This window comes from Pseudomonas sp. SWI44 (genome assembly GCF_002947915.1).
Lineage (GTDB): Bacteria > Pseudomonadota > Gammaproteobacteria > Pseudomonadales > Pseudomonadaceae > Aquipseudomonas > Aquipseudomonas taiwanensis.
The window spans coordinates 1,007,756-1,065,426 of the sequence record NZ_CP026674.1 but is presented as its reverse complement, the minus strand read 5'-3'; the positions used below and the strand labels follow the sequence as shown (position 1 = coordinate 1,065,426).

Annotated in this window: 46 protein-coding genes and 1 pseudogene (2 of these 47 running past the window's edge); 31 read left to right on the top strand and 16 right to left on the bottom strand. The window is 60.6% G+C overall.

What is annotated here, in order from left to right:
• Positions 1–1,033 carry the 3' portion of a patatin-like phospholipase family protein gene (locus C4Q26_RS05230; protein WP_023379233.1) on the top strand. The gene continues 110 nt to the left of window position 1, outside the view, so 1,033 of the gene's 1,143 nt are visible here — the last part of the coding sequence; the start codon falls outside the window, past its left edge; it ends in the stop codon at positions 1,031–1,033.
• A gap of 51 nt (positions 1,034–1,084) precedes the next feature.
• Here C4Q26_RS05230 and C4Q26_RS05225 read toward each other — a convergent pair whose 3' ends face one another.
• Positions 1,085–1,894: a VacJ family lipoprotein gene (locus tag C4Q26_RS05225; protein ID WP_023379234.1), complete on the bottom strand. Its 810-nt coding sequence runs from the start codon at positions 1,892–1,894 to the stop codon at positions 1,085–1,087.
• Positions 1,887–3,185 (bottom strand): serine/threonine protein kinase, encoded by a 1,299-nt coding sequence (locus tag C4Q26_RS05220; protein WP_104882860.1) that lies wholly within the window; start codon positions 3,183–3,185, stop codon positions 1,887–1,889. Before C4Q26_RS05220 ends, C4Q26_RS05225 begins: the two co-directional genes overlap by 8 nt.
• A 208-nt stretch (positions 3,186–3,393) precedes the next feature.
• On the opposite strand from C4Q26_RS05220, the gene C4Q26_RS05215 reads away from it, so the two are divergent.
• Positions 3,394–3,759, top strand: a complete 366-nt coding sequence (locus C4Q26_RS05215) for a hypothetical protein (protein ID WP_104882071.1) — start codon at positions 3,394–3,396, stop codon at positions 3,757–3,759.
• A 37-nt stretch (positions 3,760–3,796) separates the two neighbouring features.
• Here C4Q26_RS05215 and C4Q26_RS05210 read toward each other — a convergent pair whose 3' ends face one another.
• On the bottom strand, positions 3,797–5,362 hold the full coding sequence (locus C4Q26_RS05210) for a beta (1-6) glucans synthase (protein WP_104882859.1): 1,566 nt from the start codon (positions 5,360–5,362) through the stop codon (positions 3,797–3,799).
• A gap of 197 nt (positions 5,363–5,559) precedes the next feature.
• On the opposite strand from C4Q26_RS05210, the gene C4Q26_RS05205 reads away from it, so the two are divergent.
• The 3 genes from C4Q26_RS05205 (at position 5,560) to C4Q26_RS05195 (ending at position 8,761) form a co-directional block, all read left to right on the top strand.
• Positions 5,560–6,420, top strand: coding sequence for a glycine betaine ABC transporter substrate-binding protein (locus C4Q26_RS05205; RefSeq protein ID WP_041925443.1), 861 nt, complete (start codon positions 5,560–5,562; stop codon positions 6,418–6,420).
• A 368-nt stretch (positions 6,421–6,788) separates the two neighbouring features.
• Positions 6,789–7,100, top strand: a complete 312-nt coding sequence (locus C4Q26_RS05200; protein WP_023379239.1) for a DUF485 domain-containing protein — start codon at positions 6,789–6,791, stop codon at positions 7,098–7,100.
• Positions 7,097–8,761, top strand: coding sequence for a cation acetate symporter (locus C4Q26_RS05195; RefSeq protein ID WP_023379240.1), 1,665 nt, complete (start codon positions 7,097–7,099; stop codon positions 8,759–8,761). The genes C4Q26_RS05200 and C4Q26_RS05195 overlap by 4 nt, the downstream gene beginning before the upstream one ends.
• Before the next feature lie 67 nt (positions 8,762–8,828).
• On the opposite strand, the gene C4Q26_RS05190 is transcribed toward C4Q26_RS05195, so the two are convergent.
• Complete coding sequence (locus C4Q26_RS05190) at positions 8,829–8,981, bottom strand: DUF3309 family protein (RefSeq protein ID WP_003252624.1); 153 nt, start codon at positions 8,979–8,981, stop codon at positions 8,829–8,831.
• Between the two features lie 236 nt (positions 8,982–9,217).
• Here C4Q26_RS05190 and C4Q26_RS05185 point away from each other — a divergent pair, with 236 nt between their 5' ends.
• Both C4Q26_RS05185 and csrA read left to right on the top strand, forming a co-directional pair.
• Positions 9,218–10,027: an SDR family oxidoreductase gene (locus tag C4Q26_RS05185; protein ID WP_023379241.1), complete on the top strand. Its 810-nt coding sequence runs from the start codon at positions 9,218–9,220 to the stop codon at positions 10,025–10,027.
• A 128-nt stretch (positions 10,028–10,155) separates the two neighbouring features.
• Complete coding sequence (gene csrA, locus C4Q26_RS05180) at positions 10,156–10,344, top strand: carbon storage regulator CsrA (RefSeq protein WP_023379242.1); 189 nt, start codon at positions 10,156–10,158, stop codon at positions 10,342–10,344.
• Positions 10,345–10,347: 3 nt separating this feature from the next.
• Here the strand turns inward: csrA and C4Q26_RS05175 are convergent, their stop codons facing one another.
• The 5 genes from C4Q26_RS05175 to mnmC form a co-directional block, all read right to left on the bottom strand.
• Positions 10,348–10,575, bottom strand: a complete 228-nt coding sequence (locus C4Q26_RS05175) for a YheU family protein (protein ID WP_023379243.1) — start codon at positions 10,573–10,575, stop codon at positions 10,348–10,350.
• 101 nt (positions 10,576–10,676) lie between these two features.
• Complete coding sequence (locus C4Q26_RS05170; RefSeq protein WP_023379244.1) at positions 10,677–11,849, bottom strand: osmoprotectant NAGGN system M42 family peptidase; 1,173 nt, start codon at positions 11,847–11,849, stop codon at positions 10,677–10,679.
• A 250-nt stretch (positions 11,850–12,099) separates the two neighbouring features.
• Positions 12,100–13,851 carry an N-acetylglutaminylglutamine synthetase gene (gene ngg / locus C4Q26_RS05165; RefSeq protein ID WP_104882069.1) on the bottom strand — a complete coding sequence of 584 codons (1,752 nt, stop codon included), beginning with the start codon at positions 13,849–13,851 and terminating at the stop codon, positions 12,100–12,102.
• Positions 13,852–13,854: 3 nt separating this feature from the next.
• Positions 13,855–15,642: an N-acetylglutaminylglutamine amidotransferase gene (locus tag C4Q26_RS05160; RefSeq protein WP_023379246.1), complete on the bottom strand. Its 1,788-nt coding sequence runs from the start codon at positions 15,640–15,642 to the stop codon at positions 13,855–13,857.
• A 213-nt stretch (positions 15,643–15,855) separates the two neighbouring features.
• Positions 15,856–17,823, bottom strand: coding sequence for a bifunctional tRNA (5-methylaminomethyl-2-thiouridine)(34)-methyltransferase MnmD/FAD-dependent 5-carboxymethylaminomethyl-2-thiouridine(34) oxidoreductase MnmC (gene mnmC / locus C4Q26_RS05155; RefSeq protein ID WP_023379247.1), 1,968 nt, complete (start codon positions 17,821–17,823; stop codon positions 15,856–15,858).
• A gap of 146 nt (positions 17,824–17,969) precedes the next feature.
• Between mnmC and pap the strand changes: the two genes are divergently transcribed.
• Positions 17,970–19,463, top strand: a complete 1,494-nt coding sequence (gene pap, locus C4Q26_RS05150; RefSeq protein ID WP_023379249.1) for a polyphosphate:AMP phosphotransferase — start codon at positions 17,970–17,972, stop codon at positions 19,461–19,463.
• Positions 19,464–19,662: 199 nt separating this feature from the next.
• Positions 19,663–20,625 carry a DMT family transporter gene (locus tag C4Q26_RS05145; protein WP_023379250.1) on the top strand — a complete coding sequence of 321 codons (963 nt, stop codon included), beginning with the start codon at positions 19,663–19,665 and terminating at the stop codon, positions 20,623–20,625.
• A 123-nt stretch (positions 20,626–20,748) separates the two neighbouring features.
• Here the strand turns inward: C4Q26_RS05145 and C4Q26_RS05140 are convergent, their stop codons facing one another.
• A complete protein-coding gene (locus tag C4Q26_RS05140) occupies positions 20,749–22,143 on the bottom strand; it encodes a class II fumarate hydratase (protein ID WP_023379251.1) in 1,395 nt (464 codons plus the stop codon).
• A gap of 153 nt (positions 22,144–22,296) precedes the next feature.
• Here C4Q26_RS05140 and C4Q26_RS05135 point away from each other — a divergent pair, with 153 nt between their 5' ends.
• The 7 genes from C4Q26_RS05135 to C4Q26_RS05105 all read left to right on the top strand — a co-directional run bounded on the left by C4Q26_RS05135 (position 22,297) and on the right by C4Q26_RS05105 (position 30,140).
• Entirely contained in the window at positions 22,297–22,821 is a 525-nt protein-coding gene (locus C4Q26_RS05135; protein WP_023379252.1) for a DUF2059 domain-containing protein, read from the top strand.
• Positions 22,822–22,831: 10 nt separating this feature from the next.
• A complete protein-coding gene (locus C4Q26_RS05130; protein WP_023379253.1) occupies positions 22,832–23,131 on the top strand; it encodes a BolA family transcriptional regulator in 300 nt (99 codons plus the stop codon).
• A gap of 187 nt (positions 23,132–23,318) precedes the next feature.
• Positions 23,319–24,251: a rhodanese-related sulfurtransferase gene (locus tag C4Q26_RS05125; RefSeq protein WP_023379254.1), complete on the top strand. Its 933-nt coding sequence runs from the start codon at positions 23,319–23,321 to the stop codon at positions 24,249–24,251.
• Between the two features lie 3 nt (positions 24,252–24,254).
• Complete coding sequence (locus tag C4Q26_RS05120; RefSeq protein WP_023379255.1) at positions 24,255–24,887, top strand: DsbA family protein; 633 nt, start codon at positions 24,255–24,257, stop codon at positions 24,885–24,887.
• A complete protein-coding gene (locus C4Q26_RS05115) occupies positions 24,880–26,712 on the top strand; it encodes an ABC transporter ATP-binding protein (protein ID WP_027906878.1) in 1,833 nt (610 codons plus the stop codon). The genes C4Q26_RS05120 and C4Q26_RS05115 overlap by 8 nt, the downstream gene beginning before the upstream one ends.
• A 149-nt stretch (positions 26,713–26,861) precedes the next feature.
• Positions 26,862–29,318: an EAL domain-containing protein gene (locus C4Q26_RS05110; protein WP_023379257.1), complete on the top strand. Its 2,457-nt coding sequence runs from the start codon at positions 26,862–26,864 to the stop codon at positions 29,316–29,318.
• Between the two features lie 36 nt (positions 29,319–29,354).
• Positions 29,355–30,140 (top strand): TenA family transcriptional regulator, encoded by a 786-nt coding sequence (locus C4Q26_RS05105; RefSeq protein ID WP_023379258.1) that lies wholly within the window; start codon positions 29,355–29,357, stop codon positions 30,138–30,140.
• A 47-nt stretch (positions 30,141–30,187) separates the two neighbouring features.
• Here C4Q26_RS05105 and C4Q26_RS05100 read toward each other — a convergent pair whose 3' ends face one another.
• The 3 genes from C4Q26_RS05100 to ubiG form a co-directional block, all read right to left on the bottom strand.
• Positions 30,188–30,928 (bottom strand): YciK family oxidoreductase, encoded by a 741-nt coding sequence (locus C4Q26_RS05100; protein WP_023379259.1) that lies wholly within the window; start codon positions 30,926–30,928, stop codon positions 30,188–30,190.
• Positions 30,929–31,084: 156 nt separating this feature from the next.
• Positions 31,085–31,756, bottom strand: a complete 672-nt coding sequence (mupP, locus tag C4Q26_RS05095; protein ID WP_023379260.1) for an N-acetylmuramic acid 6-phosphate phosphatase MupP — start codon at positions 31,754–31,756, stop codon at positions 31,085–31,087.
• 2 nt (positions 31,757–31,758) lie between these two features.
• Entirely contained in the window at positions 31,759–32,457 is a 699-nt protein-coding gene (gene ubiG, locus C4Q26_RS05090; protein WP_023379261.1) for a bifunctional 2-polyprenyl-6-hydroxyphenol methylase/3-demethylubiquinol 3-O-methyltransferase UbiG, read from the bottom strand.
• 111 nt (positions 32,458–32,568) lie between these two features.
• On the opposite strand from ubiG, the gene mtnA reads away from it, so the two are divergent.
• The 7 genes from mtnA (at position 32,569) to rpsA (ending at position 43,961) form a co-directional block, all read left to right on the top strand.
• On the top strand, positions 32,569–33,645 hold the full coding sequence (mtnA, locus tag C4Q26_RS05085; RefSeq protein ID WP_104882858.1) for an S-methyl-5-thioribose-1-phosphate isomerase: 1,077 nt from the start codon (positions 32,569–32,571) through the stop codon (positions 33,643–33,645).
• 404 nt (positions 33,646–34,049) lie between these two features.
• Positions 34,050–36,821, top strand: a complete 2,772-nt coding sequence (gene gyrA / locus C4Q26_RS05080) for a DNA gyrase subunit A (protein WP_104882857.1) — start codon at positions 34,050–34,052, stop codon at positions 36,819–36,821.
• A 156-nt stretch (positions 36,822–36,977) separates the two neighbouring features.
• Positions 36,978–38,063: a 3-phosphoserine/phosphohydroxythreonine transaminase gene (gene serC, locus C4Q26_RS05075; protein WP_023379264.1), complete on the top strand. Its 1,086-nt coding sequence runs from the start codon at positions 36,978–36,980 to the stop codon at positions 38,061–38,063.
• Positions 38,063–39,157, top strand: coding sequence for a prephenate dehydratase (pheA, locus tag C4Q26_RS05070; RefSeq protein ID WP_023379266.1), 1,095 nt, complete (start codon positions 38,063–38,065; stop codon positions 39,155–39,157). The genes serC and pheA overlap by 1 nt, the downstream gene beginning before the upstream one ends.
• A 76-nt stretch (positions 39,158–39,233) precedes the next feature.
• Positions 39,234–41,474: a bifunctional prephenate dehydrogenase/3-phosphoshikimate 1-carboxyvinyltransferase gene (locus tag C4Q26_RS05065; RefSeq protein WP_027906874.1), complete on the top strand. Its 2,241-nt coding sequence runs from the start codon at positions 39,234–39,236 to the stop codon at positions 41,472–41,474.
• On the top strand, positions 41,471–42,157 hold the full coding sequence (cmk, locus tag C4Q26_RS05060) for a (d)CMP kinase (RefSeq protein WP_023379270.1): 687 nt from the start codon (positions 41,471–41,473) through the stop codon (positions 42,155–42,157). The genes C4Q26_RS05065 and cmk overlap by 4 nt, the downstream gene beginning before the upstream one ends.
• 124 nt (positions 42,158–42,281) lie before the next feature.
• Positions 42,282–43,961 (top strand): 30S ribosomal protein S1, encoded by a 1,680-nt coding sequence (gene rpsA, locus C4Q26_RS05055; protein ID WP_023379271.1) that lies wholly within the window; start codon positions 42,282–42,284, stop codon positions 43,959–43,961.
• A gap of 330 nt (positions 43,962–44,291) precedes the next feature.
• On the opposite strand, the gene C4Q26_RS05050 is transcribed toward rpsA, so the two are convergent.
• On the bottom strand, positions 44,292–44,726 hold the full coding sequence (locus tag C4Q26_RS05050; RefSeq protein WP_081669640.1) for a transposase: 435 nt from the start codon (positions 44,724–44,726) through the stop codon (positions 44,292–44,294).
• Between the two features lie 1,126 nt (positions 44,727–45,852).
• Between C4Q26_RS05050 and ihfB the strand changes: the two genes are divergently transcribed.
• From ihfB to C4Q26_RS27830, 6 genes are all read left to right on the top strand, one after another.
• Entirely contained in the window at positions 45,853–46,149 is a 297-nt protein-coding gene (ihfB, locus tag C4Q26_RS05045) for an integration host factor subunit beta (RefSeq protein WP_023379273.1), read from the top strand.
• A gap of 19 nt (positions 46,150–46,168) precedes the next feature.
• The gene (locus tag C4Q26_RS05040; protein ID WP_027906872.1) at positions 46,169–46,432 is read left to right on the top strand and encodes a lipopolysaccharide assembly protein LapA domain-containing protein; all 264 of its coding nucleotides are present in this window, start codon (positions 46,169–46,171) and stop codon (positions 46,430–46,432) included.
• Between the two features lie 102 nt (positions 46,433–46,534).
• Positions 46,535–47,962, top strand: coding sequence for an MBL fold metallo-hydrolase RNA specificity domain-containing protein (locus tag C4Q26_RS05035; protein WP_104882856.1), 1,428 nt, complete (start codon positions 46,535–46,537; stop codon positions 47,960–47,962).
• A 216-nt stretch (positions 47,963–48,178) separates the two neighbouring features.
• Positions 48,179–49,228 (top strand): LPS O-antigen chain length determinant protein WzzB, encoded by a 1,050-nt coding sequence (locus C4Q26_RS05030; protein ID WP_104882855.1) that lies wholly within the window; start codon positions 48,179–48,181, stop codon positions 49,226–49,228.
• 257 nt (positions 49,229–49,485) lie between these two features.
• Positions 49,486–50,745: a GNVR domain-containing protein gene (locus tag C4Q26_RS05025; RefSeq protein ID WP_256583380.1), complete on the top strand. Its 1,260-nt coding sequence runs from the start codon at positions 49,486–49,488 to the stop codon at positions 50,743–50,745.
• A 134-nt stretch (positions 50,746–50,879) separates the two neighbouring features.
• Positions 50,880–52,190: a hypothetical protein gene (locus tag C4Q26_RS27830; RefSeq protein WP_158664882.1), complete on the top strand. Its 1,311-nt coding sequence runs from the start codon at positions 50,880–50,882 to the stop codon at positions 52,188–52,190.
• 57 nt (positions 52,191–52,247) lie between these two features.
• Here the strand turns inward: C4Q26_RS27830 and C4Q26_RS05015 are convergent.
• Both C4Q26_RS05015 and C4Q26_RS05010 read right to left on the bottom strand, forming a co-directional pair.
• Positions 52,248–53,258, bottom strand: a pseudogene (locus C4Q26_RS05015) (IS30 family transposase).
• 130 nt (positions 53,259–53,388) lie between these two features.
• Positions 53,389–55,389 carry a nucleoside-diphosphate sugar epimerase/dehydratase gene (locus tag C4Q26_RS05010; RefSeq protein ID WP_104882852.1) on the bottom strand — a complete coding sequence of 667 codons (2,001 nt, stop codon included), beginning with the start codon at positions 55,387–55,389 and terminating at the stop codon, positions 53,389–53,391.
• Between the two features lie 696 nt (positions 55,390–56,085).
• On the opposite strand from C4Q26_RS05010, the gene C4Q26_RS05005 reads away from it, so the two are divergent.
• Positions 56,086–57,051, top strand: a complete 966-nt coding sequence (locus tag C4Q26_RS05005; protein WP_158664881.1) for a phytanoyl-CoA dioxygenase family protein — start codon at positions 56,086–56,088, stop codon at positions 57,049–57,051.
• Positions 57,044–57,671, top strand: the 5' portion of a protein-coding gene (locus C4Q26_RS05000) for a hypothetical protein (protein ID WP_104882850.1). Its footprint extends 581 nt past the window's final position; only the first 628 of its 1,209 coding nucleotides appear in the window; the start codon lies at positions 57,044–57,046; the stop codon falls past the right edge of the window. Before C4Q26_RS05005 ends, C4Q26_RS05000 begins: the two co-directional genes overlap by 8 nt.

Genomic DNA, 57,671 nt, shown 5'->3' with positions numbered 1-57,671 from the left:
GTTCCCGGTCATCGTCGGTACCTCGGCCGGCGCCATCAACGCCGTGACCTTGGCCAGTGGCGCCACCCGCTTCACCGAAGCGGTGCACCGGCTCACCGCATTCTGGCAGAACCTGCGCAGCCACCTGGTGCTGCGCAGCGACTGGCCTGGCGTCATCCGTCAGGCCAGCCGTTTTGTCGCGCACAACCTGATGGGGCTGGGAGGGCCGGTGCCGGTCGCGCTCCTGGACAACCGACCCCTGCATCGCCTGTTGCAGTCGCACTTGGACCTGGATGGCATCGGCCATGCCCTGGCCAGCGAACAGCTGCGCGCCGTGGCGGTCACCGCTTTCGGCTACGAGTCAGGGCAGGCGGTGACCTTCTACCAGGCCCGTAGCACCATCGAGTCGTGGTTGCGTCATCGACGCATCGGTGTGCCCACGCCCCTGACCATTGAGCATCTGCTCGCCAGCGCGTCTATCCCGTTGCTGTTCGCGCCGGTAAGGCTGGGGGACGAATACTTCGGTGATGGAGCGGTACGTCAGTCCGCCCCTATCAGCCCGGCCCTGCACCTGGGCGCCAGCCGGGTGCTGGTGGTGGGGGTCAGCGGCAACCCCCAGCGGCCGGCACCGCCCCTGCCGACCCAGCGCGTGTTCAGTGGCCAGCAGCCCAGCTTGGCGCAGATCGGCGGGCACATGCTCAACAGCACGTTCATCGACAGCCTGGAAGACGATATCGAGCTGCTCCAGCGCCTCAATTACCTGAGCCGCCTGTTGCCGGCCCACCTGGACGCGCGGCGCCTGGGCCTGGCGCCGATCGATGTGCTGGTGGTGGCGCCCAGCCAGCCGCTGGACGAGATCGCAGCGCGGCATCGGCGTGAACTGCCTGCGGCTTTGCGGCTGTTCCTGCGCGGGCCGGGCGCGACCCGGACCAGCGGAGCGGGGGTGTTGAGTTATCTGCTGTTCGAGGCCAGTTACTGCAGTGAACTGATCGAACTCGGGCGGCGGGATGCGCTGGCCAAGAGCAAGGAACTGCGCCAGTTCCTCAACCTCTGAGCCATCGCGGCCGGCTTGCCGGCGATCGGGCCGCACGCGGCCCCTGCTCTGTCACTCCGCTATCTGCAGCTTGCGCGCCTGGGTATACACATACCGCACCTTTTCGTACTCGAACGGCGAGTTCAGCTGGCCATAGCGGAATTGGGTGGTGTAGCGCTTGTCCACCACACGCAGTGCCAGGATTTCCGGGTGGTCCGTACTGGCCTCGGCAACGTTCAGGTAGTTGGCCGCCTGCTCGCCAACGTAGTCCACCACCTGCCCCGTGGTGTCGCGCAGGTTCGAAGGCCCGAGGATCGGCAGCATGATGTAAGGCCCGTCAGGCACGCCATAGAACCCCAGGGTCTGGCCGAAGTCTTCGCTCTGGCGCGGCAGGCCCATCTTGGTTGCCGGGTCCCACAGCCCGCCGACGCCGATGATGGTGTTGAACATCAGCCGCGCGGTGATCTGCGCCGAGCGCTTGACCTTCAGCTGCAGCACGCTGTTGGCCAGGTTCGGCACATCACCCAGGTTGTTGAAAAAGTTGCTCACGCCGGTACGCACGAAGCTTGGGGTGACGTAGCGGTACCCGTCGACCAGCGGCAACAGCACCCATTGGTCGAAGCGGTAGTTGAAGTGGTAGATGCGCCGGTTGATCGACTCCAGCGGGTCATAGATGTTCAAGGCTTCCAGGGTCGAGCGCTCGAATTCGCGCTGATCGAGCCCAGGGTTGAATTTCAGTTCGCGCAGCGGGTCGAGGAAACCATCGGACTCGGGGGTCACGACCGGGTCGGCCTCGATCACGCTGGCTCGCGGCGCGCGCTCTGCCGCCAGGGTGTTGCCAGCAGCGAGGAGGGCGCAGACAAGCAGCAATTTCTTAACCACGGAAGAACTCCAGCATGGCGTCGCTGTTGACGCGGTAGTTGAGGTTGCCGCAATGGCCGCCATGGGGGTAAAGGGTCAGGCGATCACCGAACACCCTGCGCAGGAAACCGATATCGCCTGGGCCGAGGATGACATCGTCGGCATTGTGCATCACCGCGATCTTATCGTTGTTGCGCAGGTAGTCTTCCAGGGCATAGAGGCTGGCCTGGTCGATCAGTTGCAGGATGCTGCCGCCGTCGGTGCGTGCCCGCCACATGGGAATGACCTGCTCGGTCAGGTAGCAGTCGAAGTCGCATTGCAAGGCGCGCTTGAAGAACGGCGTCAGGCTGCTGCCCTCGGTGATCGGGAACTTCGGCGGAATGATCAGGCCACGGCGGTTGATCAGGTCGGAGGTGAAGGCGATGTCGGCTGCCGAGAAACGGAACGAGGTGCCGATCAGCATGGCCATCTGTTCGTTGGACAAGTGCTGGCGTGACTGCTGGAAGTCGTACAGCAGGGCATCGTTGAGGTCGATGTAGCCTTTTTCCTGGAAGTAGCGGGTGAGCTTTTTCAGCATCAGTTCATAGAATGTGGTGCTGCGGTTGATGCCTTTGACCTGGGTCTGCACCAGTTTGTCCAGGTTGTTGATCGAGGTATACAGGTTGACCGGCGGGTTGAGCAGCAGCACGCGCTTGAAGTTGAAGCTGCGGCGGGTTTCGTCGAGGTGGCTGACGAACGCTGCGTCCAGTGCGCCGAGGCTGTAGCCGGTGAGGTAGAAGTCCTTCACTGGCAGGCGCGGGTGCTGCGCACGTACCGCCTGCATGACCCGGTACATGTCCTCGGCGTCCTCCTGGCTGACGCCCGGTGTGGCGAAGCGCGAGGCGGCGCTCATGAAGTCCCAGCTGGTGGGCGACGACAGTTGCACCACATGGAAGCCGGCTTGGTAGAACAACTTCTTCAAGTACTCGTTGATGCTACTGGAGTAGGGCGCGCCGGTGCCGGCGATGATGAAGATCAGCGGCGCTTCGCGGTCCTGGCGGGCCAGGCGGTACTTGAGTTTCTTCACCGACCAGAAGTTGTCGGGCAAGGTGAATTCGCGCTCGGGGCGCAGGTTCAAGCTGTAATCGGCCTGGTTGATGTCATCGTCGCTGGGCAAGGCCGGGCGCTGCTCGGGCGGCGTGGTGGCGATGGTGGCCTCGAACGGGTTGGTCAAGGGGTAGCCGTAGCTCGCGGCGTCAATATCACGCGCCGACGCGGCCACAGCCATGAGCAGGCCGCAGAACAGGGCGGCAAGGCGCAAAGGTCGAAGCATGTGTTCCCCCAGAAAAGCGCAAGGTAATTCGGTACGCAGGCTAGGACCACGTTATCCGGGGCAAAGTTGCCCGGTGCGGTGGTCTTTGTCGCCCCAGATGTTATGGCGATGCAGGTTCTGTGCACCTTAGCTGTCGGGTTGTGATTTTGCCTTAGTCCTAGGCCTGGGCGATCATGAAGACCCTCGATTACCGCTATTGGAGAACTGGATGTCTCGTTCGTTGCCGGCCATTGTGCTGCTCACGGCGCTGGCCTTGTGGCTGGCTGCAAGCTACGGCGTGCGCTATGGGTTGATGGAAGACAGCCAATGGGTCGGGCTGTGCTCGGCGCCTGGCGAGTACTGGCAGTGCCAGGCGCGCGCGTTGCTGGGGTTGGGGATCCATTACCAGCTACTGGCCTGGGCCGGGCTGGGCCTGGCGTTGCTCGCCCAGGTGGTGCCGGGCAGGGCGGGCTGGTGGTTGGCGGTGCTGGCACTGCTGTTCGGCATTCCGGCTTTGGTGTTGTATACCGCCAGCATGGCGGTGTTCGCCGTGGTTTTGGCCGGGTTGCGGTTGGTACGGCGGGGTAGGGATTGAGATGCGCAAGGGTTGAATGCCAAGGTGGGCTGCAGTTTCACGCCTTCCTAAGCCGCAGGCTGCGCCACAACGCGCCCACCATCAGCACACTCACCACCGCCCAGCTCCAGGCCTGCTGGTTTTCAAGCCCTTCCCTGAACAGCTGCGGCGCCACGCCAGCACCCACGATCAACGCCAGCAAGGCCGCTTCCGCCCGCGCCGTTGCCACTGGCCGCAGCAGGTACACCACCGCCGGCAAAGCCAGCGCGGCGGTGGGGAAACTGCGGTAGCGTGGGTCGAACACCATCGCCAGCATGCTGACCGCCGCTGCGAAACCTGCAGCGAGCAACAGCCATCCGGCGCGCGCCTGCAACCAGGCGAACAGCCGCGCTCGCCAGCCTTCGTGGCGCGTCAGCGCCAGCACACCGTGCACCAGCACCAGCAGGTTCAGCGCAGCCAGCAGTAAAGCCCACACCCATTCACCGGCAAACCGAGCATGGGTGCGCATCAGCTCGCCCCACAGCCCCAGGCAGGCTGCACCGAACGCAGCCAGTAGCGGCAGCAGAAAAGCCGCCTCAGGCGTCGCAGGGCGCCCGGCCAGCAGTAGCAGGGCCGCCATCAGCATCCCGCAAGCCAATAGCCACTGCGGCCAATAGGGCAGGTTGCTCACGGGCCCTTCCAGCACGCCTTTGTCCTGCCGGTCGGCGTCGTAAAGCCCCCAGTAACCTCCCACCGCGCCCTCGCTGGCGCGCTTCCAGGGCTGGTCGAAGGCCTCGATGAGGTTGTAATCCCAGCCGTTTGCCTCAGCCATGGCGACGAAACCGCGGATGAAGCGTGCTTCGTTGACCCGGCTGGGCACGGCGGTTTCCCGTTGGCGGCCTTCGCTGGGCCAGCCGGTTTCGCCTATCAGGATGTTCTTGGGGGCGAAGCGGTTGCCGAACACGCGGCGTACCTCGGCAACATGGGCCAGGGCATCGTCTATGCCGCGTGGGTCATCTTCCCAATAGGGCAGCAGGTGAATGGTCAGGAAGTCCACTGCAGGTGCCACCTGTGGATGCTGTAGCCAGAACTCCCAGACATCGGCGTAGGTCACCGGCACCTTGACCTGGGCCTTGACCTTGGCGATCAACCCCGCAAGCCGTTCACCGGTGACCTCCTTGCGCAGCAGCGCCTCGTTGCCGACGATCACCGCGCTGACCACATCGGGGTTGGCGTTGGCCGCCGCGATGAGCAAGTCCACCTCCTTTTCGGTGTCCACCGGATTGGCGTTGACCCAGGCCCCAAGCATCACCTTCAGGCCGTGTTTGCGGGCCAGTGCAGGAATGGCTTCAAGACCGGTCATGGAATAGGTGCGGATGCACTTGAATCGTTCAGCCAGCAGCGCCAGGTCGGCGTCCATCCGCGCCGGGCGCAGGCGAAATGGCTGGTCGAAAGGGGACTGGTCCTTGTCGAAAGGGGTGTACGAGGCGCACTGCAGCTTGTGCGTGGGGCTCGCCGCATCGGCCAGGTGCACCGGCTTGCCAAGCCCGTACCAGAGCGCCCCAAGCCCGATGAGGGCCAGCAGGCAGGCAAGCAGGTATACAGGCAGCGTCCAGCGGGCAGCAGTGGGCATCAGGCGGTCCATCGTCAGGCACAAAAGGATAGATAGTAGCCTGGCGCCAATGCTTTGGCATGCAAGGATCGCGCAGAGCGGTGCAGAGATATGGCGCTAATGGCGAAGTGCTGTCGCATATGGTTCGGGTAAAGGTCGCAGATGGAGCAGGGGTGCCTGTGTGGCAGGCAGATGATGCAATCTCCAAGACCTGACGAGGGAATGCTTTGATGGCTACTTTTACAAAAATGCGTCGTTTCCTGGGCGTGGGCACCGCCATGGTATTGGCCATGAGCGCGGCTCAGGCAATGGCCAAAGAAGTCAGCATCGGTTACGTGGATGGGTGGGCCGACAGCGTGGCTACAACCAACGTGGCCGCCGAAGTGATCAAGCAAAAACTCGGCTATGACGTGAAGCTGCAGGCCGTGGCCACTGGCATCATGTGGCAGGGCGTGGCCACCGGTAAGCTCGATGCCATGCTGTCGGCCTGGTTGCCGGTGACCCATGGCGAATACTGGGCCAAGAACAAGGACAACGTGGTCGACTATGGCCCGAACTTCAAGGATGCCAAGATCGGCCTGATCGTCCCCGAGTACGTCAAGGCGGTGAGCATTGGCGACCTCAAGACCGATACTTCCTTCAAGCAGAAAATCGTCGGCATCGACGCCGGCTCCGGTGTGATGCTCAAGACCGACCAGGCCATCAAGGACTACGACCTGACCGGTTACAAGTTGCAGGCCAGTTCGGGCGCGGCGATGACCGCGGAACTGGGCCGTGCCTATGCCAAGCAGCAGTCCATCGCCGTGACTGGTTGGGTGCCGCACTGGATGTTCGCCAAGTGGAAGCTGAAGTTCCTTGAAGATCCGAAAGGCGTCTACGGCGCTGCCGAGACCGTCAACAGCATTGGCAGCAAGGAACTGGCCACCAAGGCACCGGAAGTGGCGGAGTTCCTGAAGAAGTTCAACTGGCAGTCCAAGGACGAGATCGGCGAGGTGATGCTGGCGATCCAGGAAGGGGCCAAGCCTGAGGCAGCGGCCAAGGATTGGGTCGCCAAGCACCCAGAGCGGGTCAAGGAGTGGACTGGCAAGTAATCACGGGTAGGGGGAGGTGCTTGCCGTTGATCCTTGAGCGCCTGTGAGATCGAGCGCCGCCCGCGCGGCGCATCGCGAGCAAAGCTCGCTCCTGCGTTTGTTTCGGGCCAATCGCTCGTGTGGGTCTGCGCGCAATGACAGACCTCCCTGGCCGTGAACCCACGTAGGAGCGAGCCTTGCTCGCGATGCGCCGCGCGGGCGGCGCTCTATCTACGTGCCTGTGCAAGACCCAAGACCAGCACAGCTTTTTTACGGATTCTGTAAAACACCGTTGCATCTAAGACTAAGGTCGTCTGGTTGGTGTCCAAAGGCAGCATAAAGTAAGGGTGTGGGTTCCATCCCCTATCTGTGCTGCTAGGACAAAAACAATGAACGACAGCATTTACCTCTCGATACAAAACAGCCCGCGGTTCAAGGAGCTGGTCACCAAACGCGAACGGTTTGCCTGGGTTCTCTCGGCAATCATGCTCGGCCTGTACTGCGCTTTCATCCTTCTGATCGCCTACGGTCCTCAGATTCTGGGCGCCAAGCTCAGCCCTGAGTCGTCGATCACCTGGGGCATTCCCCTGGGCGTCGGTCTGATCGTCTCGGCATTCGTCCTCACCGCCATCTACGTTCGCCGCGCCAACGGCGAGTTCGATGAGCTGAACAAGGCCATCCTGAAGGAGGCGCAACAATGATTCGCCACGCCAAAGCCTTGGCCGTACTGGCCTGCGGTGCTTTCGCACCCGCCGTGTGGGCTGCCGATGCCCTGACCGGCGAGGTGCAGAAACAGCCGCTGAACGTGTCGGCGATCGCCATGTTCGTGGCCTTCGTCGCTTTCACCCTGGGCATCACCTACTGGGCCTCCAAACGCAACAAGTCGGCGGCGGACTACTACGCTGCCGGCGGCAAGATCACAGGCTTCCAGAACGGCCTGGCGATCGCCGGCGACTACATGTCGGCAGCCTCGTTCCTGGGTATTTCCGCGCTGGTGTTCACCTCTGGCTACGATGGCCTGATCTACTCGATCGGTTTCCTCGTCGGCTGGCCGATCATCCTGTTCCTGATCGCCGAGCGGCTGCGTAACTTGGGCAAGTACACCTTTGCCGACGTGGCTTCTTACCGCCTCGGGCAGAAGGAGATCCGCACCCTGTCGGCATCCGGTTCGCTGGTGGTGGTGGCGTTCTACCTGATTGCGCAGATGGTCGGCGCGGGCAAGCTGATCGAGCTGCTGTTCGGCCTGGACTACCACGTCGCGGTCATCCTGGTGGGTATCCTGATGTGCCTGTACGTGCTGTTCGGCGGCATGCTGGCCACCACTTGGGTACAGATCATCAAGGCCGTGCTGCTGCTGTCCGGTGCCAGCTTCATGGCGCTGATGGTGATGAAGCACGTGGGCTTCGACTTCAACACCCTGTTCTCCGAAGCGATCAAGGTGCACAGCAAAGGCGAGGCGATCATGAGCCCTGGCGGCCTGGTCAAGGACCCGATCTCGGCGTTCTCCCTGGGCCTGGCGCTGATGTTCGGTACCGCTGGCCTGCCGCATATCCTGATGCGCTTCTTTACCGTCAGTGACGCCAAGGAAGCTCGCAAGAGCGTGCTGTATGCCACTGGCTTCATCGGTTACTTCTACATCCTGACCTTCATCATCGGCTTCGGCGCGATCCTGCTGGTCAGCACCAACCCAGACTTCAAGGACGCCGCTGGCGCCCTGATCGGCGGCAACAACATGGCGGCGGTGCACCTGGCCGATGCCGTGGGTGGCAGTGTGTTCCTCGGCTTCATCTCGGCGGTGGCCTTCGCCACCATCCTGGCGGTGGTCGCCGGCCTGACCTTGGCCGGTGCCTCGGCGGTGTCCCATGACCTTTACGCCAGCGTCTGGCGCAAGGGCAAGGCCAACGACAAGGACGAGATCCGCGTGTCGAAGATCACCACCATCGCCCTGGGCGTGCTGGCGATCGGTCTGGGTATTCTGTTCGAGAAGCAGAACATCGCCTTCATGGTCGGCCTGGCCTTCTCCATCGCCGCCAGCTGCAACTTCCCAGTGCTGCTGCTCTCGATGTACTGGAAGAAGCTGACCACCCGTGGCGCCATGATCGGCGGCTGGCTGGGGCTGGTCAGCGCGGTGACGCTGATGATCCTCGGCCCTACCATCTGGGTGCAGATCCTCGGCCACGAAAAACCGGTCTACCCGTACGAGTACCCGGCGCTGTTCTCGATGCTGATCGCCTTCGTCGGTATCTGGTTCTTCTCGGTCACCGACAAGTCCAAGGCCGCCGAAGACGAGCGTGCGCTGTTCTTCCCGCAGTTCGTTCGTTCGCAAACGGGCCTGGGGGCTTCTGGCGCTGTGTCCCACTAAACACTGAAGATGTAAAAAAACCGCGATACGGGGCGACCCGTATCGCGGTTTTTTCGTACCAGGCCGGCTAGATCATGCCCAGTAGCAATAGCACCAGCAGAATCACCAGCACCACGCCGATGATGCCGGAAGGGCCATAGCCCCAACTGCGCGAGTGTGGAAAGACCGGTAAGCCACCAATCAAGAGCAGGATCAGGATGATGATGAGGATCGTGGTCATAACGGAGTCCTTGGGTAGTTGAAGGGCAAGGGCCTCGGACTGCTGGCCTCTTGCTAATTCGGACTGGTGGGCGAGGGGAAAGATTCCATTTTTGTGTGTTCGGCCCCACGCACCCATCGTCGGCAGGCTGACTGCTGCGGGCGATGGGCCCCCATTCACTACCCTGATTAACCCTGCCTGCCACCCACGCCTTGATTAGACTCGTCTCATCACCTGTCAGAACAAGGCCTGCCACCATGCAAAACCGCATCATGATCACCGGCGCCGGTTCCGGCCTCGGCCGCGAGATCGCCCTGCGCTGGGCGCGCGAGGGCTGGCGCCTGGCGCTGGCCGACGTCAACGAAGCCGGCCTGCGCGAAACCCTCGAACTGTGCCGCGCGGTCGGTGGCGACGGCTTCGTGCAACGTTGCGACGTGCGCGACTACAGCCAGCTCACCGCCCTGGCCCAGGCTTGCGACGAGAAACTCGGCGGTATCGATGTCATCGTCAACAATGCCGGTGTCGCCTCGGGTGGCTTCTTCGCCGAGCTGTCGCTGGAGGACTGGGACTGGCAGATCGCGGTCAACCTGATGGGCGTGGTCAAGGGGTGCAAGGCATTCCTGCCGCTGCTCGAACGCAGCAGGGGGCGCATCATCAACATCGCCTCCATGGCTGCGTTGATGCAGGGGCCGGGCATGAGCAACTACAACGTGGCCAAGGCCGGTGTGTTAGCGCTTTCGGAGAGTCTGCTGGTCGAACTGCGCCAGGTCGAGGTGGCGGTTCATGTGGTATGTCCGTCGTTCTTCCAGACCAACCTGCTCGATTCTTTCCGTGGGCCGGACCCGGCCATGAAGGCCCAGGTCGGCAAGCTGCTGGAAGGCTCGCCGATCAGCGCCGCCCAGATTGCCGAGCATATCCATCGGCAGGTGGCAGCCGGGGAATTCCTGATCCTGCCTCACGAAGCGGGCCGCCAGGCCTGGCAACTCAAACGCCAGGCCCCGGAGCGGCTGTATGACGAGATGGCGGAAATGGCGGTGAAGATGCGAGCCAAGGCTCAAAGCCGCTGACCGTGAGGGTTGTCTGTAGGGCGATTTACCACATCGTGTAGGGTTGTTCTGAATTTCGGTCAAGGCGTTGAGTAGCCTAATGTACCCGATGCAGTCTCCAGTTTTCCCTGTCGCTGGAGGATCGGAGCATGTTGGTCATTACGCGTGAAATCGGCGAGGTCATCACCATCGGTGACGACATTCGGATCAAGGTGGTGGAGGTACGGGACCACGTGGTGCGCATGGGCGTGGATGCACCGCGTGAAGTGGCGGTGCACCGCAGTGAGGTCTATAAGCGCATCAAGGCCGGCGAGCAACCCAAGCTGCACACGCTTTGACGGTCAGTCGAGCAATTCCCGTGGCACATCGTGGCGGGCCAGCAGCTGGCACTGCTGGCTCTCGGGATCGAAGAGAATGAACGCCTGCCCTTTGGCCAGCGCTTGGCGCACCCGCAGCACGCGGGTTTCCAGCGGGGTATCGTCACCGTTGTCGGTGCCGTCGCGGGTCACGAAGTCTTCGATCAGGCGGGTCAGTGTGTCGGCTTGCAGTTGGTCGTAGGGGATCAGCATGTCAGGTGCGTTTCCAGGAGCGTAGGTACGGGCATGCTACGCGAAACCTCAGGAAGTGGGGGGCCGCTGTGCGGCCCATCGCGACGCAAGGCCGCCCCACTTCAACCTTTGTTGCCGATCAGGCTGTCCACCGCGGGCACCCGGGTGTCGCTCTCCATTTGCGCATCGTGCTCCAGTTGGTGGCTGAAGCGCTCGAGCGAGGTATTGGCCGGCTGCGAGTCGCTGGCGAACACCGGCGGACTGAGCAGGTAGCCCGACAACAAGCGGCTGAGCGCGGCCAGGCTGTCGATATGGGTGCGCTCATAGCCGTGGGTGGCGTCACAGCCGAAGGCCACCAGCGCGGTGCGGATATCGTGCCCGGCGGTGACTGCCGAATGGGCGTCGCTGAAGTAGTAGCGGAACACATCGCGCCGCACCGGCAGGCATTGGTCTCCGGCCAGTTTCAGCAGGTGGCGCGACAGATGGTAGTCGTAGGGACCGGAGGAGTCCTGCATGGCCACGCTTACCGCATGCTCGCTCGATGCCTGGCCGGGCGCGACTGGCGCGATGTCGATGCCGACGAATTCGCTCACGTCCCAGGGCAGGGCGGCGGCGGCGCCGGAGCCGGTTTCCTCAGTGATGGTGAACAGCGGATGGCAGTCGATCAGCGGCTGTCGTCCACTGTCGACCACCGCCTTGAGGGCGGTCAGCAAGGCCGCCACGCCGGCCTTGTCATCCAGGTGGCGGGCGCTGATATGGCCACTTTCGGTAAACTCCGGCAGTGGGTCGAAGGCAACGAAATCACCGATGGCCAGGCCCAGCGCCTCGCAGTCGGCCCGTGTGGCGCAATAGGCATCCAGACGCACCTCGACGTGTTCCCAGCTCACGGGCATCTGGTCGATGGCGGTGTTGAAGGCGTGACCGCTGGCCATCAGCGGCAGCACGCTGCCGCGGTAGACACCGGTGTCGGTGAACACACTGACCCGGCTGCCTTCGGCGAACCGGCTGGACCAGCAACCCACGGGCGCCAAGGCCAGGCGGCCGTTGTCCTGCAGTTGCCGCACGCTGGCGCCGATGGTGTCCAGATGCGCCGAGACGGCGCGGTCGGGGGAGTTCTGCCGGCCCTTGAGGGTGGCACGGATGGTGCCGCGTCGGGTCAGCTCGTAGGGGATGCCCAGTTCATCCAGGCGTTCGGCCACGTAGCGCACGATGGTGTCGGTGAATCCGGTGGGGCTGGGGATGGCAAGCATCTCCAGCAGCACGCGCTTGAGGTAGTCCAGATCGGGTTCGGGCATGTGCACTCCTCTGATCGTTGTATGGGCCATGCCGGCTTCTTCACCGGTAAACCCGCTCCCACAGATTCAGGGCAGGAGCGGAGAGGCCGGCACAGGCGCTGAAATTCATCCACTCAGGCTAGGCTCTGTACGAACAGCCTTGATACTCGGTGATGCTGCGTTGAAAACAGCCTCGCAATGCTCATTTACAACCCGTAAACGCCGCTTCCTCGGCTGTTTTCGCCTTGCCTGACCTTCGTCTCGAGACGTTTCATGAAGACCCTAATGGCCGGCTATGCGGAAACAGCAAGTCGACGAAGCGTTCGGCAGTGGGTTGCGGTTCATGGTTGGCCAGGCCAACCCGCTCGTTGGCCTCGATGATCACGTAGTCCGGCTGCGCGGCATCGCGCACCATAAGGTCAAGGCCAACCACCGGAATCTCCAGCGCGCGGGCAGCCCGCACGGCCGCATCGGCCAGCACCGGGTGCAGGCGTTCGGTCACATCCTCCAGGGTGCCGCCTGTGTGCAGGTTGGCGGTGCGACGCACAGCCAGGCGCTGGCCGGCAGGCAGCACGCTGGCGTAGTCCAGGCCTGCGTCGCGCAAGGTGCGCTCGGTTTCATCGTCCATGGGAATACGGCTTTCGCCACCGGTAGCGGCCTGGCGACGGCGGCTCTGGGCGTCGATCAGCTGCTTGACGCTGTGCTTGCCGTCGCCGATCACCTGGGCCGGATGACGAATGGCCGCCGCGACCACTTCATGGCCAATCACTACGATGCGCAGGTCGTGGCCGGGGTGGAAGCTTTCCAGCAGCACGCGGCTGTCGAAGCGGCGGGCTTGGTCTACAGCCTGGCAAACCTCGTCGTAGGTGGTCAGGTTGACCGCCACCCCTTGGCCTTGCTCGCCATCGACCGGCTTGACCACCACCGCCCCATGCTCTTCGAGAAACGCCAGGTTGTCGTCGGCGTTGCCAGCCAGCTGCTGCACCGGCACCTGCAATCCGGCAGCGTGCAGCGCCTGGCGGGTGAGGCACTTGTCCTGGCAGAGGGTCATGCTCAGCGCGCTGGTGAGGTCGCTCAGCGACTCGCGACAACGCACCCGCCGCCCGCCCAGGCTAAGGGTGAACAGCCCATGGGCGGCATCGTCCACCTGCACCTCGATGCCGCGTCGGTAGGCTTCATCGACGATGATCCGGGCATAGGGGTTGAGCTCGGCCTCGGGGCCGGGGCCCAGGAACAGTTGCTGGTTGATGCCGTTCTTGCGTTTGACCGCGAAGGTTGGCAGGTTGCGGAACCCAAGCTTCTGGTAAAGGCGCTTGGCCTGACGGTTGTCGTGCAACACCGACAGGTCAAGGTAGGCCAGGCCACGGCTCATGAAGTGCTCGATCAGGTGACGCACCAGGACTTCGCCGACGCCTGGACGGCTGCACTGCGGGTCAACCGCCAGGCACCACAGGCTGCTGCCCAATTCCGGGTCGTCGAAGGCCTTGGCATGGTTCAGGCCCATCACGCTGCCAATCACCGCACCACTGTCTTCATCTTCGGCCAGCCAGTAGACCGGCCCGCCCAGGTGGCGCGGCGTCAGTCGCGCGGCCTGGATCGGCAGCATGCCTCGCGCCTGGTACAGGCCGTTGATGGCCTGCCAGTCAGTTTCGCTTTGCGCCCGGCGGATACGAAACCCGCGGAATACCCGCTGTGCCGGACGGTAGTCGGTAAACCACAGACGCAGGGTGTCGGAAGGGTCGAGGAACAGATGCTGCGGCGCCTGGGCCAGCACTTGCTGGGGCGCGGCCACGTACAAGGCGATATCGCGTTCGCCGGGGCGCTCCTCCTGCAGCGCCTCGGCAAGGCTCGCGGCATCCGGGAAGGTGTGGCCGATCAGCAGGCGGCCCCAGCCGCAGTGCAGTGCCCGGGGCTGGTCGTGGGGTTCGCTGCCGTCACCGGCCAGGCGCGCCTGCAGGCGCTCATAGGACGGCGACTGGCCACGCAGCAGGCGCTGACCGTAAGCGATTTCGTGAGCTTTCATCGGTCAGATTCCTTGTTCGCTGAGCCACAGGTTCAGGGCTGCCAGTTGCCACAGCTTGGAGCCACGCAGCGGGGTCAGTTGGCCGTGAGGGTTACTCAGCAGGCGGTCGAGCATGGCAGGGTTGAACAGTCCACGGTCCTGGCTGGGGTCAGTCAGCAGTTCGCGCACCCAGTCCAAGGTCGCGCCTTGCAAATGCTTGAGGCCCGGTACGGGAAAGTAACCTTTCTTGCGGTCGATCACCTCATGGGGGATAACTCGCCGCGCGGCATGCTTGAGCACGTGCTTGCCGCCATCGGGCAGCTTGAAACGGGCCGGAATGCGCGCCGAAAGCTCGACCAGACGGTAATCCAGGAACGGCGTTCGGGCTTCCAGGCCCCAGGCCATGGTCATGTTGTCGACGCGCTTGACCGGGTCGTCCACCAGCATCACCGTGCTGTCCAGGCGCAGGGCCTTGTCGACGGCATCGGCGGCACCTGGCCGGGCGAAGTGTTCACGCACGTAGTCGCCGGCAACGTCGGTTTCCAGCAACCAGGGGGCCTGTACCGTGTCGCGATACTCGGCATGGCTGCGATCGAAGAACGCGTCGCGGTAGGCGCTGTAAGGATCCTGGGCGCCCTCCAGCTGCGGGTACCAGTGGTAGCCGGCGAACAGCTCGTCGGCGCCCTGGCCGCTCTGCACGCCCTTGCAGTGCTTGGCCACTTCGCGCGACAGCAGGTAGAAAGCGATGCAGTCGTGGCTGACCATCGGTTCGCTCATGGCACGGAAGGCGGCCGGCAACTGCTCGATGATTTCCTGTTCGGCGATGCGCAGCTTGTGGTGTCGTGTGCCGTAGTGCTTGGCAATCAGGTCGGAGTACTGGAACTCGTCGCCGCGCTCGCCGCCTGCGTCCTCGAAACCGATGGAGAAGGTCGACAGGTCGTCCACGCCGACTTCACGCAGCAGGCCGACCAGCAGGCTGGAGTCGACCCCACCGGAAAGCAGCACTCCGACATCCACCGCGGCGCGTTGGCGAATGGCCACCGCCTCGCGGGTGGCATCGAGCACCCGGGTGGTCCAGCCTTCAAGGTCGAGCTCCCGCTCATTCAGGTTCGGCCCATAGTGCAGCTGCCACCAGGTCTGGCGCTCGACTTCGCCATGGCGGTCGATACGCATCCAGGTGCCCGGTTCCAGTTTCTGCACGTTGGCCAGCAGTGTGCGTGGCGCCGGCACCACGGCGTGGAAGTTCAGGTAGTGGTTGAGGGCGACCGGGTCGATCATCGGATCGATGTCGCCGCCCTTGAGCAGCGCAGGCAGCGTCGACGCGAAGCGCAGGCGCTCACCGTTGCGAGACAGGTACAGCGGCTTGACGCCCAGACGGTCGCGGGCCAGGAACAGGCGCTGCTGATCGCGCTCCCAGATAGCCAGGGCGAACATCCCGTTGAGCTTGGGCAGCAAGGCGGCGCCCCAGGCGTGATAGCCCTTGAGCAGCACCTCGGTGTCGCCGTCGGACCAGAAGGTGTAGCCCAGGTCCTGCAGCTCTTGGCGCAACTCGGGGAAGTTGTAGATGGCGCCGTTGAACGCCAGCGACAGCCCCAGGGTGTTGTCGACCATGGGCTGGGCCGAGCCATCGGACAGGTCCATGATCTTCAGCCGACGGTGGCCGAGGGCGATCGGGCCTTGGCTATGGAAACCCCAGGCATCGGGGCCTCGGGGCGCCAGGTGATGAGTGATGCGCTCTACCGCGGCCAGGTCGGCCGGGCGAGGGGCTTGGTCGAGGGGGGTGAAACGTAACTCTCCTGCTAATCCGCACATAGGTCCTTACCGGTTTTTCCGTTGGGGAATCAGTGCCCTGTGAAGGGCGTGTACCAGAAACTGACCGGAGGGGATTGTGAGAGTTTTAGAACGATCTGTTATATGCAGCCCGCTGCGCTTACACACCGCGCCAGGAGCGAGCCGTGCTCGCGATACGCCGCGCGGGTCGCGCCCGATCCCACAGACGCACCCCATCGATCGGCAACCCGCCCATCACGTTCCCCGAATCAACCGGCGCAACGCGAACCGATTCGGATGACAGGCCTGTGCCACTGCCTGTGGCACTGGCAATGGCTCACCGCTTGCCCAAGCCGCCACCAGTTCCCCGCAAAGCGGCGCGGTAATCAGCCCGCGCGACCCATGCCCGCTGTTCACGTACAGCCCTTCGACCCACGGACACGGCACGTCCGGTACCTGCCGCGCATCCTTGCCCAGCACCGCGTAGGCCTCGTTGAACGCCTGCGGCTCGGCCACAGGCCCGACGATCGGCAGGTAATCCGGGCTGGTACAGCGGAACGCGGCTCGCCCCTGCAGCTGCGCGGGGTCGAGGTCGGCGGTAGCCAGACGTTGGGCCAGATCCACGGAGATCTCATCCAACAGCGCCAGGTTGCCTTGGTGCTCGGCCAGGGTCGGCGCCAGGTCCTGGTTATGGAAATCGAAACTGGCGCCCAAGGTGTGTTCGTCGCCACGCGGCGGTGCCACGTAGCCCTCGGCACACACGACCGTGCGCAGCGCACGGCTGCTGTCGGTCGCCGGCAGGCGGGTGATCTGCCCCCTGATACGCTTGAGCGGCAGCCCGGCGCAAGGTTCGAAGCGACGCACGTCAGCAGCACCGGCCAACACCACCACTGGCGCGCTGGCCAGCAGGCGTTCGCCATTCCAGGCCTGCCACAGGCCATTGGTCTTGCGCAGCTCGATCACCTCATGATGCGTCAACACGCGAATGCCGGGGTGCTGCAACTGTGCCTGGCACAGCGCGGGGGGGTGTACCCAACCGCCTTCCGGATAGAACAACCCGCCCGCTGGCAGCGCGACGCCGGCAACCGCCTCGGCTTCGGCGCGCTCAAGGCTGTGCAGCAGGCTGCTGTCGAAGGCGTCGGCGAGTTTCTGCTGGCGCTCGGCCTCCTTGGCGTCGAACGCCAATTGCAAAACCCCACAGCTGTCCCACGCCTCGCCGCGTTGCAGGCGCTCCAGTTGTCGCCGGGTGTAACCGAAGCCAGAGAGGATCATCTGCGACAGGGCGGTGCCGTGGGCGGACAGTTTCAGGTACAGCACCCCTTGGGGGTTTCCGGAAGCTTCCCGGGCCGCGGCATCGTGGCGTTCCAGCACCGTGACCTGCCAGCCGCGGGCGGCGAGGCTGGCGGCGCTGGCACTGCCGGCCAGCCCCGCGCCGATCACCAGCGCCTCGCGCGGGCCGTCGATAGCCGGTGGTCGGGCATACCAGGGTGGGGTTTGCGTGCTTGCCGCGAGGCCGCCGAATTCGCCGCTCATCACTTCCCATTTCTTGCCGATGCCGGGCACCTTCTTCATGGCGAAGCCCGCTTCCACCAGCCCACGGCGTACCCAGCCGGTGGTGGTGAAGGTGCCCAGCGTGGTACCTGGGTACGACAGCCGGGCCAGTTGCGCGAACAGCTCAGGGGTCCACATGTCGGGGTTCTTCGCCGGGGCGAAGCCATCCAGGAACCACACATCGACCTTGGCATCGAGCTGCGGCAGTTGCTCCAGCACGTCGCCGATCAACAAGGTGAGGGTGACACGGCCATCGTCGAAGGTGAACGGCTGAAACCCCTGGTGCACCGCCACGTACTGCTTCAGGAACGGCTCGGTGCAGGCCGCCAGCTCCGGCCACAGGCGTACCGCGCGGGCCATGTCGGCAGGGGCGAGCGGGTACTTTTCGACACTGACGAAATGCAGGCGCGCCGTGACGGGGGCGTGCTGCCTGAACAACTGCCAGGCGCAGAAGAAATTCAGGCCGGTACCGAACCCCGTCTCACCGATCACCAGGCAGGCTTGAGGTTCCAGGTTGGCGAAGCGCTGACGCAGACGGTTCTGTTCGATGAACACGTGCACGGTTTCCTCGATGCCTTCGTTCTTCGAGAAATACACATCGTCGTACTGCCGCGAATGGGGGCGGCCCTGGTCGTCCCAGTCGATCTGGGCGTGCTGGAGGAGGGTGGACATGGTGGGCTCGGGTTGTCGCGAAGGGGGGGATTTTATGCCATCTGCCGGCGTTGCGCAGTCCTCGCCGGCAAGCACCTCGATAGAGCCAGTGCAGGTGGCGCAAATCCGCTAGTCTTGTCTATCCAATGCAAGGAGCCAGCGCAGCCATGTTCGAATCCGCGGAAATCGGTCACAGCATCGACAAGGAAACCTTCGAGGCCGAGGTACCGGCCCTGCGTGAAGCCTTGCTCGAAGCCCAGTACGAGCTCAAGCAGCAGGCGCGCTTTCCGGTGATCGTGCTGATCAACGGCATCGAAGGCGCCGGCAAGGGCGAGACGGTGAAGCTGCTGAACGAGTGGATGGACCCGCGCCTGATCGACGTGCTGACCTTCGACCAGCAGACCGACGAAGAGCTGGCCCGTCCACCGGCCTGGCGCTACTGGCGCGCCTTGCCGCCCAAGGGACGCATGGGCGTCTTCTTCGGCAACTGGTACAGCCAGATGCTTCAGGGGCGGGTCCATGGCTTGTTCAAGGATGCCGTGCTCGACCAGGCGATCACGGGTGCCGAGCGCCTGGAGCAGATGCTCTGCGATGAAGGCGCGCTGATCATCAAGTTCTGGTTCCACCTGTCCAAGAAACAGATGAAGGCCCGGCTCAAGGCGCTCAAGGACGACCCGCTGCACAGTTGGCGCATCAGCCCGCTGGACTGGCAGCAGTCGGAGACCTATGACCGCTTCGTTCGCTTTGGCGAGCGGGTGCTGCGCCGCACCAGCCGCGACTATGCGCCCTGGCATGTCATCGAAGGTGTCGACCCCTACTACCGCAGCCTGGCGGTGGGGCGCATCCTGCTCGACAGCCTGCAAGCGGCGCTGGCCATCAACCCCAAGGGCAAGCACCAGGGCAACGTGGCGCCGCTGGGGCGTAGCATCGACCAGCGCAGCCTGATCGGCGCCCTGGACCTGACCCGGCGGCTGGACAAGAGCGACTACCAGGAACAGCTGGTCACCGAGCAGGCACGCCTGGCCGGCCTGCTGCGGGACAAGCGCATGCGCCGGCATGCCCTGGTCGCGGTGTTCGAAGGAAACGATGCCGCCGGCAAGGGCGGGGCCATACGCCGCGTGGCTGCCGCGCTCGACCCCCGTCAGTACCGCATCGTGCCGATCGCCGCGCCCACCGAAGAAGAGCGCGCCCAGCCGTACCTGTGGCGCTTCTGGCGGCACATTCCGGCACGGGGGAAGTTCACCATCTTCGACCGGTCGTGGTATGGACGCGTGCTGGTGGAAAGGGTCGAAGGGTTCTGCACACCGGCCGACTGGATGCGCGCCTATGGCGAGATCAACGATTTCGAAGAGCAACTGGTCAATGCCGGCGTGGTGTTGGTCAAGTTCTGGCTGGCCATCGACCAGCAGACCCAGCTGGAGCGCTTCGAGGAGCGCGAGCAGATTCCGTTCAAGCGCTACAAGATCACCGAGGAGGACTGGCGCAACCGCGAGAAGTGGGGCGTCTACAGCGAAGCAGTGGGCGACATGGTCGACCGTACCAGCAGCGAGATCGCGCCGTGGACACTGGTGGAAGCCAATGACAAGCGCTGGGCACGAGTGAAGGTGTTGCGCACCCTCAATGACGCGTTGGAAGCTGCGTTCGCCAAAGACAAGAAATAGCGGAAAGGGGAGGTTGGCTGGGCGGGCCTCCTCGTGCAACCTGCTTCCTCAGGCGTCGTGGGGCATGGCTGGCCCATCCATCAAGCCATGCCTTGCGAGAATGACCTGATGAATTCTTTTCTCGCCACACGCCGCAGACTCAGGCCTGTAAACCCGTAGAATCCTACCTACCCCCACCACGGGCTCGTTCGAGGACACTATGCACACCACTTCCGGCCGCTGGGGCTATGGACTGTTCCTGGCCCTGTTGACGGCGCTGCTCTGGGGCATATTGCCGATCAAGTTGAAGCAGGTGCTGCAAGTGGTCGATCCGGTCACCGTCACCTGGTACCGCCTGCTGGTGTCGGGCGGGCTGCTGTTCGCCTGGCTGTCGGCCCAGCGGCGGCTACCCTCGTTCGGCAAGCTGGGGCGCAAGGGCAAGGGCCTGGTGGTGGTTGCCATCGGTGGCTTGATGGGCAACTACGTGCTCTACCTGATCGGCCTCAAGTTGCTCAGCCCCGGCACTGCGCAACTGGTGGTGCAGCTTGGGCCAGTGCTGTTGCTGGTGGCCAGCGTGTTCGTGTTCAAGGAGCGATTCAGCCTGGGGCAGGGCATTGGTTTGCTGATTCTGCTGGCAGGCTTTGGCCTGTTCTTCAACCAGCGGCTGGAAGAGCTGCTGACCTCGCTGGGTGTCTACACCACTGGCGTACTGACCATCATCCTGGCCACCAGCATCTGGGTGTTCTATGCCTTGAGCCAGAAGCAGCTGCTGACGGTGTGGAATTCGCAGCAGGTGATGATGGTGATCTATCTGGGTTGCGCGGCGTTGCTCACCCCCTGGGTACACCCGCTGGAGGCGCTTGCGCTTTCGCCGGTGCAAGGCTGGCTGCTGCTGGCCTGCTGCCTGAATACCCTGGTGGCCTATGGCGCCTTTGCCGAGGCCTTGGCCCATTGGGAAGCGTCGAAGGTCAGTGCCACGCTGGCGCTGACCCCGTTGGTAACCTTCGTGGCGGTTGCGGCGGCGGCCTGGGTATGGCCGGACCATGTCCACGCCGAGGAGATCAATGGCCTGGGCTATGTGGGGGCGGTGACGGTGGTGATCGGTTCGGCGCTGGTGGCGTTGGGGCCGTCGCTGGTGGCCGGGTGGCGGGCAAGGAATGCACGCCTGGCCCAAGTTCGCTGAACATCGCCGCCCAGTCGGATTTTACAGTGCATTTCACGGCCCATGTGGCCCATGGGGAGTGGCCTTGCGTCGTGAAAGGGCCGCAGCGCGGCCCCGGCTTGCTCGACTGCGACGCACCCTGGGTTAGCCCTTGCCTCCGGGCGCCAACATGTTCTGCGGCCTGACCCATTCATCGAACTGTTCGTTGGTCAGGTACTTCAACTCCAGTGCCGCCTCACGCAAGGTCTTGCCCTCGGCGTAGGCCTTCTTGGCAATTTCTGCGGCCTTGTCATAGCCGATATGCGGGTTCAGCGCGGTCACCAGCATCAACCCTCGCTCCAGATGCGCGGCCATTTGCTCGGCATCCGGCTCGATCCCGGCCACGCAATGCGCCTGGAAGTTGCGACATCCGTCGGCCAGCAGTTCGATGGACTGCAGCAGGTTGTGGATGATCACCGGCTTGAACACGTTCAACTGCAGGTGACCTTGGCTGGCGGCGAAGCCGATGGCGGCATCATTGCCCAGCACCTGACAGGCCAGCATCGACAGCGCCTCGCACTGGGTCGGGTTGACCTTGCCAGGCATGATCGAACTCCCAGGCTCGTTGGCCGGCAGGCGCACTTCGGCCAGCCCTGCGCGCGGCCCGGAGCCCAGCAGGCGCAGGTCGTTGGCGATTTTCATCAGTGCCACCGCCAGGGTCTTGAGGGCGCCGGCCAGGCTGGTCAGGGGTTCGTGGCCGGCGAGGGCGGCGAACTTGTTCGGCGCGGTGACGAAGGGCAGGCCGGACAGTGCGGCCAGCTCGGCAGCCACGGCCTCGGCGAACCCGTGTGGGGCGTTCAGGCCTGTACCGACGGCCGTGCCGCCCTGGGCCAGTTCGCACACTGCCGGCAGCGTGGCGCGGATGGCGCGCTGGGCATAGTCGAGCTGGGCGACGAACGCCGACACTTCCTGGCCGAACGTGATCGGGGTGGCATCCATCATGTGCGTGCGGCCGGTCTTGACCAGCTTGTGGTGGCGCGCCGAGAGCTCGGCAAGGCCCGACGACAGTTCGGCAATCGCTGGCAGCAGGCGCTCCTGCACCGCTTGGGCGGCGGCGATGTGCATGGCAGTGGGGAAGCAGTCGTTGGAACTCTGCGAACGGTTGACGTGATCGTTGGGGTGGACCGGCGCCTTGCCGCCACGGCCCTTGCCGGCCAGCTCGTTGGCGCGCCCGGCGATCACTTCGTTGACGTTCATGTTGCTTTGCGTGCCGCTACCGGTCTGCCAGACGACGAGTGGAAACTGGTCGTCGTGCTGGCCTGCGAGCACTTCGTCGGCGGCCTGCTCGATCAGGCGGGCGATGTCGGCGGGCAAGTCGCCGTTGCGGTCGTTGACCCGTGCCGCGGCTTTCTTGATCAGCGCCAGGGCGTGCAGCACCGCGAGCGGCATGCGTTCCTTGCCAATGGCAAAGTTGATCAGCGAGCGCTGGGTCTGCGCGCCCCAGTAGGCGTCGTCCGGAACTTCGACCGGGCCCAGGCTGTCTGTCTCGATACGGCTCATGCTGCGCTCACTCCTTTGTAGTCTGAAATCGCAGTTTAGGCCCTCATTCGGCAGAGCGGTTCCATCGCTCGTCGTGCCACTTGAGCACTTCGCCACCACAGCGCAGAATGCTCTACTCTGAGGTACCCGCCTCCCTTTCTTGAAGGAAATGCAATGACCCGTCTCCGTGTCCTCTGTGCCGCCGTTGCCCTGGCCTGCGCCAGCGGCCAGGTGCTCGCTGCCACCGCCAGCCACAACGCTGCCGCCGAGAAATTCCTGACCCTGGCCAACGCCGACAAGCTGGGCACTCCGGTGTACATGCAGGTCCAGCAGATGTTCGCCCAGCGCTTCGCCCAGACCAAGGCGCCTGCCTCCAAGCAGTCGGTGCTGGAAAGCTACCAGGCCAAGGCCAACGCCGCCCTGGACAGCGCCATTGGTTGGAACAAGCTCAAGCCGAAGATGGTCGACCTGTACACCCAGACCTTCACCGAGCAGGAGCTCAAGGACCTGGTCAAGTTCTACGAGTCGCCGCTTGGCAAGAAAGTGCTGCGCGAAATGCCCAAAGTCACCCAGCAGTCGGCCCAGTTGACCCAGCAGAGCCTGGAGCCTGCCGTGCCGGTGGTGAACAAGCTGCTCGACGACATGACCAAGGAACTGGACCCGAACGCTGGCAAGGCCGCGGCGCCGGCGAAGAAGTGAGTAACACCCGATGACCATGCAGGAACGTATCCACCAGCAACTGACAGCGCTGGCGCCGCAACACCTTGAAGTGCTCAACGAAAGCCACATGCACAGCCGTGGCCAGGAGACCCACTACAAGGCAGTCATCGTCAGCGAGCAGTTCGCCGGCCTGAACAGCGTCAAGCGCCACCAGAAGGTGTACGCCACCATGGGCGAGCTGATGAGCCAGATCCATGCACTGGCGATTCACACCTACACCGCCGAGGAATGGACCCAGGTTGGCGCCGCACCGGCCTCGCCAGTGTGCGCCGGTGGCGGCAAGCACTGATTCCTTTTTTTTGTTCTGGTAGAATCCGCGTCATCCCAAGGGGGCCGCTGCGCGGCCCATCGCCAGCAAGCCCGCGCCTACAGCCTGTAGGCGTCGGCTTGCCAGCGATGGGCTGCACGGCAGCCCCTTTGCTTTTGTAGAACCCGGTCCGCCCCTTACGAGGGCAACCACCTGGAGATTCAGATTCATGTCCCAAGCTATCGTCGTGGCGGCGCTGTACAAGTTCGTCACCCTGGAAGACTACGTCGAACTGCGCGAGCCGCTGCTAAAGACCATGCTCGACAACGGCGTGAAAGGTACCCTGCTGCTGGCCCACGAGGGCATCAACGGTACCGTTTCCGCCACCCGCGAAGGCATCGACGCGCTGCTCGCCTGGCTGCGCAACGACCCGCGCCTGGTCGATGTCGACCACAAAGAGTCCTACTGCGACGAGCAACCGTTCTACCGCACCAAGGTCAAGCTCAAGAAAGAGATCGTCACCCTCGGCGTGCCGGGCGTGGACCCCAACCAGAAGGTCGGCACCTACGTCGATCCGAAGGACTGGAACGCCCTGATCAGCGACCCGGAGGTGCTGCTGATCGACACCCGCAACGACTACGAAGTGGCCATCGGCACCTTCAAGGGCGCCATCGATCCGAAGACCGAAACCTTCCGCGAGTTCCCCGAGTACATCAAGGCCAACTTCGACCCGAGCAAGCACAAGAAGGTGGCGATGTTCTGCACCGGTGGCATCCGTTGCGAAAAAGCCTCCAGCTACATGCTCGGTGAAGGCTTCGAGGAGGTCTATCATCTTAAGGGCGGCATTCTGAAATACTTCGAGGAAGTGCCTCAGGAAGAAAGCCTCTGGGACGGCGACTGCTTCGTCTTCGACAACCGGGTCACGGTGCGCCATGACCTGAGTGAAGGCGAGTACGACCAGTGCCATGCCTGCCGCCACCCGATCAATGTGGAGGACCGTGCGTCCGAGCATTACTCGCCTGGTGTCAGCTGCCCACACTGCTGGGACACCCTGAGTGAGAAGACCCGGCGCAGCGCCATCGACCGGCAGAAGCAGATCGAGCTCGCCAAGGCGCGCAACCTGCCACATCCGATCGGTTACAACTACAAAGCCGAGGCTTGATACATGTCCGCACGCCTGCTCTATGTGATGGACCCGATGTGCTCCTGGTGCTGGGGCTTCGCACCCGTTGCTGAGGCCCTGATCGCCCAGGCGCGTGAGGCCGGTGTACCGACGCGTGTGGTGCCGGGCGGGTTGCGTACCGGCGGCAGTGCCTTGGACGCATCCACGCGTAAGTACATCCTCGAGCATTGGCAGGCGGTGGCGGATGCCACCGGGCAACCGTTTCGTTTCGACGGGGCGATGCCCGACGGTTTCGTCTATGACACCGAGCCGGCATGCCGCGCCCTGGTAACCGCCCGCGAGCTGGACGCCGAGCGCGTCTGGCCGCTGCTGGCGCTGATCCAGCGTTCTTTCTACGAGCAGGGTGTGGATGTCACCCGTGCCCCGCAACTGGTCGAGCTGGCCGAACAAGTGGGCTTCGACCGCGAGCGGTTTGCCCAGCACTTCGCCAGCCACGACGTCCGCGCAGCCACGGCAGCCGACTTCAGCTGGGTGCAGGATTTGGGTATCGCCGGTTTTCCGACCCTGCTGGCCGAGCGTAATGGGCAGTTGGCCTTGCTGACCAATGGCTACCAGCCGCTGGATCGCCTGCAACCCTTGCTTGGCCGCTGGCTAGGGCAGGCCGCCTGTGCTTGATCTGCCAGGGTCACCCGACCCTGTGCCGGGGAAACCCTCTTCCGTGGCCGATCGTCTGAGCTGGGCGGAAATTCGCCGCCTGGCCCTGCATCACAAGAAACAGCTGTGGTCCGCCAACCTGGTCGCCGTGTTGGCCGCGTGCTGCAGCGTGCCCATTCCGCTGCTGCTGCCATTGCTGGTGGACGAGGTGCTGCTCGGCCACGGTGATGCTGCATTGAAGTGGATGAACCACCTGCTGCCGACCGGCTGGCAAGTGGCCGCGGGCTACATCGGCCTGATGCTGGTGGCCACGCTGTGCCTGCGCCTGGCGGCTCTGGCGTTCAACGTTATCCAGGCCAAGCTGTTCGCCGGTTTGGCGAAGGACATCGTCTACCGCCTGCGCATCCGCCTGATCGAGCGCCTCAAGCGCATTTCCTTGAAAGAGTACGAAAGCCTCGGCAGCGGCACGGTGACCACTCACCTGGTCACCGACCTGGATACCCTCGACAAATTCGTCGGCGAGACCCTTAGCCGGTTCCTGGTCGCCATGCTCACCCTGACCGGCACCGCCGCCATCCTCATCTGGATGCACTGGAAGCTGGCCTTGCTGATTCTGTTGTTCAACCCGCTGGTGATCTACTTCACCGTGCAGTTGGGCAAGCGCGTCAAGCACCTGAAGAAGCTCGAAAACGACAGCACCTCGCGCTTTACCCAGGCCTTGGCCGAAACCCTCGACGCCATCCAGGAGATACGCGCCGGCAACCGCCAGGGCTACTTCCTGGGGCGCCTTGGCCTGCGGGCCCGGGAGGTGCGGGACTACGCCGTGGAGTCGCAATGGAAGAGCGATGCCAGTGGCCGTGCCAGTGGCCTGCTGTTCCAGTTCGGTATCGATATCTTCCGTGCCGCGGCCATGCTCACGGTGCTGTTCTCGGACTTGTCCATCGGCCAGATGCTGGCCGTGTTCAGCTACTTGTGGTTCATGATCGGGCCGGTGGAACAACTGCTGAACCTGCAGTACGCCTATTATGCGGCCGGTGGTGCGCTGAGCCGTGTCAACGAGCTGCTGGCACGTGACGACGAGCCGCAGTACCCGGCGGCCTGCGACCCGTTCGCCGGGCGCGAGACGGTGGGCATCGAAGTGCGAGACCTGCGCTTCGCCTACGCCGACGAGCCGGTGCTGGAACACCTCGACCTGGCCATTGCGCCGGGGGAGAAGGTGGCCATCGTGGGCGCCAGTGGCGGAGGCAAGAGCACGCTGGTGCAACTGCTGCTGGGGCTGTACAGCGCCCAGGCCGGCACCATTCGCTTCGGTGGCGCCAGCTTGCAGGAAATTGGCCTGGAAACCCTGCGCGAGAACGTTGCGGTGGTGCTGCAGCATCCGTCGCTGTTCAACGACACCGTACGCGCCAACCTGACCATGGGCCGCGAATGTACCGACGAGGCCTGCTGGCAGGCCCTGCGCGTGGCCCAGCTGGATGCGACCATCGCTGCTTTGCCGCAAGGCCTGGACAGCGTGGTCGGCCGTTCCGGGGTGCGCCTTTCCGGTGGCCAGCGTCAGCGCCTGGCCATCGCCCGTATGGTACTGGCCGAGCCCAAGGTGGTGATTCTCGACGAGGCCACCTCGGCCCTGGACGCTGCCACTGAATACAACTTGCACCAAGCCTTGTCGCACTTCCTGCGGGGCCGCACCACGTTGATCATCGCCCACCGCCTTTCGGCAGTGAAGCAGGCGGATCGGGTGCTGGTGTTCGATGGCGGGCATGTGGCCGAAGATGGCGGACACCAGCAGTTGATCGCCGAAGGCGGCCTGTACGCCAAGCTTTACGGGCATTTGCAGCAGACTTGACGAGCCGGTCGCCGGCTCGTCGGTCCGCCCTGAACCGCAAAATTTTCCCGATTACCGCCCTTAAAAACCCCGTCGTGCAGATGGCAAATGGCCTACGCTGTGCTTGTCTGGGTTGATCGACGCCTCATCTGCTCTGCGACAGGGATTACATGAAGGGAAAACGGACTCTCGAAGCGCCAAAGCTACTCGGTATCATTTGGCCCTTCATTGCTGTTGTGGTCTTCCAGGTGTTGCTGGGCAGTCTCAGCCTTTATGCGCTGTCGGCTGTGCGCGCCTACGTGGCTGGTGAAAGCCTGTGGTCCAAGGCCCAGAAAGACGCCATCTACTACCTCAACCTTTATGCCGACAACCGCGATGCGCAAACCTTCGAGCGCTACCGCGAGGCGATCAAGGTGCCCCAGGGCGATCACGAACTGCGCGTGGTGCTCGACCAGCCCAACCCGGACCTGGACGCGGCGCGCCGGGCTATCTTGCAGGGCGGCAACCATCCCGATGATGTCGACCGCATCATCTGGTTCTACCGCAACTTTCGCCAGATCAGCTACATGCAGCGGGCAATCGCCTACTGGGATATCGGCGATGCCTACCTGAACCAGCTGGATGTGCTGGCCACGGAGATGCGCGAAGGCTTCGCGTCGGCCAGGGTCAATGCGCGGCAGTTGGGCGAGTGGAAGGCACGCATCGTTGCCATCAATGAAGGCGTGACCCCAGCGGCCAAGGCATTCAGCGATGCCCTGGGCGAAGGCTCGCGCATGCTGTTGCGGGTGCTACTGATCACCAACCTGCTGACCGCGCTGTTCCTCATCAGCTTTGCCTGGCGCCGTTCGAGCAAGCTGTTGGCCCAGCGCCAGGCCTTCGCCAGCGCCCTGCAGGAAGAGAAAGAGCGGGCGCAGACTACCCTGCAGGCCATCGGCGATGCGGTGATCACCACCGATGTCGAGGGTTGCATTGGCTACATGAACCCCGCCGCCGAGCAACTGACCCACTGGCAGGCCGGCCAGGCCCATGGCTTGCCATTGTCGGCGCTGTTCAGCCTGGTGGACGAACAGGACGACCAGGAAAGCGCCTCCCTGGTCGAACAGGTGATCAGCGGCAACCTCAAGGGTGGCTCCGACCATTCCAGGCTGATCCAACGCCTGGATGGCAGCACGGTGTCCATCAACCTGGTCGGCTCACCCATCATCAACGAAGGGCAGGTGGCCGGCATCGTGCTGGTGCTGCACGACATGACCCAGGAGCGCCAGTACATCGCCAACCTGTCCTGGCAGGCGACCCACGATGCCCTGACGGGGCTGGCCAACCGCCGTGAATTCGAATATCGCCTGGAGCAGGTGCTCAACGACCTGGCGCGGCAGAATGGCCGGCACTCGCTGATGTTCCTCGACCTCGATCAGTTCAAGCTGGTCAACGACACCTGCGGCCACGCTGCCGGCGATGAGCTGCTGCGGCATATCTGTGCAGTGCTGCAGGCCTGCCTGCGCGAAAGCGATACCCTGGCTCGCCTGGGGGGCGACGAGTTCGGCGTGCTCTTGGAGAACTGTCCGGCCGAGCAGGCCGAGCGCATCGCCGAGCACCTGCGCCAAAGTGTGCAGAGCCTGCATTTTGTCTGGAAGGGGCGGCCTTTCGTCACCACCGTCAGCATTGGCCTGGTGCACATGGCCCAGGCCCCTGGCACCCTCGAGGCATCGCTGCGGGCTGCCGACATGGCCTGCTACATGGCCAAGGAAAAAGGCCGTAACCGGGTTCAGGTGTACCACGTCGATGACAGCGAACTGTCCATGCGCTTTGGCGAGATGGCCTGGATCCAGCGCCTGCATGTGGCCCTGGAGGAAAACCGCTTTTGCCTCTATGCCCAGGAAATCGCCGCGCTCAAGACCCTCGAAGGCCCGGGCCACATCGAGATCCTGTTGCGCCTGCACGATGAAGGCGGCCGTACCATCCTGCCTGACAGCTTCATCCCTGCGGCTGAACGCTATGGCTTGATGACCGCCCTGGACCGTTGGGTGGTGCGCAACGTGTTCCAGGTGATTCGCCAGTGCCTGGACGAAGGTCGCGAAGGGCCGTTGTCGATGTGCGCGATCAACCTTTCAGGCTCCAGCATCGGTGACGACAAGTTCCTGGAGTATTTGCAGAGGCTGTTCGCCGAGTATTCGATTCCGCCCCGGTTAATCTGTTTTGAAATAACCGAAACCAGCGCTATCGCCAATTTGGGTAGCGCTATTCGCTTCATCAATGAATTGAAAGGATTGGGCTGCAAATTCTCCCTCGACGACTTCTGCGCCGGAATGTCGTCATTCGCCTATTTGAAGCATTTGCCTGTAGACTTCCTGAAGATCGACGGAAGTTTCGTAAAAGATATGCTCGACGATCCGGTCAATCGTGCCATGGTCGAGGTGATCAACCACATTGGCCATGTGATGGGCAAACGCACCATTGCCGAGTTCGTCGAAACCCCGTTGATCGAACAGGCCTTGCAGGAGATCGGCGTGGATTACGCCCAGGGCTATTTGATCGAACGTCCGCAGGTATTCACCTGCGACAGTCTGCAACGCCAACGGATTGCCGCGAGACCCCTTTTGCACAGGGCGCCGGGAACGTTTCGCTGAAATGTCCCGATAATCACATGGATCAAGGAGCTGAACGTGATTGACTCATTCATACGTATCGGGCCACTGATGGACCCGGCCAGTTACCCGCAATGGGCTCAGCAACTGATTGAAGAGTGTCGTGAAAGCAAGCGCCGGGTGGTCGAGCATGAGTTCTATGAGCGCCTGCGCGATAACCAACTACGACCTGCCACGATTCGCCAGTACCTGATCGGTGGCTGGCCGGTGGTCGAGCAGTTTTCCCTGTACATGGCCCATAACCTCACCAAGACCCGCTATGCCCGCCATCCCGGCGAAGACATGGCGCGGCGTTGGCTGATGCGCAACATCCGGGTCGAGCTGCACCATGCCGACTATTGGGTGAATTGGTGCCAGGCCCATGGCATTCACCTGCACGAGTTGCAGGCACAGGAAGTGCCGCCAGAGCTGAATGGCCTGAATGACTGGTGCTGGCGTGTGTGTACCACCGAATCGCTGGCCATTGCCATGGCTGCGACCAACTACGCCATCGAAGGGGCGACCGGAGAATGGTCGGCGGTGGTCTGCTCGACCGACACCTATGCCGAGGGCTTCCCGCCAGAGCAGCGCAAGCGCGCCATGAAATGGCTGAAAATGCATGCTCAGTACGACGATGCCCACCCTTGGGAGGCGCTGGAGATCATCTGTACCCTGGCGGGTGAAAACCCGACATTGGGTCTGCGCACCGAGCTGCGCAGGGCGATCTGCAAGAGCTACGACTGCATGTACCTGTTCCTTGAGCGGTGCATGCAGCTCGAAGGGCGCCAGCAGGGGCGTCTGCGCCCGGCGTTGGTGGCCGGTTGAGTCTTGCGGATGGGGCCGTAAAGCGGCCCCATCCGTGACGAACGGGCTTACTGGGCGTCGAACGCCTGCCCATTGACCCCGGAGCTGTCCGGCCCCATCAGGTACAGGTACACCGGCATGATTTCTTCAGGCAGCGGGTTGTTCTGTGGGTTCTCGCTCGGGTACGCCTGTGCCCGCATCGCGGTGCGGGTAGCCCCAGGGTTGATGCTGTTGGAGCGCACCGGGGCAACGCCGTCGAGCTCGTCGGCCAGGGTTTGCATCAGCCCTTCGGTGGCGAACTTCGAAACACCATAGGCGCCCCAGTATGCCCGGCCCTTGCGCCCGACGCTGCTGGAGGTGAACACCACCGACGCGTCCTCGGACAGCTTGAGCAGCGGCAGCAGGGTGCTGGTGAGCATGAAGGTCGCGTTGACGTTGATGTGCATCACGCGCATGAAATTGTCACCCGACAGCTGCTCCAGCGGCGTGCGCGGGCCGATGATCGAGGCGTTGTTCAGCAAACCATCGAGGCGGCCGAACTGTTCCTCGATCATTGCCGCCAGCTCGTCGTACTGGTGGGGCAGGGCGGTTTCCAGGTTGAACGGGATCACCACCGGTTGCGGGTGGCCGGCCGCTTCGATCTGGTCATAGACCTCGTTGAGGTTGGCCTCGGTCTTGCCCAGCAGCAGCACGGTGGCGCCCAGGGCGGCATAGGCCTTGGCGGCAGCGGCGCCGATGCCGCGACCGGCACCCGTGACCAGAATGATGCGGCCCTTGAGCAGGTCGGGGCGGGCGGTGTAGTCGAACATTGTTCTGTCCTTCGAGTTCGTGCGGGCGACCCGGCCCCCTTGTGGGGGCGGGTTTACCCGCGAATGCGTACGTTCAGGCGCCGTGGTCGTCCGGGCTGGCGCATTCGCGGGTAAACCCGCTCCTACAGGGACGGCGCCCGGCGCATCAGTCGGGTTTCAGCAACCGCACAGCGCGCTGTCGATCACTTTGCGCAGTTCCAGCGGGTGGTCCACCACCACGTCGGCACCCCAGTTGTTCGGGTTGTCTTCTGGATGAATATAGCCATAGCGAACTGCCGCCGTGCGGGTGCCGGCATCGCGGCCGGACTCGATGTCCCGCAAGTCGTCGCCGACGAACAGTACGCTGGCCGGGTCAAGGTTCAGCGTGGTGCAGGCCAGGATCAGCGGCTCGGGGTCGGGCTTGCTGTTTTTCACGTGGTCCGGGCAGATCAGCAAGGCCGAACGCTCGGCCAGGCCCAGCCGCTGCATGATCGGCTCGGCGAAACGCACCGGTTTGTTGGTGACCACGCCCCACAGCAGGTTGCCTTTCTCGATGTCGGCCAGCAGTTCGCCCATGCCGTCGAACAGCCTGCTGTGCACTGCGCAGTCGCGCTGGTAGCGCTCCAGGAATTCCAGGCGCAGGGCCTCGAAGCCCTCGGCGTCGGGGTCCATCGCAAAGGTGGCGGCGACCATGGCGCGGGCGCCACCGGAAATCACGTCACGGATGCGCTTGTCGTCGATGGCCGGCAGGTTACGCTCGGCCAGCATGGCCTGGCAGATGGCGATGAAGTCCGGCGCCGTGTCGAGCAGGGTGCCGTCCATGTCGAAGAGTACCGCTCGCAAACGCATGCTCATTCCTCGCGCAGGGTCTGGATCATGTAGTTGACGTCTACATCGCTGCTGAGCTTGTAATGCTTGGTCAGCGGGTTGTAGGTCAGGCCGATGATGTCCTTGACTTCAAGGCCGGCGGCGCGGCTCCAGGCGCCCAGTTCCGAAGGGCGGATGAATTTCTTGAAGTCGTGGGTGCCGCGCGGCAGCATCTTGAGGATGTACTCGGCGCCGACGATGGCCAGCAGGTATGCCTTCGGGTTGCGGTTGATGGTGGAGAAGAACACCTGGCCGCCGGGTTTGACCATGCGGTAGCAGGCGCGAATCACCGAGGAGGGGTCCGGCACGTGTTCGAGCATCTCCAGGCAGGTGACCACGTCGAATTGCCCGGGCATCTCTTCGGCCAGGGCTTCGGCGGTGATCTGCCGGTATTCGACCTGCACGCCGGATTCGAGCTGGTGCAGCTGGGCGACCGCCAGCGGGGCTTCGCCCATGTCGATGCCGGTGACGGTGGCGCCGCGCAGGGCCATCGCCTCGCTGAGGATGCCGCCGCCACAGCCCACGTCGAGCACTTTCTTGCCGGCCAGGCTGACGCGCTCGTCGATCCAGTTGACCCGCAGCGGGTTGATGTCGTGCAGCGGCTTGAACTCGCTTTCGCGGTCCCACCAGCGGTGCGCCAAGGCTTCAAACTTGGCGATTTCGGCGTGGTCGACGTTGCTCATGTGAACAGTCCTCTGAAACTTCGCTAGATTGCGCGGGAGTATACCCGAGCGCCCAGGGCTGAGGGTCGCTATAATCGCCCGCTTTTGACATCCGAACGACGGGGAGAGGCGATGCGCGAGCGACTTTTGGCGGCGGAGAAGGTGACCGGGATCCGCTGGCAGGACGGCGCCCTGCACCTGCTCGACCAGCGTTTGCTGCCATCGCAAGAGCGCTGGCTGGCCTGCGACAATGTCTCACAGGTGGTGGAAGCGATTCGGGATATGACCGTGCGCGGCGCTGCCGCCATCGGCATTGCCGCGGCTTTCGGCCTGGTTCTGGCGCTGCGCGAGCGCCTGGCGGCGGGCGGCGACTGGGAAACCGACCTGGAAGAGGATTTCCTCAACCTGGCCGAGGCGCGCCCGACCGCTGCCAACCTGTTCTGGTCGCTCAACCGCATGCGCGAGCGCCTGCTGCGCTTGCGCCCCGAAGAAGACGTGCTGGCGGCGCTGGAGGCCGAGGCGGTGGCCATTCACGAGAGTGATCGCGAGGCCAACCTGACCATGGCCCAGCACGGCATCGAGCTGATCCGTCGTCATCAGGGCAACGAGCAGACACTGCTCACCTACGGTAATGCCGGCGCCCTGGCCAGTGGCGGCTTCGGTACCGCGCTGGGGGTGATCCGCGCAGGGTTCCTGGAGGGTATGGTCGAGCGGGTCTACGCCGGCGAGACTCGCCCGTGGTTGCAGGGCTCGCGGCTGACCGCCTGGGAGCTGGCCCGCGAGGGTATTCCCGTCACCCTGTGCGCCGATTCGGCCTTGGCCCACCTGATGAAAAGCAAGGGCATTACCTGGGTGGTGGTCGGTGCCGACTGCATCGCTGCCAACGGTGACGTGGCCAGCAAGATCGGCACTTATCAGCTGGCAGTCAGCGCCATGCACCATGGTGTGCGCTTCATGGTGGTGGCACCGAGCACCAGCATCGACCTGAACCTGGCGACCGGCGAGGACATTCCGCTGGAAGAGCGTGATGCCGACGAGTTGCTGGATTACGCCGGTACCCGGGTCGCGCCGGATGTGGAAGTGTTCAATCCGGTGTTCGATGTGACTCCAGCGGATCTGATCGATGTAATCGTGACCGAGAAAGGTGTCGTCGAACGACCGGACACCGCCAAGCTGGCGCAATTGATGTGTCGCAAGCGTTTGCACTGACCGGGGTGTAGGGCGGGGGCGTCTTTGGGGTCGAGCGCTGCCCGCGCGGGGCATCGCGAGCAAGGCTCGCTCCTACGGTTGTTTCGAGGCAATGAGTTACTGGCCTGAAACAGGTGTAGGAGCGAGCCTTGCTCGCGATGCCCCGCGCGGGCGGCGCTCGATCGCCCAGGCGATACACCGCTCACGTCAGGCCACCTGCCACATCTCCCCACTGCCACTGCCTTTGTGGTAACATCCGGCAGTTTCCAAGACCGCCCATGACGGCGGCCTTCATTGCGCAAGTCCATGGCTCAACTCATTGATTTGTCGTAAGTCGTCGCACCCTTATGCGCTGCGGCGGCGAGCTTCGTTCGGCCCTTGAAGGAGGCTGCGAAGTTTCACCAGAAAAAGGAATCAGGCTTCTCATGGGCGAACTGGCCAAAGAAATCCTCCCGGTCAATATCGAAGACGAACTGAGACAGTCTTACCTCGACTACGCGATGAGCGTGATTGTCGGGCGAGCGCTGCCCGATGCGCGTGACGGCTTGAAGCCCGTGCATCGCCGCGTTCTCTTTGCGATGAGCGAGCTGGGCAACGACTGGAACAAGCCGTACAAGAAATCCGCCCGTGTGGTCGGTGACGTGATCGGTAAGTACCACCCGCACGGCGATACCGCGGTCTACGACACAATCGTGCGTATGGCTCAGCCATTCTCGCTGCGCTACCTGCTGGTCGACGGCCAGGGCAACTTCGGTTCGGTGGACGGCGACAACGCCGCGGCCATGCGATACACCGAAGTGCGCATGGCCAAGCTGGCCCACGAGCTGCTGGCCGACCTGCACAAGGAAACCGTCGACTGGGTGCCCAACTACGACGGCACCGAGCAGATCCCGGCGGTCATGCCTACCCGTATTCCCAACCTGCTGGTCAACGGTTCCAGCGGTATTGCCGTGGGCATGGCGACCAACATCCCGCCGCACAACCTGGGTGAGGTCATCGACGGCTGCCTGGCGCTGATCGACAACCCGGACGTCACCGTCGACGAGCTGATGCAGTACATCCCGGGCCCCGACTTCCCCACTGCCGGCCTGATCAACGGTCGTCAGGGCATCATCGAGGCCTACCGCACCGGCCGTGGCCGTATCTACATGCGCGCCCGCTCCGAGATCGAAGACATCGACAAGGTCGGTGGTCGCCAGCAGATCGTGATCACCGAGCTGCCTTACCAGCTGAACAAGGCGCGCCTGATCGAGAAGATCGCCGAGCTGGTCAAAGAGAAGAAGATCGAGGGCATCACCGAGTTGCGCGACGAGTCCGACAAGGACGGCATGCGCATCGTCATCGAGCTGCGTCGCGGCGAGGTGCCGGAGGTGGTGCTGAACAATCTGTATCAGCAGACCCAGCTGCAGGCCGTATTCGGCATCAACGTCGTTGCGTTGGTCGATGGCCGTCCGCGCCTGCTCAACCTCAAGGACCTGCTCGAAGCTTTCGTCCGTCACCGCCGTGAAGTGGTGACCCGTCGTACCGTGTTCGAGCTGCGCAAGGCCCGTGAGCGCGGCCACATCCTCGAAGGCCAGGCGGTCGCGCTGTCCAACATCGACCCGGTCATCGCCCTGATCAAGGCTTCGCCGACGCCGTCGGAAGCCAAGGAAGCGCTGATTTCCAAGGCTTGGGAATCCAGCGCCGTCCAACTGATGGTCGAGCGCGCCGGAGCCGACTCCTGCCGTCCAGAAGACCTGCCGGAGCAATACGGCCTGCGTGACGGCAAGTACTACCTGTCGCCGGAGCAGGCCCAGGCCATCCTGGACCTGCGTCTGCACCGCCTGACCGGCCTGGAACACGAGAAGCTGCTGGCTGAGTACCAGGAGATCCTGGAACAGATCGGCGAGCTGATCCGTATCCTCAACAGCGCCCAGCGCCTGATGGAAGTGATCCGCGAAGAGCTCGAAGCCATCCGCGCCGAATACGGCGATGCCCGTCGCACCGAAATCCTCGATGCCCGCCACGACCTCAACTACGGCGACATGATCCCGGAAGAAGAGCGCGTGGTGACCATTTCCCACGGCGGCTACGCCAAGACTCAGCCGCTGTCGGCCTACCAGGCCCAGCGCCGTGGTGGCAAGGGCAAGTCGGCCACCGGCGTGAAGGACGAGGACTACATCGAGCACCTGCTGGTCGCCAACAGCCATGCCACGCTGCTGCTGTTCTCCAGCAAGGGCAAGGTCTACTGGCTCAAGACCTACGACATCCCAGAGGCGTCCCGTGCCGCCCGCGGCCGTCCGCTGGTCAACCTGCTGCCGCTGGAAGAGGGTGAGCGCATCACCGCCATGCTGCAGATCGACCTGGAAGCACTGCAGCAGAGCGCTGGCGCCGAGGAAGAGCTGGAGGACGGGGAAGACACCGTGCTCGAAGGCGAAGTGATCGAGGCCGAGGAAGTCGACGAAGAAGACGGCGACACCCCGGAATGGGTCGCCGAACCGACCGGCGCCTACATCTTCATGGCTACCGCTTCCGGTACCGTCAAAAAGACCCCGCTGGTGCAGTTCGCCCGTCCGCGCTCCAACGGCCTGATCGCCTTGAAGCTCAAGGAAGGTGACACCCTGATCGCTGCGGCCATCACCGACGGCGCCAAGGAAGTCATGATGTTCTCCGACGCGGGCAAGGTGATCCGCTTCGCCGAAAGCGTGGTGCGTGAAATGGGCCGTAACGCCCGTGGTGTACGCGGCATGAAGCTGGGCAAGGGGCAGCGGATCATCTCCATGCTGATTCCTGAGTCCGGCGCCCAGATTCTCACCGCTTCCGAGCGTGGCTTCGGCAAGCGCACCCCGCTGTCCAAGTTCCCGCGTCGCGGCCGTGGTGGCCAGGGTGTCATCGCCATGGGGACCAAAGGCCGCAATGGCCTGCTGATCGGCGCCATCCAGGTGCAGGAAGGCGAAGAGATCATGCTGATCTCCGACCAGGGCACGCTGGTGCGCACACGGGTTGGCGAAGTCTCCAGCCTGGGTCGTAACACCCAGGGCGTGACGTTGATCAAGCTGGCCAACGACGAGACGCTGGTGGGCCTGGAACGGATCCAGGAACCGTCCGAGGAAGAAGTCGATGAGATCATCGAGTCGGACGAGGAGGGTGTCGAAGCGGCTGTGCCGGATGCGGCAGACGATGACAGTGCGGGTGCCGAAGAGGCACCGCAGGAATAAGCAAGCGCAAAACCCGAGCGGGGCGACCAAGGTCGCCCCGTTTGACTGATTAAGCTGGGCAATTGGGGCGCAGAGCAGCCCTGATACAGGCGTCACAATGTCGACTGGTCGGCATCGAATTACGATTTTGTTCTATTTGGCAGAGCGAGAGTGGATGTGAGCAAACGAGCCTTTAACTTCTGCGCAGGCCCTGCCGCGCTTCCGGACGCGGTCCTGCAGCGCGCCCAGGCTGAAATGCTGGACTGGAATGGCAAGGGCCTGTCGGTGATGGAGATGAGCCATCGCAGCGACGACTACGTGGCCATCGCCGAAAAGGCCGAGCAGGACCTGCGTGATCTGCTGTCCGTCCCCTCCAACTACAAGGTGCTGTTCCTGCAGGGCGGTGCGAGCCAGCAGTTCGCCGAGATCCCGCTGAACCTGCTGCCGGAAAGCGGTACCGCCGACTACATCGAAACCGGCATCTGGTCGAAAAAGGCCATCGAGGAAGCCCGTCGCTTCGGTAACGTCAACGTGGCTGCCAGCGCCAAGCCCTACGATTACCTGGCCATTCCTGGTCAGAACGAGTGGAAGCTGACCAAGAACGCGGCCTACGTCCACTACGCGTCCAACGAGACCATCGGCGGCCTGCAGTTTGACTGGGTGCCCGAGACGGGCGACGTCCCGCTGGTGGTCGACATGTCGTCCGACATCCTTTCCCGCCCGATCGACGTCTCGCAGTACGGCCTGATCTACGCCGGCGCGCAGAAAAACATCGGCCCGAGCGGCCTGGTCGTGGTCATCGTCCGTGAAGACCTGCTGGGCCATGCCCGTAGCATTTGCCCGACCATGCTCGACTACAAGATCGCGGCCGACAACGGCTCGATGTACAACACCCCGGCCACCTACTCCTGGTATCTCTCGGGCCTGGTCTTCGAGTGGCTCAAGGAGCAGGGCGGCGTCGAGGCCATGGAGCAGCGCAACCGCGCGAAGAAAGACCGCCTGTACGGCTTCATCGACGCGAGTGAGTTCTACACCAACCCGATCAGCCACAACGCCCGTTCGTGGATGAACGTGCCGTTCCGCCTGGCCGACGAGCGCCTGGACAAAGCCTTCCTGGCCGGTGCAGACGCCCGTGGCCTGCTCAACCTCAAGGGCCACCGTTCGGTGGGCGGCATGCGCGCCTCGATCTACAACGCCCTGGGCCTGGAGGCGGTAGAAGCGCTGGTGACCTACATGGCCGAATTCGAGAAGGAGCACGGCTGATGTCCGATCAAGAGCTCAAGGCGCTGCGGGTACGCATCGACAGCCTCGACGAGAAGATCCTCGAGCTGATCAGCGAGCGTGCCCGGTGCGCCCAGGAAGTGGCCAAGGTCAAGACCGCCTCGCTTGCCGAAGGCGAAAAGCCAGTGTTCTATCGCCCCGAGCGTGAGGCCGCCGTGCTCAAGCGCGTGATGGAGCGCAACAAGGGCCCACTGGACAACGAAGAGATGGCGCGCCTGTTCCGCGAAATCATGTCGTCCTGCCTGGCCCTGGAAGAGCCTCTGAAGGTCGCCTACCTGGGCCCTGAGGGTACCTTCACCCAGGCTGCGGCGATGAAGCACTTCGGTCATGCCGTGGTCAGTCGCCCGATGGCGGCCATCGACGAAGTCTTCCGCGAGGTGGCGGCCGGTGCCGTCAACTTCGGCGTGGTGCCGGTGGAGAACTCCACCGAAGGTGCAGTCAGCCACACCCTGGACAGCTTCCTCGAGCACGACATGGTGATCTGCGGGGAGGTCGAGCTGCGTATCCACCACCACTTGCTGGTGGGCGAGAACACCAAGACCGACAGCATCACCCGCATCTACTCCCATGCCCAATCGCTGGCCCAGTGCCGCAAGTGGCTCGATGCGCATTACCCGAATGTCGAGCGCGTGGCGGTGTCCAGCAACGCCGAGGCCGCCAAGCGAGTCAAGGGTGAGTGGAATTCCGCGGCCATCGCCGGCGACATGGCGGCGAACCTGTACGGTTTGACCCGCCTGGCCGAGAAGATCGAAGACCGTCCGGACAACTCCACGCGCTTCTTGATGATCGGCAACCAGGAAGTGCCGCCGACCGGCGACGACAAGACCTCGATCATCGTCTCGATGAGCAACAAGCCGGGTGCGCTGCACGAGCTGCTGGTGCCATTCCACGAGAACGGCATCGACCTGACCCGCATCGAGACCCGTCCCTCGCGCAGCGGCAAGTGGACCTACGTGTTCTTCATCGACTTCGTTGGCCACCACCGCGACCCGCTGATCAAGGCGGTGCTGGAGAAAATCAGCCAGGAGGCCGTTGCGCTCAAGGTCCTGGGGTCGTATCCGAAGGCGGTGCTTTGATCGAAGATTGCCGGGGCTGCAAAGCAGCCCCTGCGGTCTCACAGACTGTCCTGATTTCTGAACAGGGTTCGCACCAGTGGTAAAAGCAGTAACAACCAAACCCGCGCCAATCATCAACCGCCTGGTCGTGGTCGGCCTCGGCCTGATCGGCGGCTCCTTCGCCAAGGGCCTGCGTGAGAGCGGCCTGTGCCGCGAAGTGGTCGGCGTCGACCTGGATGCCCCGTCGCGCAAGCAGGCCGTGGCCCTGGGCGTGGTCGACCGTTGCGAAGAAGACCTCGCCGCCGCCTGTGTCGGCGCCGATGTCATCCAACTGGCCGTGCCGATCCTGGCCATGGAAAAACTCCTCGCCCGCCTGGCTCAGCTCGACCTGGGCAAAGCGGTCATCACTGATGTCGGCAGCGCCAAAGGCAATGTCGTACGCGCTGCCCGTGCCGTCTTCGGTGAGCGCCTGGCGAACTTCGTGCCGGGCCATCCGATCGCCGGTTCCGAGCAAAGCGGGGTAGAGGCCTCCAACGCGGCCTTGTTCCGCCGGCACAAAGTCATCCTCACGCCATTGCCGGAAACCGACCCTGCCGCCCTGGCGCTGGTCGATCGCCTGTGGCGTGCGCTGGACGCCGATGTCGAGCACATGCAGGTCGAGCGCCACGACGAAGTCCTGGCCGCCACCAGTCATTTGCCGCACCTGCTGGCCTTCGGCCTGGTCGATTCCCTGGCCAAGCGCAATGAAAACCTTGAGATCTTCCGGTACGCTGCGGGTGGTTTCCGCGATTTCACGAGAATCGCCGGAAGCGACCCGACCATGTGGCACGACATCTTCCTCGCCAACCGCGAAGCCGTCCTGCGCACCCTGGATACTTTTCGCAGCGACCTCGACGCCTTGCGCGACGCGGTCGATGCTGGGGACGGGCACCAGCTGCTGGGTGTGTTCACCCGCGCACGCGTTGCCCGCGAGCATTTCAGTAAAATCCTGGCCCGCCGGGCCTATGTGGACGCTATGAACGCCAACGATCTGATTTTCCTGGCCCAACCTGGTGGCCGCCTGTCCGGACGGATCCGCGTTCCGGGCGACAAGTCGATTTCCCACCGTTCGATCATGCTCGGTTCGCTGGCCGAGGGCACGACCGAGGTCGAAGGCTTCCTCGAAGGCGAGGACGCGCTGGCGACCCTGCAGGCCTTCCGTGACATGGGTGTGGTCATCGAAGGCCCGAACCATGGTCGTGTGACCATTCATGGTGTCGGCCTGCACGGCCTCAAGCCGCCACCTGGCCCGCTGTATGTCGGCAACTCCGGCACGTCGATGCGCCTGCTGTCCGGCCTGCTGGCGGCGCAGCCATTCGACACCACCATGACCGGCGATGCCTCGCTGTCCAAGCGCCCGATGAACCGCGTGGCCAATCCGCTGCGCGAAATGGGTGCGGTGGTCGAGACCGGTCCTGAAGGGCGTCCGCCGCTGACCATCCGTGGTGGCCACAAGCTCAAGGCCCTGACCTATACCCTGCCGATGGCCAGTGCCCAGGTTAAATCCTGCCTGCTGCTGGCGGGCCTGTACGCCGAAGGCAAGACCACCGTCACCGAGCCTGCGCCGACCCGTGACCATACCGAACGCATGCTGCGCGGCTTCGGCTACTCAGTGGAAAGCAATGGCCCGGTCGCGTCCTTGCAGTCCGGTGGCAAGCTCACCGCGACGCGCATCGAAGTGCCGGCAGACATTTCCTCCGCAGCCTTCTTCCTGGTGGCCGCCTCGATCGCCGAAGGCTCCGAGCTGGTGCTCGAACACGTCGGCATCAACCCGACCCGCACGGGCGTCATCGACATCCTGCGGCTGATGGGCGGCGACATCACCCTGGAAAACCAGCGTGAAGTTGGCGGTGAGCCGGTGGCCGACCTGCGCGTGCGCGGTGCCAAGCTCAAGGGCATCGACATTCCCGAAGAACTGGTGCCGCTGGCCATCGACGAGTTCCCCGTGCTGTTCGTCGCCGCGGCCTGTGCCGAAGGCCGTACCGTGCTGCGTGGCGCCGAAGAGCTGCGGGTGAAGGAGTCCGACCGCATCCAGGTGATGGCCGATGGCCTGATCACCCTGGGCATCCAGTGCGAACCGACCCCGGACGGCATCATCATCGATGGCGGCCAGCTCGGCGGCGGCGAAGTCCACGGTCACGGCGACCACCGCATCGCCATGGCATTCAGCGTCGCCTCGCTGCGAGCCAGCGCGCCGATCCGCATCCACGACTGTGCCAACGTTGCCACCTCGTTCCCCAACTTCCTGGCGCTGTGCGCCGAAGTCGGTATTCGCGTTGCCGAAGAGGGTAAGTCGTGAGTTCGCTGGCACCGGTCATCACCATCGACGGGCCAAGCGGCTCGGGCAAGGGCACGGTGGCTGGCTTGCTGGCCCGTGAGCTGGGTTGGAGGCTGCTGGACTCCGGCGCGCTGTACCGCTTGCTGGCATTCAATGCCACCAACCATGGTGTCGACCTCACCAACGAAGAGCTGCTCAAGGCCTTGGCCGCCCATCTGGATGTGCAGTTCATCGCTGCCGAGCCCGGTAAGCTACAACAGATCATTCTCGAAGGTGAGGACGTCAGTCACGTCATCCGCACCGAGACGGTCGGCGCCGGCGCCTCCATGGTCGCTTCGCTGCCAGCGGTGCGCGAGGCGCTGTTGCAGCGCCAGCGCGCGTTCCGTGAAGCACCGGGGTTGATCGCCGACGGTCGCGACATGGGCACGGTGGTGTTTCCAGACGCGCCGCTCAAGGTCTTCCTCACTGCCAGCGCGGAGGAGCGAGCGCGACGCCGCTACCTGCAGTTGAAGGCCAAGAATGAAGATGTTAGTCTGTCGAGTCTGCTAGATGAGATACGTGCGCGTGATGAGCGTGACACCCAGCGCGCAGTGGCCCCGCTGAAACCAGCGGCCGATGCCATACAGCTGGACTCTACCGAGTTGTCCATCGAGCAGGTGTTGCAACGTATCAGGAGCGAGATCGCCCAGCGCGACCTTCTCTGATCGCCAGGAAGGCAGGCAGGGGCACCAGTCAACGTCCTGCCCGCTTTCCTTTACTTAAACGAAACCCACATTGTCTGGAATGTGGCTCTGGGCGTATGTTTCGCCCGAATCTACAGGAATTAAAATGAGCGAAAGCTTTGCAGAACTCTTTGAAGAAAGCCTGAAAACCCTCAATCTTCAGCCGGGTGCCATCATCTCCGGTATCGTTGTCGACATCGACGGCGACTGGGTTACCGTACACGCTGGTCTGAAGTCCGAGGGCGTCATCCCGCTCGAGCAGTTCTACAACGAAGCTGGCGAGCTGACCATCAAGGTCGGTGACGAAGTTCACGTTGCGCTGGACGCGGTCGAAGACGGCTTTGGCGAAACCAAACTGTCCCGTGAAAAAGCCAAGCGCGCCGAGTGCTGGATTGTTCTGGAAGCAGCTTTCGCCGCCGAAGAAGTGGTCAAGGGCGTTATCAACGGTAAGGTTAAGGGCGGCTTCACTGTCGACGTTAACGGCATCCGTGCGTTCCTGCCGGGCTCCCTGGTTGATGTCCGCCCTGTGCGCGACACCACCCACCTGGAAGGCAAAGAGCTGGAATTCAAGGTCATCAAGCTGGACCAGAAGCGCAACAACGTCGTTGTTTCGCGTCGCAGCGTCCTGGAAGCCGAGAACAGCGCCGAGCGCGAAGCCCTGCTGGAAACCCTGCAGGAAGGCCAACAGGTCAAGGGTATCGTCAAGAACCTCACCGACTACGGCGCCTTCGTGGACCTGGGCGGTATCGACGGCCTGCTGCACATCACCGACATGGCTTGGAAGCGTATCAAGCACCCGTCGGAAATCGTCAACGTTGGTGACGAAGTCGACGTTCGCGTCCTGAAGTTCGACCGTGAGCGCAACCGCGTTTCGCTGGGTCTGAAGCAAATGGGCGAAGATCCGTGGGTAGCTATCACCGCTCGTTACCCAGAAGGTACTCGCGTAACTGCTCGCGTTACCAACCTGACCGACTACGGCTGCTTCGCTGAGCTGGAAGAAGGCGTTGAAGGTCTGGTACACGTTTCCGAAATGGACTGGACCAACAAGAACATCCACCCGTCGAAAGTCGTTCAGGTTGGCGACGAAGTGGAAGTCATGGTTCTGGACATCGACGAAGAGCGTCGTCGTATCTCCCTGGGCATCAAGCAGTGCAAATCGAACCCATGGGAAGATTTCTCCGGCCAGTTCAACAAGGGTGACAAGATCACCGGTACCATCAAGTCGATCACTGACTTCGGTATCTTCATCGGTCTGGAAGGCGGCATCGACGGTCTGGTTCACCTGTCCGACATCTCCTGGAACGAAACCGGCGAAGAAGCCGTACGTCGTTTCAAGAAGGGCGACGAGCTGGAAACCGTCATCCTGTCGGTCGACCCAGAGCGCGAGCGCATCTCCCTGGGCATCAAGCAGCTGGAAGACGATCCGTTCTCCAACTTCGTTGCTGTCAATGACAAGGGCGCTATCGTCAAGGGCATCGTGAAAGAAGTTGACGCCAAAGGCGCCATCGTCACCCTGGCCGACGACATCGAAGCTACTCTGAAGGCTTCCGAAATCAGCCGTGACCGCGTTGAAGACGCGCGTAACGTTCTGAAGGAAGGCGAAGAGATCGAAGCCAAGATCATCAGCGTTGACCGCAAGTCCCGCGTCATCAGCCTGTCCATCAAGTCGAAGGACGACGCTGAAGAGCGCGAAGCTATCCAGAGCCTGAAAAACACCGCTCCGGAAGCTGCTGCCGACACCACCATGGCTGCGCTGCTGCGCGAAGCTATGGCCAAGCAGAACTAAGTTCTGTTTGATCGGTAAAAAAGGGGTGGCCTTCGGGTCGCCCTTTTTTTTCGCTTGAGTTTTGTGGTGTGACGTAGATCCAGCGCCGCCCGCGCGGCGCATCGCGAGCAAGGCTCGCTCCCACGTTTGTTTTCGGCCAATTATGCCTGTGGCATACGCGCGCGACCGCTTTGGCGCACGGCACGATATCGAGTCGGACAAACAAGGCGGTCGCGCGCGCCTTTCACAGGCGTTACTGGCCGTAAACAAACGTAGGAGCGAGCCTTGCTCGCGATGCGCCGCGCGGGCGGCGCTCGATCTACCAGGCGCTGCATCCCGGCAGCCATGCACTCATAACCACACCGCATCCCAATGTGGATAATCGCCGACCCTGGCAACCAATCCAGCCCTGATCGGATTGGCGACGATATACCTGGCTATCTTCAAGACATCGTCATCACGACGCAGGGCTCGGTCGTGATATCCCGCTTGCCAGACCGGCGTGGCCTTTAACCCTGCCTTGCGCAATGCGTGACTGGTTCGGGATTTGAAGCGTTGCATCAGTGCGCTAAGCGTCACATCCCTTAACTCAAGCAACCAATGCACATGGTCAGGCATCACGACCCAGGCTAGCGATCGACAATATTGCTTATGTTCGACATGGCGAAGGTTGTGAATGACCAGGCGCGCAAAACGGAAGTTGAAGAACAGCGGGTGACGTTGATGCGTGACGGTGGTCAGCATATAGAGCCTGCCTGGCTCAGAGTGTCTTGCTCGGCGAAGCATGCAGCCATGAGGTTTGGGCACTGGTTTCTTCCTTGAACGATTTTGTGCCCGTTGAGCGTAGCGAAGCGCATTTAACCCCGGAATGGTTAAAGATTTTCAGTATGTTAAATACTGGTATTGGCTGCAGGGGGCGTGAGTGCCGTGGTCGCAATGTTTGAGTTTTGTGGTGGGGTGCAAATCGAGCGCCGCCCGCGCGGCGCATCGCGAGCAAGGCTCGCTCCTACGTTTGTTTTTGGCCAATAATGCCTGTGGCACACGCGCGCGACCGCCTTGTTCGTACGGCTGGATATCGCGTCGAGCACCAGGGCGAGGGCGGTCGCGCGCATTTCTCACTGGCATAACTGGCCCGTAACAAACGTAGGAGCGAGCCTTGCTCGCGATGCGCCACCCGGGCAAGGTGCTCAATCTCTCGTCGATACGACTCCGATCCCAAACGTCCCCCAGCCACAACAGTCCCGCAACACCCGTAGGAGCGAGCCTTGCTCGCGATGCGCCACCCGGGCAAGGTGCTCAATCTCTCGTCGATACGACTCCAATCACCAACGTCCCCCAGCCACAACAGTCCCGCAACCCCCGTAGGAGCGAGCCTTGCTCGCGATGCGCCACCCGGGCAAGGTGCTCAATCTCTCGTCGATACGACTCCGATCCCAAACGTCCCCCAGCCACAACAGTCCCGCAACACCCGTAGGAGCGAGCCTTGCTCGCGATGCGCCACCCGGGCAAGGTGCTCAATCTCTCGTCGATACGACTCCAATCACCAACGTCCCCCAGCCACAACAGTCCCGCAACACCCGTAGGAGCGAGCCTTGCTCGCGATGCGCCACCCGGGCAAGGTGCTCAATCTCTCGTCGATACGACTCCGATCACCAACGTCCCCCAGCCACAACAGTCCCGTAACACCCGTAGGAGCGAGCCTTGCTCGCGATGCGCCACCCGGCGGCACTCGATCTCCTGCCCCGCACGACCCCTCAAGCCAAGCGCCTCCCTGCCAATCTGCGGTCCGTTTCCTCGCACACCCATTCTTGAATTTTTTTATTAAGTCAAGAACCACCCTGTTCAAATCCCTCCCAGCGTGCTACAAACTGATTAAGCAATGATCTAGCTGCTTGATAACGAAGGGAAAAATATGACGAAGTCGGAGCTGATCGAACGTATTGTCACCCATCAAGGGCTGCTCTCGTCCAAGGACGTCGAGCTGGCAATCAAGACCATGCTTGAACAGATGTCCCAATGCCTGGCCACTGGCGATCGCATCGAGATCCGTGGTTTTGGCAGTTTTTCCTTGCACTATCGCGCCCCCCGGGTAGGTCGTAATCCCAAGACCGGACAGTCGGTGGAGCTCGAAGGCAAGTTCGTTCCGCATTTCAAACCGGGCAAGGAGCTGCGTGATCGGGTCAATGAAGAAGACCACGCACACACCTGAATGATCAAGGAGCAGTCTGATGCGTAACCTCAAGCGCGCCGTGGCGGCGTTGTTCGTGCTGCTGTTGGCGGCTGTGGTGCTGTTCTTCGTGCTGGAGAACCAGCAGACCGTCTCCCTCGTGCTGTTCGGGTGGTCGGCACCCGCGATGCCGGTTGCGGTGCTGGTGCTGGCAGCCTTGGTGGTCGGCCTGGCGATCGGCCCGTTGCTCGGCGCTTACGGCGTGATGCGCAGCAAGCGCAAGATTCGCGCATCGGCCCGGCAAGCCGCCTTGAACGGTAATTGAGGATTTTTCCGACCCCAAATCCGCCACCACCCTCTGTCAACGCGCCTCACGACATGAAGTAATACGCCACTTCATTTTTGATTCAGGCGAGTGTGAAGCAGCATGGAATTCCCCGTTCTTTCTCACCACGGTGGTACCCGAGGCGTAACCGGTTCCTGTCATCAGCTGCATCTCGACGCGACGACCAGCCTTTTGGTCGATTGCGGCCTGGAGCAAGGCGCCGATGCATCACCTGGTGCTGAGGCGGCGGCACTCGCCTTCGACATCCAGGGTATTCAGGCCCTGGTCATCACCCACGTTCATCTCGATCACGTAGGTCGCATTCCTGCCTTGCTCGCCGCAGGTTTTCGCGGCCCCATCTTGTGCAGCGAGCCTTCGGCCAAGTTGCTGCCACTGGTGCTGGAAGACGCCTACAAGTTGAGCATCAGCAGCCAGCCTGCCCATGTCGCGCGTTACCTGGAGTTTCTTGAACGCCTGATCGTCCCGGTGCCCTTCGGGCAGTGGCACGTAATCGTCGATCAACCGGACCTCAGTTGCCGCATTCGCCTGCAGCGCGCTGGGCATCTGCTGGGGTCTGCTTATGTCGAATGCGACATCGAAAGGCAAGGGATCAACACCCGTGTGGTCTTCTCCGGTGACCTGGGTGCGCCATGTAACCCGCTGCTACGCCCAGTCGAGCCGCCCGAGCGTGCGGACATGCTGATACTGGAAAGCACCTATGGCGACCGCCTGCATCCCGGGCGCAGTGATCGACTGCAGCAGCTGGAGGCTGCCATCGACCGCGCCCTGGCGGACAACGGCACGATTCTGATCCCGGCATTCAGCCTTGGTCGTACGCAAGAGCTGCTGTACGAAATCGAAGATATTCTGCACCGCAAGGCATTGCTGTCTGGCCCGCACAAGCGTGAGGGGCACGACCCGCTCGACTGGTCGCAGCTGCCGATCATCCTCGACTCGCCCTTGGCGCAGCGCATCACCAAAGCCTATCGGCAGTTGCATGAGTACTGGAATGCCGACGCCCGCGCGCGCTTGGGCGAGGGGTGTGATCCATTGGGGTTCAACCAGTTGATCAGTGTCGATACCCATGCCCGGCACCAGCAGGTGGTCAACTACCTCAAGAGCACCGGCCGCCCTGCGATAGTCATTGCCGGCAACGGCATGTGCTCTGGCGGGCGGATCGTCAACTACCTCAAGGCCATGCTCGGTGATCCGCGGCATGAAGTGATGTTCGTCGGGTACCAGGCCAAAGGTACGCCGGGAGCGGTGATTCAGGCCAGTGAAGGGGCAGAGGGGTTTGTCCAGATTGATCTGGATGGAGATATGTACGACATCCGCGCCAAAGTCATTACGTTGAGTGGCTATTCGGGGCATGCCGATCAGGCGGGTCTGGTGGCGTTCGCATCGGGGTGCTCAGCGCGGCGGGTGGTATTGGTGCATGGGGAGCAGCAGGCCAAGCAGGTGCTTGCTGGGGTTTTGCGGGAGCAGTTCGCAAAGCTGGAAAAAGAGGTGTGCGTCACAATTGCGCGATGACCATTGGGCGGGTAGCGTGGTGTCCGTCGGCTGCTGAGGAACTTCTGCGGGTGAGGTCCCTCTATTACTGATTGATGTTTAAGGTGAAGAGCGTGGTGAGCATGTTGGCAAAATGCCGCTACGCTTGCTCTGAGAGGTCGCAGAGGCGGTTTGCGGGCTGAGGGGCGACTTCCAGAGATGAATGCAATCAGACGGACCCAAGGAAAAATAGAATAAATGCGCAGTGAACGTGAGCGCCTGAGTGGTAGTGACGAGATTGATCTGGTTGAGGTTGTTCAGGGGGTTTGGCGCCAGAAGCTTTGGATTGCGCTTGTTGCGCTGCCGGTGTTCCTTGCTGGATTGGCTTATGTAATGCTTGTTTCGCCTGTTTATGAGGCGAAGCTTTATGTTCAGTTGCCCTCCCAAAATGATATTGCTCAATTGAATTACGGTCGTGGTGAAGGGGGCGGACTTGCACCTTTCAGTGCCAAGGACGTTTACGCTGTTTATTTGCGAGCTCTTCAGTCTGAAGCGGTGCGGAATAAGTTTTTTCGTACTGCATTTCTTCCTACGCTGAGAGAAGAAACTAGGCTTGGTTCACATGACGCCTTGTATGCCCAATTTAATAGTATGCTCAAGATCACGCAGGTGTCGAAAGACCTGCCTGATCGCTATGTGGTGACAGCTAATGCTGAAGATCCGCAGCTTGCGGCGACTTGGGTGGCAAACTACGCAAAAATGGCGGAAGAAAAGGCAAAGCATGAATTGCTAAGTGGTATTCGCAGTGATATTTCGATAGTGGCGGATAACCTCGATCAGGAAATTACCGCCTTGCGAGCTAGCGCTGGTAATAAGCGTGCTGACCATATTGCGAGACTAAAGGAGGCGCTGAGAGTAGCGAGGTCCATAGGTCTTGACAAGCCTCCGATTATCTCAGAAACCTTGTCCTCGGAAGTGTCTGCTGGTATGACTGGGGTTCTTGCTTACATGCGTGGAACTAAGGCACTGGAAGCGGAGATCGCTAATCTGGAATCGCGCCCATCCGACGATCCTTTCATTCCACATTTGCGCGAAAAGCAGGAGCGGCTCAACTTTTTGCGTAACTTCAAAATCGATCCTTCGCTGGTAGCCATGTATCAGCAGGATGGAGCTGTCGCTCAGCCTGATAAGCCAGTCAAGCCGAAGAAAGGCATCATCCTCGTGCTTACGACGCTTTTGGGGGGAGGGCTCGGTTTTTTGGTGGCGCTGGGGCGTCACCTTTGGGGGAGGCAAAGGAATGATGATTGATGGAGGCTTTTTGCTGGCTTGATGTGGGCTTGGTCGTTGTTGTCGGCTGCGGAAGGTGCAACAATGCGCCTCCGTCACCGATGACATGGATAGCTGAAAGTTGGCGCACGATGCGTTGATTTGACTTGCCTGTCTTGGTGCGCACCACCAACAGCATATAGGCAAGTATAGTGAACAGTGTTGCTCGCGTTTCTCCGATGGTCAATTCCGATGAGATCGACCTTTTCAAGCTACTTCGCAATGTATGGCGGAGGCCAGTGCTGGTTGTAGCTGTGGCCAGTCTCTGCACTGTAATTGGTGTAGCATATGCAACCCTCAGTACCCCGATCTATGAAGCGTCAACCATTCTAAGACCAGTAGCTCTAAACCAGCTAGACGCGTTGAATCGGTCCCAGATCTATACCTTAACTCCGACTGAAGCTCTAAAAAAGGTAGGGGCAGCGCTTGAATCTTATAATACCCGGTTAGATTTTTTTCGCTCTCGGCCAGATCTAATTGATGCATTCCAAGACGAAGGTCAAACCTTAGAGCAAGCATTTGAAGACTTCAATCGCAATTCATTAAGCATGAAGCAGTCTGATTCAAAAAAAATCGAGTCTATGACTGACAGCCTTGAATTGAATATGATTTACGAAAAAGGTGTCGAGGGTGCGGCTTTTCTCAATGATTTCGTTGATTTTGCCATTGAGCGCGAGCGTATTAGCTTGTCGCAGGATATGCAGGCAATTCTACTGAATCGTATCGCAGAGGTGGATTCTAAGTTAAGTTTTGCGGTTGCTGAATATCAGAAAGTAAAAGAGAGTCGAATTGCTCACCTTGAAGAGGTTGATGCTATTAAGCGTGCAGAGCTAAATGATGAATTGAAGGGGCTGCGTGTGCAGTTGAAATTGCGTCGAGAAGCAAGACTAGAGCAGCTTGAGGAGGCAATTAATATTGCGAAAAGCCTAGGGCTTAAGAAGCCCTCAACACCATCTTTAATGGCGGATGAGGCTTCGCTTAATAGTAACGTAATTCGGACCGAAGTTAATAGTCAGCAAGCTCCTTTATATTTCTTGGGAGTTAATGTATTGGAAGCGGAGCGCAAGGCTTTGAGGGAACGAACTTCCGACGATTTTATGGAGCCTCGAATTGCTCAAATCAGGAAGGAGCTTGTTATGCTATCTACGAACCGAAAAGTCCAAATCCTAAAGGCTCGGAAGAACGAGGGTGCTTTTCTCGATGGTATTGAAGCACTACGTATTGAGCATTTAAGGCTAAAGCGAATCAATACTAATTTGGATGGCGTTGATATAGTTAGCATTGATCGGCGCGCAGTCGCCTCAAGCAAACCTGTCAAGCCACGTAAGATGGTAATCGTGATCATTTCAAGTGTTATTGGACTTCTGCTTGGGTTTTCGCTTGCCATTTTGCGCGGAGCCTTCAAAGAGCGAGAGCGTCAAGCACGAGCGTTAGATGTTGATGGAGGAGCCAAACTGGTTCCTATAAGTGAGGGTGGTAAAGATCTTCAGTTGCGTTGAACGTAAGTTAGGGTCTTTGCGCTACCTGCTTTGAGTTATATGATGGCGTATTTTGTAAATAAAAGAGTGTTGGGTTTGTGGTAAAGGCTTGTCTGGTATGTAAATGCTACTTGCTTGCTAACTAGGGTGAGTTTGTGATTGTATCAAAAAAAAGCTTTTGGGCTGCGCAGGTACCTATGTTGTCCGTCGGAGGCATGGCAGCGGCTCTTATGTTTATAGATTTGCTTATGCCATTCACTTCTGCATATGCGGATGTCGCTCCAGCTTATCTTCTATACTTGGGTTTTTTTACCATACTATACGTATTCTACACGTTTCTAGTAGTGGCGCTTGAAGCAACGATACCGCATTATTCCAATGCCGTTCGAGTGCCGAACAAGGTGATGAATAGCAGCATGTCTATTGCTTGTTTTTTGTCTGTGCTGGGGGTTTGCTCGCTTGTCGTAGATAGAACTATTTATCAAGGAGTTGACTTTTTTACGCAGAATTTTGTAGAGATTCGTTCGCGTCTCAATGCTGAGCGCCCTCCAGGTTCCGGCGTGTCGTCAATTTTTAGTGTATTTGGAAATCTCTTCCAGTTTACATACTTCTTCACTTTGATTTGCTTGGTTTTTTATAGTGAATTAATTGGGAGGAGGAAGAGAATCATGTACTGGTTTGTTGTGTTGGGCTTGCTGTTTTCCGGATCTTATATGCTAGGGGGGCGCTCGATTATCGGCCTTTTTGCGCTTACTTTAGTAGGGGCAATAGTTGCGCGAGTGGTTTCGGGGCGTTCACAGCTTGGACGGCTACTTAAGTTCAGGTTCTTAGTGGTAATGTTTGTTTTTGGCTGGCTTGTATTGTTTGCGATAGCGTTTGTGTTTTATGCGCGTGCGAGTGTCAGTGATTTGTCGTCCAGTGATTATTTGTTGAATTTTGTCGAGCATTTGCGAGGCCGTGCTGTAGTTGGGTATGCTCGTTGTGGTGGAGGTGTAGAGTGTGATTTTTTGAACTACTTGCAACTCTCTGGGATATATGTATCTCATATTTTTTGGGTTTTTGCGGAGCTGGTTGAGAATCCAATTATAAATCCTCAAGGCTTTCCGGTTTATGGTGCAACTGCTGTTATCCTTGAAAAGATGACAGGTCGGTTTAGTGGTGACTATGAATTTGCAGGCTTGTTTAATTCGTTGCCAGGCTCTCTTTACTATCAATATGGTGCATTGGGCATGATAGTGGGGGGGATTTTTTTGGGTTGTTCACTCGCTTTTGCTGTAGTTAGTCTGCGTTCCCGTGGAGGTATTCTTTCTCTTGTTTCTTTTTATGCGCTCTTCATGATCTTGTTGGTGGCGCCTGTCTTATCTATATTGAATATGATGGTATTTATATTTATGTTCTTTTCCTTGGTTGTAATGAGTTTGGCTTATCTGGTTGGTGTAGCGATAAATAGGCGCTTGGCGAAATAGGTTGCCAGGGAAAAGATTTTTTACTGAGCGGTTTCAGAGGCTGAATGCAACACCCGACTATTGAGTTAAGGATGGGCTCTCATGGTGCTTGGCTATCATTGCCGTCATCATTTCGATAGGGCATTTGTAATCAAAGCGCTGGCGTGGTCAGATGTTCAGTTCGTACGCAATAGCCTCCAGTTGCTCTTGGCTATAGCCCGAAAGGTCAGTGCCTTTAGGCAGATACTGGCGAATCAGGCCGTTGATGTTCTCATTGCTACCGCGCTGCCACGGGCTAGGAGGGTCGCAAAGATAGATCGCCACTCCAGTTCGCTGGGTGATTTCTGCATGGCGCGCCATCTCTTTACCTCGATCATAGGTCAGTGTTTTGCGGGCCACTACTGGCATACGGTTCAAGCACTGAAGCTTTCGACTGCCGAGGTTGCCGTCGCGTCGCTCATTTTCACAAGCATCAAGTAACCTGTGCTGCGTTCGAAGAGCTTACCCACCGCAGAAGCATTGGCTTTGCCTTTGATTAGGTCGCCCTCCCAATGGCCTGGCATTTGGCGATCTTCCACCTCGGGCGGGCGAATGTGAATGCCGACCAAGTCGGGTTTTTGACCACGGCGATCCACCCCGCCAGAACGTGGGCGGCGGTTGGTTTTGCCCTATCGCAGACACATGATCAACTCCTTGCGAAGCTCGCCCACCGGCAGCGCATGAATGGCGTTTTAGATCGTCTCGCGACAGAAGTATGCATCTTCAATATTCGGAAATTCCATGGCGTTAAGCTTGCCGGCAATTTGCTGGAGGAAAAGCATTTACGCAGCAGATAAACCACCAGGTCAAACAGTTGGCTTCCGGGGAGCAGCTTACGCTTGGGGCGGCAAGCCAGACGCCGGTGTCACATGTGCTGATGGGCCGGACTCGCCGAGTACCGGCCCGCCTCAGGGGCGTTGCGACGAAGCGCTCGGCTAATGGGCGAGGGGCTGCGATCAAGCAGCCTGGCAATACCTCTGGCTCATGCCATGGAGTTGGCCAAATTGAATCGTGATTGGCATCTTCGATGCTGAGTTCTTGATAGGACATAGGCACACTGTACCGGATTGGTCAAGTGTTGTACTCAGTTTTTGCCGTCGCCCAATTAATTGGTGTGTTAAGTACTTAAATTGCCCTTGTGGTGATCTGAGGCTGGCTGATCCCCAGATCACCGTCCTGTTTAATTTTTGGCTTCGGAACGCCTCTGTTGATAGACCCAGTCCACTATTTCACCTTCTGGTGAGTAACCACTGACTGTTTCTCGCAACAGCTTTCTGACACGAGGAAAGTCCTCTTCTGCTACGGCGTTGAGCAGTTCGGAAAGTTTTTGTTTCAGAGTTTCCCAAGGTAAATAGTCTTCATTTGCGCTCATTATCATAGGGTGAGGCGTCGGTGATACATTGTCGCCTATCAGTAACTCTTCATACAGTTTTTCCCCTGGGCGTAGTCCTGTGAACTCAATTGCTATATCCCCATGGGGATTGCGGTCCGAGCGTACGCTCAAGCCGGACAGATTGATCATCTTTTCGGCCAAGCTCACGATTTTGACTGGTTCGCCCATATCAAGGACGAATACATCGCCACCTTGGCCCATGGAACCTGCCTGGATCACAAGTTGCGCGGCTTCAGGGATAGTCATGAAGTAGCGAGTGATTTTTGGGTGAGTAACTGTAAGAGGGCCGCCAGATTTGATTTGTTTGTGAAAGAGAGGGATAACCGAGCCGGAGGAGCCTAGCACGTTACCGAACCGGACCATTGTGAAACGTGTTTTGTTGGTGATTGCTACTGTTGCTGGATCACTAAATAGAACGGGCGTTGCTTCTTTGCTAAGGGCCTGTAATGTCATTTCGGACAGTCGTTTTGTACTTCCCATTACATTTGTTGGGCGTACTGCCTTATCTGTAGAGATGAGCACAAAATTTGCAACGTTAGCTTGTAATGCCGCCTCGGCGGTATTTAGTGTGCCAATAACATTGTTTAGAATACCTTCAGCGATATTGTGCTCCACCAGGGGCACGTGTTTATAAGCTGCAGCGTGGTAAACGGTATCGATATGCCAAGATCTCATTGTATCTAGCAAGTGCTTCTGGTTGCGCACGGAGCCAAGAAATGGGAGTAGGCGGATGGGGAGTGCTTCACGTGTAATGCGTTGCTCAAGCTCTCCTGCAATGGCATACAGGTTGAACTCACTATGTTCGAACAACAGTAGTGTTTTGGGTCTCAGCGACAGGATCTGTCGGCAGAGTTCGGAGCCAATTGACCCGCCGGCGCCCGTAATCATGACATTGCGCCCGGACACGCAAAGAGTTAGAAGGTCGTCTTGGGCTGGAACTGTATCGCGGCCTAGGAGATCTGCAATGTCTACCTCTTGGATATCATCAACTTTTACACGCCCGCTAGCCAAATCCATGAAGCTCGGAACACTGCGTACGTGCAGCGGAAACTTCTCTAGGCGGGCCAAGATCTCACGACGACGGGAGCGTGCAGCAGAAGGTATCGCAAGAAGGATCTCCTCAGCACCTGTCAACTCAATCATTCGCTGGATATCCTCTCCACGGAAGACCTGCAAGCCAGAAATGATGCGGTCAGCAATGTTTTCGTCATCGTCGATGAACGCAACAGGGCGCATGGCTCGATCCAGTCTCAGCGCTGCCATAAGCTGATTTCCTGCGGCACCCGCTCCGTAAATCGCTACCTTTGGCAGTCCATTGTCAAGGTTGGTAAAGGGAACATGCTGTTTGGTCGCGTACCAGTCACCTAGGAAATACTGTCTTAGCACCAGCCTGAGGCCGCCGATCATGATCAGGCTCAGCCACCAGTAATTAAAAATAATCGAGCGAGGCACTACCGTTTTATGGTTGCTGTACCAATAAACTATGAGGGCTAGAACTAATGCTGAAAGGCTAACGGCTTTTGCGATCGTGATAAGCGCGTCATTGCCAAAGTAACGCATAACAGCGCGATACATTCCAAAGCGGATAAATATGGGAATTGCGACGATAGGAGCTGCAATGAAAAGCCAGGCATGGCCCTGCATCGGATTGTTCAGTTCATCCAACCCTAGGCGAACGACGAAAGCTAACCAAAGTGCTAGCCACACTAGCAGCACATCAGTGAAAACCTGAAGTAGTCGTTTGTAACGGCGCGGTAGACCTAGCATCCGCTGTCTTAATCTGTCCATATTTCCTCTGTGCGTAGCCTTTGAATCAAACCTGGCAAATGACGGTCGACGGCTCCCGGCTTGTCAGCACACAAATTTAAAGTAATTATCGGTGCTAGGCTAGCTTGAGTACGTCGATATGCCTGCTGGTTGGTGTTCTATAGTGGAAAACTACCATGCGTCAACCGGCTTCGGCGCTCAGGATGGTAGAGCTAGTCCCGCGCCGCTAGGGTGGTGACTCTGCACCGAAAGTGGACATGGCTGGCCGACGCCGTTGGGCGGAATCTGCATGACATTTGAAGCAGCCCTGCCACGATTAGTAGCACGAGGGGGGCAGTAGGACGGATGTAGTGAAGCTAGAAAGGGCGAGAGGGGCATATCGTTAGGCTCAAGGGATAATCGGTAGGATGTCCGTTATTGAGCTGTCAACAATTGCTAGCAGTCTCGTAAGCATAATCTCATGGGTGACTCGAAAAATAATCCAATCAGCGTCAGGTTTACCCTATGGCAATATGCTTCCGGCTATGAGTGGTCGTGACTTGCTATAGATGGAGAGTCAACTCGCTGCCTTCTTGGGATTCGAATGTGCTGGAAGGCCCAGCTAGCTCGGTTTGCGACTGACGTTTCTTGGAGGGTGGTTTTCAGGGAGGAGGATGCAGTGTAAGATTTGTGGCCGGATTTGTCATTTTTTGAGCTTTTTACGGGTGCGTTCCAGAAGTGTTGATTTGGCATCGTTTCTGGTTGCGGGCCGAGGTTTATTTGGATTTATCTTTGGGGTTGTGGCTCATGGTTTCTCGATACAAAATAATGCGGGGTTTGCTTAAACGCAGAGTGATGAGGGTCGCGATTTGGAATCTGATAAAGGTTTTGAAAAAACGAGACTTGAGGAAATTTCAAGAGGCTCTGCGAATTTCGCCTAATGAATCGTATGTAGCACGTGGCTTAGGCTCGGTTAGCGAGATCGTCGATGCACTGAATGTTGATGGTGCCACGATGGGACCTGTTTTGCCTGTTGGGCATGTTGAGTATCTGGTTAACTTTGCAGAGAAGACGCCTTGTTATGCTGATCGCATCCCGTCGCAGGGGTTTTATCTAAAAGATCGTGCGCTGGCAGAACAAAAACTTGGCAAGAAACTGTTGTTGGCCCAGTATTTTAATGTGCAGTCTGATGAGTTCATTGATAGGCTTTCTAAGGATCCGTTTTTATTATCCGTTGCTGCTAGTTATCTAGGTGCTCCGCCTCAGTTGATGAGTGTGAATATGTGGTGGACGTTTCCTGTGGAAGCGAGTCGGGAAGACAAAGAAAAGCATGCGCATGTTTTCCACTATGATCTAGATGATGTTAAATTTGTTAAATTTTTCTTTTACTTGACGGATGTTGATGAGGGGGCGGGGCCTCATGTTTATGTGAGAGGTTCAAATCGTAACATCAAATATAAAAACTCCTTGTTTAAGTCAAAAAGATTTACTGATTCTGAGGTCGTTGAGGCTTACGGGGAGCAGAATATTATACATGTTCACGGCATGGCGGGTTCGTGCCTTGTTGAGGATACTATCACTTTGCACAAAGGGGTAACGCCTACTGAGCGCGCTCGTCTAATTTTGCAGTTTGAGTATTCTATAAACACTTATTCGGAAGTAAGTTGTGTGGTTCCGGAGTCGGAGTGCAAAATATTTGTCTAGGATTTCGAGCTGGTCTTACTTAGTTTATGCTGCCTTAGCTGCTTTGGTTGCGGCAATCAAGGGGTTCTTATATGCACATCTTTTGGATGTGGTGCAGTATGCTAGTGTGAACTACTATTTACTGATATTGGGTGTTGGCGTGCTGTTGGTGGGTTCTGGTGTTATGGTGCGCTGCCATACAGAAATCCCACTGTTAATCAAGTCAGGAGAAAGTGGGCTGGCTGATTTTGTCAGGGAGGTAAAAAGTACTGGTTTCCTTTGTTGGGTTGTAATAAGCGCTCTGGTTTTTTTTGGCGGTTGGGGCGGGGGGCTAGATTGGTGGGTTAAGAGTCTGTCGATTTTTCAGGTTTTAGTCTTTTTTCTATTTACTGTTGACTTGATGCTTGTGAAAGGGCGTCTCGATTTTGTTGGCTACGCAAAAAAATTATTTTTGCGTAATGCACTCATTGCGTTAGCAGGTTTCATTGTTGCATATTTTACTAGCGACGCGTCGGCTACAATCGCGGCAGAGGTAGTTTGCGCTTCTTTGCTTTACTTTCGCGGACTTTTTTCGTTTGTTTGTGAGTTTCGCATGCCGGGCGGAACGTTTCTGCGCGAGTCCTTGTCCTTTATGCCAGTGA

Excerpts from the sequence above, each read along its gene's own strand:
- C4Q26_RS05220 (WP_104882860.1), bottom strand. The coding sequence starts at position 3,185 with ATGCTTCGACCTTTGCGCCTTGCCGCCCTGTTCTGCGGCCTGCTCATG.
- C4Q26_RS05215 (WP_104882071.1), top strand. The coding sequence starts at position 3,394 with ATGTCTCGTTCGTTGCCGGCCATTGTGCTGCTCACGGCGCTGGCCTTG.
- C4Q26_RS05210 (WP_104882859.1), bottom strand. The coding sequence starts at position 5,362 with ATGGACCGCCTGATGCCCACTGCTGCCCGCTGGACGCTGCCTGTATAC.
- C4Q26_RS05205 (WP_041925443.1), top strand. The coding sequence starts at position 5,560 with ATGGCTACTTTTACAAAAATGCGTCGTTTCCTGGGCGTGGGCACCGCC.
- C4Q26_RS05200 (WP_023379239.1), top strand. The coding sequence starts at position 6,789 with ATGAACGACAGCATTTACCTCTCGATACAAAACAGCCCGCGGTTCAAG.
- C4Q26_RS05195 (WP_023379240.1), top strand. The coding sequence starts at position 7,097 with ATGATTCGCCACGCCAAAGCCTTGGCCGTACTGGCCTGCGGTGCTTTC.
- C4Q26_RS05190 (WP_003252624.1), bottom strand. The coding sequence starts at position 8,981 with ATGACCACGATCCTCATCATCATCCTGATCCTGCTCTTGATTGGTGGC.
- C4Q26_RS05185 (WP_023379241.1), top strand. The coding sequence starts at position 9,218 with ATGCAAAACCGCATCATGATCACCGGCGCCGGTTCCGGCCTCGGCCGC.
- csrA (WP_023379242.1), top strand. The coding sequence starts at position 10,156 with ATGTTGGTCATTACGCGTGAAATCGGCGAGGTCATCACCATCGGTGAC.
- C4Q26_RS05175 (WP_023379243.1), bottom strand. The coding sequence starts at position 10,575 with ATGCTGATCCCCTACGACCAACTGCAAGCCGACACACTGACCCGCCTG.
- C4Q26_RS05170 (WP_023379244.1), bottom strand. The coding sequence starts at position 11,849 with ATGCCCGAACCCGATCTGGACTACCTCAAGCGCGTGCTGCTGGAGATG.
- ngg (WP_104882069.1), bottom strand. The coding sequence starts at position 13,851 with ATGAAAGCTCACGAAATCGCTTACGGTCAGCGCCTGCTGCGTGGCCAG.
- C4Q26_RS05160 (WP_023379246.1), bottom strand. The coding sequence starts at position 15,642 with ATGTGCGGATTAGCAGGAGAGTTACGTTTCACCCCCCTCGACCAAGCC.
- mnmC (WP_023379247.1), bottom strand. The coding sequence starts at position 17,823 with ATGTCCACCCTCCTCCAGCACGCCCAGATCGACTGGGACGACCAGGGC.
- pap (WP_023379249.1), top strand. The coding sequence starts at position 17,970 with ATGTTCGAATCCGCGGAAATCGGTCACAGCATCGACAAGGAAACCTTC.
- C4Q26_RS05145 (WP_023379250.1), top strand. The coding sequence starts at position 19,663 with ATGCACACCACTTCCGGCCGCTGGGGCTATGGACTGTTCCTGGCCCTG.
- C4Q26_RS05140 (WP_023379251.1), bottom strand. The coding sequence starts at position 22,143 with ATGAGCCGTATCGAGACAGACAGCCTGGGCCCGGTCGAAGTTCCGGAC.
- C4Q26_RS05135 (WP_023379252.1), top strand. The coding sequence starts at position 22,297 with ATGACCCGTCTCCGTGTCCTCTGTGCCGCCGTTGCCCTGGCCTGCGCC.
- C4Q26_RS05130 (WP_023379253.1), top strand. The coding sequence starts at position 22,832 with ATGACCATGCAGGAACGTATCCACCAGCAACTGACAGCGCTGGCGCCG.
- C4Q26_RS05125 (WP_023379254.1), top strand. The coding sequence starts at position 23,319 with ATGTCCCAAGCTATCGTCGTGGCGGCGCTGTACAAGTTCGTCACCCTG.
- C4Q26_RS05120 (WP_023379255.1), top strand. The coding sequence starts at position 24,255 with ATGTCCGCACGCCTGCTCTATGTGATGGACCCGATGTGCTCCTGGTGC.
- C4Q26_RS05110 (WP_023379257.1), top strand. The coding sequence starts at position 26,862 with ATGAAGGGAAAACGGACTCTCGAAGCGCCAAAGCTACTCGGTATCATT.
- C4Q26_RS05100 (WP_023379259.1), bottom strand. The coding sequence starts at position 30,928 with ATGTTCGACTACACCGCCCGCCCCGACCTGCTCAAGGGCCGCATCATT.
- mupP (WP_023379260.1), bottom strand. The coding sequence starts at position 31,756 with ATGCGTTTGCGAGCGGTACTCTTCGACATGGACGGCACCCTGCTCGAC.
- ubiG (WP_023379261.1), bottom strand. The coding sequence starts at position 32,457 with ATGAGCAACGTCGACCACGCCGAAATCGCCAAGTTTGAAGCCTTGGCG.
- mtnA (WP_104882858.1), top strand. The coding sequence starts at position 32,569 with ATGCGCGAGCGACTTTTGGCGGCGGAGAAGGTGACCGGGATCCGCTGG.
- gyrA (WP_104882857.1), top strand. The coding sequence starts at position 34,050 with ATGGGCGAACTGGCCAAAGAAATCCTCCCGGTCAATATCGAAGACGAA.
- pheA (WP_023379266.1), top strand. The coding sequence starts at position 38,063 with ATGTCCGATCAAGAGCTCAAGGCGCTGCGGGTACGCATCGACAGCCTC.
- rpsA (WP_023379271.1), top strand. The coding sequence starts at position 42,282 with ATGAGCGAAAGCTTTGCAGAACTCTTTGAAGAAAGCCTGAAAACCCTC.
- C4Q26_RS05050 (WP_081669640.1), bottom strand. The coding sequence starts at position 44,726 with ATGCTTCGCCGAGCAAGACACTCTGAGCCAGGCAGGCTCTATATGCTG.
- ihfB (WP_023379273.1), top strand. The coding sequence starts at position 45,853 with ATGACGAAGTCGGAGCTGATCGAACGTATTGTCACCCATCAAGGGCTG.
- C4Q26_RS05040 (WP_027906872.1), top strand. The coding sequence starts at position 46,169 with ATGCGTAACCTCAAGCGCGCCGTGGCGGCGTTGTTCGTGCTGCTGTTG.
- C4Q26_RS05035 (WP_104882856.1), top strand. The coding sequence starts at position 46,535 with ATGGAATTCCCCGTTCTTTCTCACCACGGTGGTACCCGAGGCGTAACC.
- C4Q26_RS05030 (WP_104882855.1), top strand. The coding sequence starts at position 48,179 with ATGCGCAGTGAACGTGAGCGCCTGAGTGGTAGTGACGAGATTGATCTG.
- C4Q26_RS05010 (WP_104882852.1), bottom strand. The coding sequence starts at position 55,389 with ATGGACAGATTAAGACAGCGGATGCTAGGTCTACCGCGCCGTTACAAA.